Origin of the sequence: uncultured Streptococcus sp., from assembly GCF_901875575.1 — a bacterium.
Classification (GTDB): domain Bacteria; phylum Bacillota; class Bacilli; order Lactobacillales; family Streptococcaceae; genus Streptococcus.
In genome coordinates this window covers 1-57,671 of sequence record NZ_CABFMF010000003.1, presented here as the reverse complement: position 1 = coordinate 57,671, position 57,671 = coordinate 1, and the positions used below count along the sequence as shown (strand labels likewise).

Genomic DNA, 57,671 nt, shown 5'->3' with positions numbered 1-57,671 from the left:
ATCTAAACGTGTTTTCTCATCAGATAAATAATTATTATAATTAGAAATATTATTAGTAGTAATTGTCGCTAAATCTAAGTCTGACATACGATAAAGTCCTGTCAACTGAATTTGACCACCTACTCCTAAATTAATTCCAGTTGCTTGTTTTTCATAATTCTCAAGATTAGCATTAATATCATCCATAAAATGTGTAATCAAACGATTTCTCAAGTCTTGAAAAGTATAACTACTCCAAAAAGATTCTACCGTTCCACCATTATTGACTTTTTCAAATATTTTTTGACTACCAACAACAGACTTTCCTCCTAAAAATCTCTCTCCAAGATTATCAAATCCAGCCTCTGTAATTCCTAACTTTGTAGTCGTATTAATATAAAATTCATCAGAGCTTGTTTTTTCTATATTAGATTTTTCATTCATTTGTTTCCCAGAAGCAGATATTGCCGTGAGATGAGCACGAGCTCCAGTTAAATAAGATCCATACAAATCTGGACTTCCACCTCTCATTGTTAACCATACATCATTTCTTTCTGTATTATAACGTGTTGGTATTACAAAATTATTTTTATTAGCAGGATCTAAAATATACTGGTCAACTGTACTATCTTCCCCATAACCTAAAAGATTATTCATCACTTCTAAGTCAGATACTGAACCTCTTGTCCAACCACTTCCCCAGCTTTTATCAACTTTTTTCCAAATATTTGGTTGTTCTCCAACTGTTAATCTTGAAAAAAGATTTGGAACTTTCACAGCATGTTTTTGTCCATTTTTTTGATAATAAATTATCTCATAAGGTAGTTCAAAGGTTGTCTGTTGTCCAGTTTTCTGAGTTGCATTTGCAGCATTCCCTTTTTTATCTGTTACTTTATGATGATAGGAATAACGATCTTCAGGAGAATACCCAAATTTCTTCCAAAATTCTAATACCGTAGTATCCTCTGAAAGATCATCTCCATAAGTAGTCTTTAATCGTGTAAATTGATTGGCATTAACTAGGTCTTTAACTTTTTTAGTTAAAGTTTCCCCCAAATTTATAGATGAATCATTATAATAGTTTTTACCCGTTACTAAATAATGAGGAGTCGATTGAGTAACTGATAATTCTTCACTAGCAATACTTGTTGGAGTTTCCTCGACAGATAATGCACGTTTGCTACGTTTACGAGCTACTTCCTCTTTCTTTTTATTTGATTCAGTAACTGTATTTTCTTCAGTGTTTGTCTTCACTACATTATCTGAAGTAGCTGGTTTGCTCTCTTCTTTTGCTGTTTCTGATGGAGATGTAATTGCATGAGTCTCAGAAGCAGCTGCTAGTTTCGCAATCTCTTCGTCGCTCAAAGTAGGCTTTTCAAGCACAGCCGCTTCAGTTGTGCTTGCTGTTGGCAAGGTTACATTTTTCAAGCCATCTGTCGTGCTATTGGTTCCTTCATCCACACCTTGACCAGTTCTTGTCTGTGCAGTATTTGCAGAAACAGCATCATCCGCCTTGGCTGATGTCTGAGGTGAACCCAAAATCAAAGCAGTTCCAAGAAGGACACTAGCTGCTCCAAAATGGTATTTACGGATTGAGAAACGCTGACTCAAGCCATACCAATCAAAAGATTTTCTGTTCACTTGTCTTTTTGCTTTATACATAGTTATCGCTTTCTATTTTTATTTTTGTAATCAATTGAATACAATTATACAGTATATATTATACTCCTCTCCCCCCGTAAAAGTCAATGAAATCAATTTCTATTGCTCATTTTTTTAAGCTTATTTTAATAAAAAGATTCGTTTTGTTTATATTATAATATTAATAATATTAATAATAAATCGTTTTAGCGTTTATATTTCTTTTTCCCTATTTTTTTGATATAATAATTTTAACTATAATTTTATATGGAGGTTCTATGCGTTTTAATCAATATAGTTATTTAGCTCTATCTAGAGATGAAATTTATCAGGATTTTCAGTCATACGGCTTCCCTTTTCATATTAACTTATCCGAAAAGGAACTATTAGAGCATTTTCTACGACATATTTTTTTCACCTATCAACATACAGATTATCCCCTAGCAAGTTTAGCTGCTGATAAAGAGACAGACCTCCTAACCTTCTTTCAATCAAGGAGAGAACTAACCGAGGATATTTTCTACACTGTTGCTTTTCAAGTGCTAGGTTTTAGCTATCTTGTTGATTTTGAGGATAGCCAAACCTTCCGTAAAGAAACTGGTTTTCCCATCGTATATGGTGATTTGATTGAAAATCTCTATCAGTTGCTCAATACTCGAACCAAAAAAGGAAATCTCCTGATTGATCAACTGGTAAGTGACGGTCTTATCCCTGAAGATAATACCTATCACTACTTTAACGGCAAGAGCTTGGCTACTTTTTCCAGCCACGATGTCATTCGAGAAGTGGTCTACGTTGAGTCTCGTGTGGATACTGACCAAAAGGGGCTACCTGACTTAGTCAAGGTCAACATTATTCGTCCTCGTTTTGATGGACAAATCCCTGCTATCATGACAGCAAGTCCCTATCATCAGGGGACCAATGACAAGGCTAGTGACAAGGCTCTCTACAAGATGGAGGGCGAACTTGAAGTGAAACCTGCTCACAAGATTGAGCTAGAAGAACCAAAACTATCTGTAGTTGAATCACATAGTCAAGCTGAGCTAGTATCAGAAGCTGAGGAAAAGCTGACGCACATCAACGCTAGCTATACACTCAACGACTACTTCCTTCCACGAGGCTTTGCTAATATCTATGTGTCTGGTGTTGGTACTAAGGATTCTACAGGTTTGATGACCAACGGAGACTATCAGCAAATCGAAGCTTATAAAAATGTCATCGATTGGCTCAATGGTCGTTGCCGTGCCTTTACTGATCACACGCGCCAGCGTCAAGTCAAGGCTGATTGGTCAAACGGAAAAGTTGCTACAACGGGACTTTCCTATCTAGGTACCATGTCAAATGGCCTTGCCACTACTGGTGTAGATGGTTTAGAAGTTATCATTGCCGAGGCTGGTATTTCCTCATGGTACAACTACTATCGTGAAAACGGTTTAGTGACTAGCCCAGGCGGTTATCCTGGCGAGGATTTTGACTCACTCGCTGAGTTAACCTACTCTCGGAATCTCTTGGCTGGTGATTTTATTCTTGGAAACGCTACACACCAAGATGATATCCAGAAACTAAGAGAAAAACTTGATAGAAAAACAGGTGATTACAATCAATTTTGGCATGACAGAAACTATCTTCTTCATGCTCACAAGGTGAAAGCAGAAGTTGTTTTCACCCATGGCTCTCAAGATTGGAACGTAAAACCGCTACATGTTTACCAGATGTTCCATGCTCTACCAGACCATATCAATAAACATCTCTTTTTCCATCACGGGGCTCATGTTTATATGAATAACTGGCAGTCAATTGACTTCCGAGAGTCTATGAATGCCTTATTGACAAAAAAATTACTTGATCAAGAAACAGGCTATCAACTCCCCCCTATCATTTGGCAGGATAATACTACTCCGCAGACTTGGTTATCTCTTGATAACTTCGGTGAGCAAGATAACTTTGAAACCTTCTCACTCGGTCAAGGAGAGCAAGTTATTCAAAACCAGTACCCAGATAAGGATTTTGAGCGCTATGGTAAAATCTACCAAACCTTCAATACAGAACTCTATCAAGGGAAAACAAATCAAATTACTATTGACCTTCCTGTGACTAAAGATCTCCACCTGAACGGTCGCGCTCAGCTTAATCTTCGTATCAAATCCAGTACAAACAAGGGGCTCTTATCAGCCCAACTACTGGAACTTGGTCAAAAGAAATACCTACAACCTTATCCTGCTGTTTTAGGTGCTAGAACCATTGATAATGGACGCTACCACATGTTGGAAAATCTCTGTGAATTACCATTTCGTGAAAATGAACAACGAGTCGTGACAAAAGGCTACCTCAATTTACAGAATCGAAATGATTTATTGTTAATAGAGGAGATCAAGGCAGGTGAATGGATGGATATCCAATTTGAATTGCAACCAACTATTTACAAGTTAAAAGAAGGAGATACTCTTCGTTTAGTCCTCTATACTACTGACTTTGAAATCACCATACGTGACAACACCGCTTACCACCTGACTGTCGATCTTGAACAGTCTACACTTCTCTTACCTTGTCAAAAGGTATAATATCAGACTTTCAATATCGAACTATTTCCACTTGAAGAGTCTAACAAAACATAAACTTGGTATCAAATCCACTCTCAAAGAAGGGCTTATGATAAGCCCATAACGGGAGCTTGGACAAAAGATACTAAGACCCTAACCAACATGTGTACTCATTAATAATATTCGCTACCACACCACATGTTGGAAAATCTCTGTGAATTAACATTAATCGTAAATTCACAACAAGTCGTGACAAAAGGCTACCCTAATTGAATGATTTACTGTTAGTAGAGGACACCAATGTAAATAAACGGATAGATAGCCAATTCATCTCCACCCAACTAGTGACAAGTTAAAAGAAGGAGATTTTCTCCGTATAGTTCTTTATACTACTGACTTTGAAATCATCATACGTGACAATACCGCCTACCACCTGACTGTCGATCTCGATCAGTCCACGCTTACTGTACCTTGTACAAGGAGTAAACACTTTATGAATAAATCAGAACATCGCCACCAGCTCATTAGAGCTCTCGTTACAAAGAAAAAAATCCATACTCAAGCAGAGTTACAAGCTCTTCTTGCCGACAACGATATCCAGGTTACACAAGCTACTTTATCAAGAGATATCAAGAGCATGAACTTGTCTAAAGTACGAGAAGAAGATAATTCATATTATGTAGTCAATACTGGATCTACATCCAAATGGGAAAAACGTTTAGAAACTTATATGGAAGATGCTCTTGTATTGATGCGACCAATTCAGAACCAGGTTCTACTTAAAACCCTCCCTGGACTCGCTCAATCATTTGGTTCAATTATTGATTCTTTAAATTTCCCCGATGCCATTGCGACCCTTTGTGGAGATGATGTCTGCCTTGTCATCTGTGAAGATACAGATGCCGCTCACAGTTGCTTTGAAGAACTTAAAAAATACACTCCACCATTCTTCTTTGGTGAATAACAAAATTCCGTGTCTGATTAGGCACGGAATTTTTTATATTCTTTGCTATTACTGTTCTTTGTTTTTCGCTCGAGCTAATCTAAGAGCACGATTGGGATTGAGACGATTAAATAATTCTTCTAATTTTTTTTCATTCCAAAGATCTGCTGCAGATACAAAATTTCCATCAGCATCTCGGAAGGATATTGGTTTATCTCCCATATAATCCTCCTAGTCAACAAATTCAAATTCGAACTTACCAATTCTAACTAAATCGCCATCCTTAGCTCCTCGAGCACGAAGGGCTTCATCAACTCCCATACCACGCAACTGGCGAGCAAACTTCATAACAGATTCATCACGATCAAAGTTTGTCATATTAAAGAGTTTCATGAGTTTTTCACCAGAAAGTAGCCATGTTGCATCGTCATCACGGCTAATTTCAAAGGCTTTTTCTTCCTCATCAAATCCATAGTAAGCTTCTTCTTCCATATCGGACTCGTCATAGAGCAAGAATTCTGGTGTCTTGTCTAACAATTCAGCTGTTGCATCTAGAAGTGTTGCCAAACCTTGCTTGGTCAAACCAGAAATAGGGAAAATAGCTGGCAATTCTTCAAATTCATCGTAGTTTTCAGCTAATTTTTTCTTGAAGACTTCAAGATTTTCCTGACTCTCAGGCATATCCATCTTATTAGCTACAATAATCTGCGGACGCTCCATTAGACGAAGATTATATGACTCCAGCTCTTTATTGATGGCAAGATAATCCTCATAGGGATCACGTCCTTCACTAGCAGACATATCAATGATATGCAAGATAACTCTTGTACGCTCGATATGACGAAGGAACTGAGTCCCCAAACCAATACCTTGACTTGCTCCCTCAATCAATCCAGGCAAGTCAGCTACTGCAAAGGATTCACCTGATTGGGTACGAACCATACCAAGATTTGGAACAATAGTTGTGAAGTGATAGGCACCGATTTTTGGTTTTGCTGATGTGATTACACTAAGTAAAGTTGACTTTCCTACCGATGGAAAACCAACCAAGCCAACATCCGCTAAAATTTTTAATTCTAGCTGTAATTCACGTTCCTGTCCAGGTTCTCCATTTTCTGAGATTTCAGGGGCAGGATTTTTGGGAGTCGCAAAGCGAATATTCCCACGACCACCACGACCACCGTGGGCTACTATGAATTCTTGTCCATGTTCAATCAAATCAGTGATGACTTTTCCAGTTTCAGCATCACGGACGGTTGTGCCTTGTGGTACACGAACACGTAAATCCTCAGCGCCTCGACCATGCATTCCTTTGGTCATGCCTTTTTCCCCAGAATCAGCCTTGAAATGGCGATTGTAGCGGAAATCCATCAAGGTACGTAAACCTTCGTCTACAACGAACACGACGTTACCACCACGACCTCCATCACCACCCCAAGGACCTCCATTGGGGACATATTTTTCACGGCGAAAAGCGACCATGCCATCGCCACCATTACCAGCCTTGACCTTAATCTTGGCTGTATCTAAAAACATACTCATTATTATCTTCTCACTTTAAAAAAGGGCTGGGAAATCCCAGTCACTAATGTTACTTTTAGGTAATCCGATTTATAGATTACTCAAGGCACCAATTGCAGTTGCAAAAATTCCAAGCAAACTTGCAATCAACATAATAAACACGATTAGTAAGGTTAATTTTTCAAACATGGTTTTTTTACGATTTCCATTATCTCCAAATGCCATTTTTTTCTCCTTTGTTACATTCTACTTTCTAATATCTTAGCATGAATTCAGCTAGTTTTCAATAGTCACTTGCTACTGGTGCAATAATCCATAAAATAATATAGGCTATAATTCCAGCTCCATAACCAAAAGCAAGAACACCCCATATTACGCGAACAATAGTAGGATCTATATCAAAATAATGGGCTACCCCAGCACAAACACCCGCAATCTTTTTATCACGCCCACTTCTCATTAATTGTTTTTTCATATTCCATTTCTCCTATCAATACCAATCTTTCCAATAATTTCTTATGCTCAATAGTTGAGTTTTAGAAGTCTTTAGTATTCGTCTTGAACCTTTCACCGGTACGGCTACAACCTTCTGTGGTAGGTATAAAACAGTCTTAAAAATCCGTTTGCCCACAGTATCGTCCTTAACTAAATCCATTTGAAAATTATTTGTAATAATGGCATCCAAATAAAATTCATGAACTCGTTTCCCAAAGTTTTCAGCAGAAATCTCATATAACTTTTCTGCCAATCTAATTTCATTCATCTCAGGAGTAGCAATCAAAGCTTCTAATATCGCTCCTGCTAAATCATCATTTCTATAATACAAGGTACCGAACATCTTATGATTGATTAGATTATCTAGATAAGGATTTCCATGAGCAATAATAGGAGTTCCACTAGCTAAACTTTCCAAGAAAGTCAAACCTTGTGTTTCACTTGTAGAAGCTGAGATGAAAAAATCTGCGGCCTTATAATAAAGGGCTGTTTCGCTAGGAGCAATCATACCGGTGAAGATTACTGATTCTTGAATCTGTAACTCATGCGCCTGTTCTTTCAGACTTTCCAGATATGGACCGTCTCCAGCAACTACTAGCTTAATTTTATCTTCTTCTTTCAAAACCTCAGCAAAAGCTGTCAAAACCGCCTGAATATTCTTTTCATAAGAAATTCTAGAAAGACTTAGTAGCATTTTTTCATCAGTTTGAACGCCTAATTTTGAACGTAATTCGTTAAGATGTTCTTCTTTTATTTCAGGGCGTTCAAATTTTGCCAACTCGATACCTGTAGGAATAATTCTTTTTTCAACCTTGACCTTATAGTCAGAAAGCAAATCACAAACAATCTCACTGGGACAAATTACTCCATCAACATCATGTAAAAAACCTCGAACAAGATACTTGACCATACTTGGACGAATCAACAACCCCTTTGCAATGTAGTGAACATATTCCTCATACTGGGTGTGATAGGTGTGAATGACAGGTATCTTTAATTCTCGAGCAATCCAAATCCCTAATAAACCAAGTGAAAACTCAGTTTGTGTATGAATGATATCTAACTGATACTGTCTAGCAATTTCTAGCGCATGACTAAAACCTCGATAAGCAAAACGTCTATCTTTAAATGCAAAGAAAGGAACACTCGGTATTCGAATAATTTGCCAATCTTCATAACGATTAACATCTTTATCTGTCGTTGTAAAAATAAAGACCGTGTGTCCTTGCTTTTCTAATTCCATTTTCAAGGTTCGAATACTAGTTGCAACCCCAGAAACCTGGGGGAAATAGGTATCTGTAAATAAACCAATTCGCATAGATTACCTCACTATCTACCTAAAGCAGCTTGCTCTTGGTAAAATTCCAACCAAATCTGTAAGAGATGTTCTTCAGAATATTCTCTTGAAATTTTCTTAGCTTTTTCTTTCAACTCTTTCAAGCTATCAGGATTCTTTTGATATTCTAAAATAGATTGTTTCATCTCATCTTTATCTGCTGTAGCATGATAATTACCTTCTAGAATAACCTTATATAGATCCAAGTCACGCAGCATAATCGGTGCATCGCAACTTGCTGCTTCTAAAATAGTCATTGGAAATAACTCATTGTAACTAGGCAGTAAGAAAATATCTGCCAAGGAATACAGCTCTCGCATTCGTTCTGGTGTCACAATACCAGGAAAGAGTAAATTTTTTGGTGGATTTTCCATCATTTTTTTATACTTTTCGTAACCGTCTGTCATACCACCAAAAGAAAAGCCTCCAGCCCAGATAAAAGTTATCTGAGGTAATTCTTCTGCCAAACGAATGAAGTCGTCGATTCCTTTTCGTTTTTGAACCTGACCAGCGCCAACAACAATAAACTGATGTTGATCAAGTCCTAGATCTTCACGAAGTCGTAAAACCTCCTCTTTTGGTAACGGATGCCATTTTTCCTTGTTGACAAAATTAGGAATATAGGTCACTTTTTCACGTGGAATACCAGCGGCTACTAAATCTTCAATAAACATTGGATTTACTACTACAAGATGTTCCATCCGATTATAAAAAGAAAAAACATAGCGTTTCACAATTCCTTTTAAGAAAAAAGGAATCTTCAGACTACCCTCAAGCGTATCAGGCAAAAAATGAACATAGCCAATTTTTCTACCTGACCGTTTCTTTTGAAATGTTGATAAATAATAAGGGAAATCAATTGTATGGAAGTGAGTTATATCTGCCTCGATAGGAAGATTTTCTGTAACAATCAATTCTTCTTTTGCATCCCGTTGAAGAAGATGAACCAATTCACGGTAAGCTCCTGAAACTCCTTGTCCTGCTACTTTTTCACTTGAACTCAACATATTGATACGTAATTTCTTTTTATCCATAACTACTATTATATCATTTTCTTTTATGAAATACATCAAAAGAAAGAAGAGACCAGAGGAAAAAAGGGTATTACCTCTATTTCCCAATCGTCTCTTACAGTTTTTTGTTCATTATTTAATCCCTAATGCAATACGTGCGTAACGACTCATTTTTTCAACTGTCCAGGCTGGATACCAGACTAATTTGACCTCAGTATCCGTTACTTCTGGCACCTCTGTCATGGCATCATAAATCTGATCCGTCAAGAGATCTGCCAAAGGGCAACCCATAGTAGTGAGTGTCATATCAATTTCAGTATGTCCTGTATCTCCATCAAAACGAATCTCATAGATTAAACCAAGATTGACAATATCAATTCCCAACTCAGGGTCTATTACATCTTCTAAGGCGTTTAAAATTCGAGTTTTGATAGTTTCAATTTGTTCTTCTGTATAGGCCATTTTTTATCCTCATTTCTAATCTTCAATAAAATCACGAAGAGGTTTGCTGCGACTAGGTTGGCGCAATTTTCTCAATGCTTTAGCTTCAATCTGACGAATACGCTCACGAGTGACGTTAAAGACTTTACCAACATCTTCAAGAGTACGCATCTTCCCATCATCCAGTCCAAAACGAAGACGAAGAACATTTTCTTCCCTATCAGTTAAGGTATCCAATACTTCATCTAACTGCTCACGCAAGACAATACGAGTTGTGTAATCAACTGGATTTTCAATCACTTCATCTTCGATAAAGTCACCAAGATGGCTATCATCCTCTTCCCCAATTGGCGTTTCAAGCGATACCGGTTCTTGAGCAATCTTCAAGATTTCACGAACTTTATCAGGCGTCATATCCATACGTTCAGCAATTTGTTCTGGAGTTGGATCTTGACCCAATTCTTGAAGAAGATTACGCTGCTCACGAACCAATTTATTAATGGTCTCTACCATGTGTACAGGAATACGAATGGTACGTGCTTGATCAGCAATGGCACGAGTGATAGCCTGACGAATCCACCAGGTTGCATAAGTTGAAAACTTGAATCCTTTAGAATAGTCAAACTTATCAACTGCCTTCATCAAGCCCATATTTCCTTCTTGAATCAAGTCCAAAAACTGCATACCACGACCAACATAGCGTTTGGCAATGGAAACAACCAAACGAAGGTTGGCTTCCGCAAGGCGTTGTTTGGCTTCGATGTCACCCGCTTCAACAGCCAGTGCTAACTCTTTTTCCTCTTCATTGGTCAAGAGAGGTACAACCCCTATTTCTTTTAAATACATACGAACAGGGTCATTAACCTTAGCAGAAGTTGAGCCAATCAAGTCTTCATCACTCAGTTCTGGTTCTTCTTCAGCATTAAGAACACGCGCACTTGGATTGCCTTCAACGTCAGTTATTGAAATTCCTGCATCTTGAATTCGTTGCAAGATGTCTTCAATACCATCTGCATCTAGAGCAAAAGGAATGACTAGACTTGAATTAATTTCATCATCAGTTGCGGTTCCTGTTTTCTTATGATTACGGATAAATTCTGCCACTTGTACATCAAATGTTGTTACTTCTTTTTGTTTTGTTGCCATTATTACTCCATTCTTCTCTTTTGAGAAATTAAACGTTCTAATTCTTCTAGGGCGGTATCTGTATCACCTACATGGCTAGCTTCCTGCACCTTCTTTTTGATTCTCATATTATCTTTATTTAATAGAGCCTTATTTCGAGTCGTTTCTACTTCACTTAATTCATGGGGTGACATTTCAGCTGGTAAATCTTGCGCTAAGACTTGGTACCAAGCTTTTTCAACCTCTTCCGAACAAATAGCCAATTCTTCAGCAGGAATGTCCCCATACTTGACAAGCAAGTCATACAAGACCTGAAATTCAGGTGTATCAAATTTAAAATCTTCTCGCAACCGAAAATCATTGAGAACGAGGGATGACTCCTTCATTCTATATAGAATATGTGCTTCCGCCCTCATAACTGCAGACAATTGCTTGGTAACTGGCGCTATAATTGAAGTTGATCTAGAAAACCCATTCATACGATTTTGACGATCTATTAGCCGGTTCTCATTAACTATTTGTTCAATCTGTCCATAATCAAAAGAGGGAAGACTATCCGCTAAAATATGAATATAACTATTTTGGGCAGTTATTGACTTTTCTTTTATTATCAAAGGAGCTATTTTTTCAATAAACTCAATCTGTGCTTGAAGATTATCGCTATTTTCAGGCTTGTAGTGATGAATATAAAACTCAATCGGACTAATACGAGTTTTGGTCAATAGATAGGCCAAGTCCTCAGCACTGTTTTTTTGCAAGTATTCATCCGGATCAAGATTGTCAGGCATACTTACGATTTGTACAGGCATATCACCTATTTCATCTAGAGCTTTCAATGTCGCAGCTTGTCCTGCCTTGTCACCATCATAAACTAGAATTAGCTTCTTGGTTAACCTCTTTAGATGATCAACATGTTCTCTGCTTAGTGCAGTACCCATGGATGCAACAGCATTTTCGATTCCTGAACGATAAGCAGCAATAACATCCATAAAACCTTCCATAAGATAAATCTCACTTGCTTTACCTGAAGATTTTTTTGCCCTATCCATATGATATAATTCGTAACTTTTATTAAAAATTGCAGTCGAACGACTATTTTTATACTTAGCTGTCTGTGAATCCGTTTTCTGCCAGATACGACCAGAAAAGGCAATAACTTTCCCTTGATCATTTGTTAAGGGAAACATAATCCGATTATGAAAGGTATCGAGAAATTGATTTGCATCCGAAAGGTAAAAAAGTCCAGATTCTAAGAAATCCTCATCTCGATACTTACCTGATAAGCGTTGATAAAGATAGTTGCGTTCACTTGGTGCTAAACCAATTCTAAAATGTTTTATGACATCATCAGTCAATCCGCGTTGATAAAGATAATGTCTTGCTTCTTGACCCATGGTGGTAGTCATGAGAAGAGCATGGTAAAACTTAGTAGCTTCTTCATGCATATCATACAAGACCTGATGAGGAGATGATGGTTTCTGGTCACTCTGAAGTGGTCTTTCAATCTCTATTCCAACTCGCTCTCCAAGAATTTGGACAGCTTCTATAAAGGACACGCCTTGGTATTCTTCTATGAATTTAAAAACATCTCCTGAGCGGCCACAGCCAAAACAGTGATAAAACTGCTTATCCTCCACCACATTAAAAGAAGGTGTTTTTTCACCATGAAAAGGACAGAGCCCTAAATAGTTCCGTCCTGCCTTTTGTAAAGAAATCACATCTCCTATGACTTCCACAATGTTGGCATTGTTTTTGATATCTTCAATGACTAGTTTGTCAACCATACACAATACCTCCATGTTATCATAGTTTACTCTATATAGTATACTTTATTTCAGAAAAAAAGTAAACCATTTCATACACTTTCCATCATTCTCTTTGCATCATTTTTTAGATTGCAAGAGAAGATAAAAAACTCAGAAATACTTCCATACCTCTGAGTTTTGCTTCACAATTTTGATGAAAATAGGACTCATCTATTCAAATAATTGATAGTAGTCTGAAATCTTCATCTTTGCTTTTTCTTCTTGATTCAAGTCTTGTATAATTCGTCCTTCTTTCATGACGATTAAGCGATTGCCATATTTGAGAGCATCTTCCATATGATGGGTAATCATGAGGGCTGTTAAGTTATCTCTGCTCACAAATTCATCTGTCAATTCCATCAAAGAAACACTAGTCTTGGGATCAAGAGCTGCTGTATGCTCATCCAATAAAAGAAGTTCTGGACGTTTCAGGGTCGCCATTAAGAGACTTAGAGCTTGCCTTTGACCCCCAGATAAAAACTCGATTGGCGTATCCAAATGTTTTTCAAGACCATTTCCAACTTTTTCAATAGTAGACTGAAATTCATCCTTATAACTGCTGAGGCGTCTTGGGAAAAGTCCTCGTTTTTCGCCTCTAAATTTTGCAATCAATAGATTTTCAGCTACCGTCATACGGGGAGCTGTTCCCATTTTCGGATCTTGAAAGACTCGGGATAAATACTTAGCACGTTTTTCAGGTGAAAATTTAGTGACATCTTCTCCTAAAATACGAATAGTTCCACTCGTCAAAGACAAGGTCCCAGCTAGAATATTAAACAGGGTTGATTTTCCGGCTCCATTTCCACCTAAAATAGTGATAAAATCATGTTCGAAAATATCTAAGGAGACATCATTCAAAATAATCTTTTCTTCATCAAAGCCATTTTTTACAACTTTTGTTGCATTTTTTAATTCTACAATTGCTGTCATTTGCTCAACTTGGCTCCTTTCAAGAGTGTTTGTTTAAAGGTCGGAATCATGAGACAGACCGCTAAAATAAGGGCACTATAGAGACGTAGATAGCTTGTATTAAATCCAAGTGCAATAACTCCCCACACTAAGAATTGATAGGCTATAGAACCTACAACAATAGCTATCAACCGTTCTGCTAGTGTCAAACTTTTAAAAATGACTTCACCAATAATCAAACTAGCCAGACCAACAACGATGACACCAATTCCTCGAGAAACATCCGCATAACCTTCTTGTTGAGCGATCAAAGCCCCTGCAAGAGCGATTACACCATTAGACAAGACCAGACCCATGAGTTCCATACGACCTGTATGAATTCCGAAACTTCTAGCCATGTCAGGATTATCTCCAGTTGCAATATATGCTTGACCAAGCTTTGTATCTAAAAAGAAAAGCATGAGAGCAATGACAAGACTAACAAAAATAAGTCCTGTAACTAATTGATTTAAATCAGAAGAAAATGGTAATACATCTTGAATTTGCTTCGTACCAAGCAAGCCTAAATTTGCTCGCCCCATGATTAAAAGCATAATCGAATGACAAGAAGTCATTACTAATATACCTGATAATAAAGTAGGAATTTTACCTTTAGTATAGAGAAGCCCTGCGACCATTCCTGCCAAACAACCAGCCCCAACAGCAAGAAGAGTAGCTAGAAAAGGATTAACGCCTTTTGTAATTAAAGTAACTGCGACTGCTCCACCAAGTGGGAATGAACCCTCTGTTGTCATATCTGGAAAATTTAAAATTCTAAAGGTCATAAAAATTCCCAAACCTAAAATGGCCCAGACAAAACCTTGAGAAATAATAGATACTATCATAATTTTTCACTCATTTCTTTCGTAAAACGGGAGGAGATGTTTCCAACTCCTCCTTTTATCTTATTCAATTACTTGTCCTGCTTCTTTTAGGACAGATTCTGGAATTGTGATACCAAGTTCTTTTGCATATTTTTTATTGACAACAGACTTACCAGTTGAAAAGACATTAACTGGTGTATCAGCTGGTTTTGCCCCTTTCAAGACTTGAGCAATCATTTTACCTGTAGCCACTCCAAGGTCACGTTGATCAACAACCACTGATGCCAAACCACCAGCTTCTACCATGGCTGTTGCACTTGGATAAATCGGTTTTTTAGCTGCTTGGTTGCTTGATACAACTGTTGGGAAAGCTGATGCGATAGTATTGTCAATTGGAACCCAGATAGCGTCTACCTTGCTAGTCATAACATTGACAGTAGAAGCAATTTCATTTGTTGAAGGAACTGCAAATGTTTCTACCTTGAAACCTGCTTTTTCAGCATAGGCTTTAAATTCTTCTACCTGAGTTTTTGAATTGTCTTCACTACTTGAATAAAGAGCACCGATTGTTTTAACCTCAGGTGTTAGAGCTTTGATTAGTTCCACTTGTTGCTGGGCTGGATTATGGTCTGAGACACCTGTAATATTTCCACCAGGTTTTTTCAAATCTTTAACCAAGTTAGCTCCGATTGGATCTGTAATGGCTGCCATAATAACAGGTAAATCTTTTGTTGCACTGGCTAATCCTTGAGCCGCAGGAGTTGCAATCCCTACTACAATATCGTTGCCATTTGAAACAAGTTGCTTACTCATAGTAGCGACTTTGCTTTGGTCACCCTCTGAATTCATAAAATCAATCTTCAATTGATCATCCTTATAACCCTCTTCGGCAAGACCATCTTGAATTCCTTTATAAATCAAATCAAGTGATGGATGACTTACAAACTGAAGTACACCAACCTTAGCAATTTTCTTTTCATTCTTAACTTCTTGCTTCGATTCTTGTTTATTCATAGAAGAGTAAATCAAGCTTCCTGCGACCAAAACTGCTAAAACAGCAATTATCCCAACTAGACGTTTATTTTTCATTTTATTTCTCCTTTTATTAACTTTTAACCAATTTGCTTATTAACTAAGCGACGCCATCGTTTACATTCCATCATTGTCCTCCTAAACTAAAAAGTCCTCACACAAAAACACTTGTGTGAGGACGTCGATGCGCGGTGCCACCTCAATTATAGGGAATATCCCTATCGCTCAGTCTCGCAAAAACGAGATGCACTGTAAGGTGTGCTCACCGAATTTTTATGATTTCAAATTCTATAAACAATTCAGCCCAATTTTCATCATCTTCATTTATCTGTTTTCACCAAGCACAGACTCTCTATAAAACTCTTATGATTACTTTCTGAATGGTTACATTATATCATTTTTCAATTTCTTGTCAATACTATTTTTTAAAAAAAGTTATATAAAATATCAAAAACTTCCCCTTGAAAAAGAGGAAGCGTCGAAGTATCAACCAGAATTACGTAATCCTGTCGCAATTCCGTTGATGGTTGTATGAATTAATTTTTCTTGATCGCTAGATAATTCTCCTCGGCGTTGGCGTTTAATTAATTCCAACTGGATATAATTAAGGATATTAAAGTATGGCATACGGTAATCTAGACTGGCTTTTAGATATGTGTTTTCAGCTAAGAGCTCATCATAATTTTCAATTGCTAAAATAACTTCTTTGGTCACTTGCCATTCATCCAGTATTGTTTCATAGATTGCTTTTACTTCTTCGTTTTCACATAACTTAGCATATTCAAAAGCAATATTCATATTCGATTTTGATAAAACCATATCCACGTTAGAGAGTAGAGAATGGAAGAAAGGCCAATTTTGATACATATCTCTTAAGATAGTAATATTCTCAGGGTTTTTATCGATAAATTCTTTAAAGCTAGAACCTACTCCATACCAACCAGGGAACATCACGCGACTTTGTGACCAAGAGAAAACCCAAGGAATTGCACGTAAACCACCAATTTCTGTAATGGTTTTACGAGCTGCAGGACGAGATCCAATATTAAAACTAGAAATAGCCTTGATAGGACTTGACTCGAAGAAATAATCATAGAAATATTCATTCCCAAAAACTAAATCACGATAAATATCATAACTACGATCCACAACCTGATCCATAATAGCTTCATAACGATTTGAAGTATTTGTGTCACTCTTCCACTGGGTAATCATACGATTAATAGCTGCAGAAACTAACATTTCAAGATTATAGTAGGCAGCGTCTTTATTACCATATTTATTACCAATCACCTCTCCCTGCTCTGTTAGACGAATCCTGTCCTTGATAGACTTGAGAGGTTGAGACGTAATCGCTTCATAAGTTGGACCACCACCACGACCAACAGTACCACCACGGCCATGGAAGAAGGTCACTTTGACACCAAACTCATCACCAATAGCTGTTAATTGTTGTTGAGCTTTATACAATGTCCAACAAGATGACAAATAACCACCATCCTTGTTACTGTCTGAATAACCAAGCATAATCTCTTGATAGTTATTTCGAGAAGCAATCCACTTTTTAGCAAGGGAAAGAGAAAGGTATTTTCTCATTGTTTCTTCTGAATAATCTAAGTCCTCAATGGTCTCAAAAAGAGGAACAATTTGGACCCGTGCTCTCTCCTTATCAACTAGACCAACTTCTTTAAGCATGATAGCAAGCTCTAGCATGTCGGATACGCTAGTTGCATGGGAAATGATTGTCTGGCGAATGACATCATCTCCTAGTTTATCTTTTAAGCTACGTGCTGCTTTAAAAATTGCTAACTCTTTCTCTAATAGTTCTGATTTTTCAACATTAGTTGCTGAAAGAATACGAGGATCCTCTTCCAATTGTTTCAACAAAAGATTACACTTTTCTTCTTCAGAAAGTTCACTATAGCGAGAATGTATTCCTGCTGATTTTAATAGTTCTGAAACACAGGCTTCGTGAACACTTGAATCTTGACGCATGTCAATGGATGCTAGATAGAAACCGAAAATTTCAACTGCTTGGATTAACTCAACAAAATCACCTGAAATAAGAGCTTCGCCCTTGTTTTCCAAAAGTGAGTCACGAATCGTAATTAAATCTTTATAAAAATCACTTGCAGCTTTATAGCGTGGACCAACTTCTTTTTCTTCAATTAGATAAGTTTTTGTAGCCTGTATTTTTGATTGAATATCAAACAAAGCGCGTCTATAAGGCTCTTTTTCACGGTAGATAGAATTATCCTTAGATTGGCGAGCCATTTCTCGTACTTGTTTGCTAACATTCACAATACTAGATGAAAGTGAAAATTCACGATATAGTTGATAGACTTTTTCATCATAATAATTCATGATGACTTCACATTGTGTCATTGCAGATTGTTTTAAAGTTTCCGCTGTTACGAATGGATTACCATCACGGTCACCACCAATCCACATTCCCATAGTAATGGGTTTTGGATGTTTTAATTCTAAACCGTGTTTCTTAGCCAGACGCTTGTATTCAGCAGTCAAGTGAGGAACAGCCTTTAAAAAAGAACTGTGATAATATTCCATCACATTCGTGATTTCATTGGTTACTTTCAATTTTTTCTCACGAATCATATCTGTCTGCATGATGATTTCAATATAACGACGGAGGTCATTATGCCACTTTTCCTTATTAATCAAGCCCAATTTCACATCTCTGTACTTACGTAAAAGATTGTGAATGTGATTGGTTAAATCCAACATACTTTTACGTTGAACCTGAGTAGGATGGGCTGTTAGAACCGGAACGACATTCAATTGTTCTAAGATCTCAACTGCATTTTCTTTTTCAGCTACCATTTTAATGGTTGCAGACAATTTTCCGAGATAATCTTGATCAATATTGTTTTGATGGTTAATTTCATAAGCCAAATCAACATCTTCTGAAATATTAATCAAAAGTGGCAAAATAGAGAAATAACGTGAAATATAGGCCATTTCATCATTTGTCAAATCAGTGACAAGCTTGTCTAAACCTTGATAATCTTCCTGCATTGACAGTTCTTTTAACTGCATGATTTTATCAAAAGTCTCTGGTGCAAGCATATTTTTAGTGATGTCTTCCAACAACTCAGTTAAAATCAATACTTCTTCTTGCACGACAACTTTATTACTATAGTTTTCTAATTTTTGAAGAGACATAAAGGATCCTTTCTTCACTATGTTCTACATATAATTATAGGATTTATTTTCTAATTCTCGATAAATTTTTACTCGTTTTTCACTTGCATCAATATTTAAGACAAAGGCAACGGCTACAGATAGAACCAAAAGACTATTCCCCCCTTGTGAAAGAAAAGGGAAAGTAACTCCAGTTGAAGGAATCATTCCTGAAATTCCTCCAATATTAACAAATACCTGTACCAACATCATTCCCCCAACACCAAGAGCAAACATGGAATTGAATGGACTTTCAGCTTTTATTCCAACTAAGATGATCCGTAAAATAAGGAAAAATACCAGAGCTAAAATTAGACTAGCTCCTACCAATCCAAATTCTTCAATTACAATCGAAAATACAAAATCTGTATGAGCTTCAGGCAGATATCCACGTTTCTCTATTGAATTTCCTAAACCAAGCCCAAACCATCCTCCATTTACCATAGCATAATAGGAATTTGCCAGCTGGTGCCCTGCATCTGCTAAATCGTTAAAAGGATTAAAGAAAGCACTGAAACGCTTAGCTACATAACCAAATACAGGAACTCGAGAAAATTTATCTACACCGATGAAGTAAATGAGATATAAAAACATACTTGAACTACCAACCAAAATGGCCAGAATAGTTAGGAACCATCGATAGGCAATCCCACTAACTGTATACATGATTAAGGCAACCAAAACCAAAATAGTAGCATTTCCTAAGTCTGGGAAAATCCCCAAACTCCCAATTAAAACCAAAATAACAAATCGCCAATCATTAAATGCACGGGGAAACCATTGATTTTGAGTCAAAACCTGAAAATCATAAACTTCAACAGCATCTTGAAGTTTTGAAAAATAATTGGCTAAATACCAAATAATAATAATCTTTAAGTATTCCGCAGGCTGAATCGTTAAAGGACCTACTGAAATCCAACCGTAAGCTCCATTAACACGAATTCCAATTAAACGAGCTAAAAACAATAAGATCATTTCAATAAGTATAACCAAACTTATTAGTCGATCATTTCTTAGGAACCCTAATTTTAATTTATAAATAATGGCAATTAATATTAAACTTAGCACCCAAAAGATACCCTGATTTCGTACCAATAGTAGTGCACTTTTCCCCTCTTGTACCAAGGTAGCGCTGGTTGTCGAATAAACAACAATCAAGCCTAAAATTGACAGCAGTAAGTAAGGAATCAGAATGGAAAAGTTTAACAGATGCCTTTTACTAATTTTCATATATCACACTCTAATCGGATAGAGACCTATCTGTCTCCAAATTCCGTTTATTTTCTAGTTTTGTCTGCTATTATACCATTTTTTCCAAAAGAAAAAAACTCTTATCCTTCAGTTAGATCATTTTAGTAATAAAAAAGAGCACTAGGCTCTTTTTTATGATTTTATTTTGAAGAACTACTTGAAGTTGACTCCCCACCACCAATATATTGAGTAAAGATATTTTGGAAAGCTTGATCCTTCACTTTGATATTAGCGGCTTGTAATTCTTTCCCAATAATACTTTGAACAAAAGTAGCATCATTTTGTTTTTGAGTTAAAATATAGTTTTTTAATTTTTCTTTATAATCATCTACATTAGAAGATTTTTCTGTTTTCTTAGTCAATTTGACAATATAGAAATGACTCGTATATGCTTGGGTTCCCGTTGCTTTAATCACATCAGACACTCCATTTACCTCTAAAGCAAAGGCAGCTTTCTTAACTTGCTCAGGAACTTCTGTTGACGCAGAGTCAAAAGTGATTTCACCACCATTAGCTTTGGTCTTTTCATCAGTTGAATTGTCTTTAGCTAATTGAGCAAAATCAGCACCACTAGCTTTGGCTTTTTCAAGAATTTCTTTGGCCTTGTCTTCATTGTCCAAACGGATGATTTGAGCCGTTACATCAGGTGTATACTCATCAAATGCTTTCTTATAGGCATCATCTGTCAATTCAGCTTCTGCTGCCTTCTTAACTGCCAACTCAACCAATTTACTTGTACGAATTTGAGCTTTACGAGTTTCAAGAGTCATACCTGCTTGTGATAGAACACGTTGATAGTTTTCACCGTACTGTTTTTCTTCCTCAGCAATCACATCATTAACCGTTTTATCATCAATTTCTGAACCATATTGTGCTTCAAATACTTTTTGGATAGTCATGTTAAGTAATACTTGTTGTGCTGAAGGATTGCTTTTTACTTGCTCATAAAATTGATGTTCTGTGATAACATCCCCTTTCATACTAATAAGGTCTGCTCCTTCTGAACCTTTCGAACAAGCTGCTAAAGTTGCTACTGATAATAGTGTAATGGCACCTGCCAATAGTTTTTTCTTCATGTCTACTCCTTTGAGATAAGTGTTACCCTATCTATTTTACTATATTTTCTTAAATTATTCTGAAAATCATTCGCCAACAGGCAATTGAACATCTGCAATATTTTTACGAAGCATGAGAATGCCGTCCCCTAAAGGTACTAATGTTGCAGTGAGTCCTGGATTGTCTAAGGTTGCATCAAATAGTCTTTGAAGGCCTCGATAAATGGTGCGCTGGCCACGACGGACTTCCATAATATCCTTGGCAACATCACCACCTTGAAAAATATCATCCAAGACAACCACACCTCCAACTTCCAAGTGTTTTAGGATTTCTGGCAGAAAGACGATGTATTTAGACTTGGCAGAGTCCATAAAGACGAAATCATAAGACTCTGTCAGTGTAGATAAGACATCTACCGCATCTCCCTCTAAAAGTGTGATTTGCTTGCGACTATCAAACTGGGCAAAATTATCCTTGGCAAAACCAATCATTTCTGGATTGCGGTCAATGGTTGTAATCTTGGCATTTGGCGCATGTTCTGCCATCAAGAGAGCTGAAAAACCGATAGCCGTCCCGATTTCTAAAATGTTTTTAGGTTGCATAGTTTCCATAAGGAAACGGAAATAAGCAACCGTTTCATGGGGAATAATGGGAATATTTTCCTTACGGGCAAAGTCTTCCAGTTCTTTCAGAGATCCAGTCACCTGCTTTTGACGCTGACGCATCAAGTCTACAATTTCTTCCTTGACGACAGGGCGACGCATGTTATGGTTGGCATTTTTACTATACGATTCAACCATCTTATACTAATCCTAATTTTTCCACAAGGGCTTCAAACTCATTTAAACGGCGTTCAAAGACTGCAAAGGCATCGCTAAGATAGTCCTCCTTCTCCATATCGACTCCCGCTTTTCTCATCACATTTAGAGGATAATCTGACTTACCTGCCTTGAGGTAATCGATATAACGGTCACGGTCTTCTTGGCTACCATGGACAATCTTTTCAGCCAAGGCTGAAGCTGCTGCAAAACCAGTAGAATACTGATAAACATAGTAGTTATAGTAGAAATGTGGGATACGAGCCCACTCGTATTGGATCTCAGGATTATCTTCCCTACTCAATCCATAGTATTCTTGGTTTAGCTCTGCATAAAGGTTATTTAGGAAATCACTTGTCAAAACTTGACCATTTTGATCAGCTTGGTGAATAGCGTGTTCAAACTCAGCGAATTGAGTTTGACGGAAAACTGTTCCACGGAAACCATCTAAGAAATTATTGAGAATAGCAAAGCGCGTTGCGTCGTCTTCTACTTCTTCCAATAGTTTTTCAGTTAAAATATTCTCATTGGTTGTTGAAGCAATTTCAGCTAAGAAAATTGAGTAGTCACCATAAACGTAAGGTTGGTTTTCACGTGTATAGCTTGAATGCATACTGTGACCTGTCTCATGAACTAGAGTAAAGAGATTATCCAAATTATCTTGCCAATTGAGGAGCATGAAGGCATTGGTATCATAAGAACCACCAGAATAGGCTCCCGAACGCTTGCCTTGGTTTTCGTAAACATCAATCCAACGCTCGCTAAAGGCACGTTTCACACGACCTAAGTAATCGTCACCCAATACTGATAAAGCTTCTTCTGCTTTCTTCAAAGCTTCTTCATAAGTAAAACTATATTCGACAGATGAAAGTGGTGTGTAGACATCGTACATCTTTAAGTCTGAAATCCCTAAAATCTTTGAACGAAGATTAAGGTAACGATGCAAGAGAGGTAAATGCTTACGAACTGCTGCCACTAATTGATCGTAAACACTCTCTGGTACAAAATTAGCCGCTAGAGCTGCATGACGAGCGCTCTTATAGTTGCGAACTTTTGCACGATAGTTTTGAACTTTAACATTTGTTTGCAAGGTTTTAGCATAAGTATGTTGGAATTGCTCATAAGTTGCATACAGGGCTTGATAAGCACCACGGCGAACTTCACGATTTTTAGACTCCATCAAACGTGTGTAGGTTCCGTGAGATAACTGAACCTCTTTACCATCATCATCCAATACATAAGGAAAGACGATATCCGCATTATCCAAAATCGCAAATGTTTCACTTGCCGAACCAAAGATTTCTCCAGCAGCTGCCAGTAATTCTTCTTCGCGCTGTGAAAGCACATGCTCTTTCTCTTGCAATAGTTTATCAAAGTAGTGTTGATAAACTTGCAATTTTGGTTGAGACTCAAGAAAGTGTTTGTACTGCTCTTCACTCAGTTCCATAAATTCTGGCTCATAAAATGAAAAAGCTTGTTCTAATTGACTGTAGAGTGTCATAGCTTTAGCATAGTACTCTTGATACTTAGCTTCACGCGTATCTTGATCATTTTTCATATGTGCATAGACATATAGTTTTTCAACCTGGCGTTCCATTTCAAGTGAAAATTCAGTAATCGTAAGCAAACTATCTGCACTGTCTAAAAGATGACCTTCATACTGACTTGCACTCTCAATTTTTTCTGATGCTTCTTTTAAAGCTTCTTCCCAAGCCTGGTCAGTTGAGTAGATAGTTGATAGATCCCATGTGTCTTTTTCGTTTATTTCATGTCGTTGTAATACCATTAGATTCCTCCATCCTTTCTATTTTACCACATTTTTTCTGAAATATTGGTGATAAAAGGCTGGTGGATAAAGGTTCTGAAAATCACTTTGAGTCTTTGTTTGGTAATAGGTCTGAAAGTCCTTATAGTAGGAACTTAAATCTTGATTTATTTGACAAAAATCATTTGCTACTATTGGTTTAATTTGAGGATACCAGTCTTTCAAAGCAAGGGTTAAAAGGTTTTCACCCTTCTGATAGGCTTCTGCTTGCTGTTTCATCCAAAAAGGATTTTGATAGTACAATTGCTGCTGTATATAGTGACAGATATTTTTATCTTGAAGAACTCGAAAGCTACTAATATTTTGTCTCTTAAATGGAACTCTAAAAATATCTAAAAGGCTCCCTTTGTAAAAGGAAAATTCTCTTATTTTATAATGAAGTTTACCACGTAAATCTTGATGAAGAAGGTATTTAAGTCTTAAAACCTGTTTATCTTGATCCAACTCCCAAACATAAAATCCCATATTTTGACTAAAATAAAGAAAATGATATTGCAAAGATGTCAAGCGTTCCTTCAGCCAAAGTTTTTTTCCTAATAACCAAAGAACTTGAAATCCTTGCTTTCGATATCCTTCACTTCTCTCTTTAAGTGTTTCTTTTGATAAATAACTACACTGAACTTCCAGAGCTAGTTTACTATTTACAAATACATCTGCAATTTGTTTAATCTCTTGAATTGGATATTCCAATTGGACTGTTGTCTCATTTTTTAACCATTTGTAGAGAACTTCCTTATTGTTTAGGTGCTCTGTGCTTTCATTTTCAAAGAAAAATAAGCAATCTTTTAGGGATTCATGTGCAAAATGTGTTCGCACCTTTTTCCCTTGACGTAAAAGAACCTTCCCCCCACATGCTGGACAAAAATATTCTTGCTTCTCACACTTTTCCTCTAGTACATTGACTATTTTACCTTTACTTACTCTTGCAACAAACATATCTCACTCCTTTTCTATACTATTCGAAAAACGTTATAATTAGCACAAAAAACTCCCAATATAGTTTCTAGTGACATTTTCCACTATCCACTGTAAAGGAAGTTCATAATTCATAAAATAGAAATAGAGCTTGAATTTTTTATTTCTTAAAGTGTTTCAAAAAGTTCTTGCATCTGAATATCATCAGGTACCAGTTTCAAGTAGTCACGAGCATTGATCTTTGCTTCTTCGAAATGTCCCAACTCACGCAAGAGATAGATATAGTGTTCCAGAAATTCAGGATTATCTTTCAAATCTCCTGCCAACTCTCGGTAATGCTCATAGGCAGTATCCAAATCGTCCATTTCTTGATAAGAACGAGCAATCATCCACTTGGTCAAAAGATTTTCTGGTTCCTCACTTTGCAAGTCTAGTATGTCTTCATACCGCTCCTGTTCTAGGTAAATCGTTGCTAAACGGAGTAAGATTTCTTCTGTATCCTCAGCATCTTCTTTAGCAATTAGAAGATAATTTTCAGCAGAACTAGCATCGTGCAATTCATAAGAAAACTGTGATGCTGCTAGCAAAAGTCGAGTTTCAAAGGGATTTTTCTCTAAGCCTTGCTTAGCAATGCGAAGTGCTTCTTCTAGCTGGTGTTCCTTGTGCAAAGCCTGACTGTATCCATATTCATAGCCTTCAAAGTCAGGTGAAATGGTATCAATCTGCTTAAAGTAAAGAACAGCCTTCTGATACTCTTCCTGATCAAAGTACAAGCTAGCCAATTCATAAGCAGTATGGTCATCGTATTCTAACTCTAAAGCTTTTTCAAGAAACTCGGTCGCCACTTCAAATTTCCCTAACTGGGCATAAGCAAAGCCTATCCGTTGATAGGTAGAAATACCTGTTTGCTCGTAAATCAAGCGATTATCTAACTGAGCATAACCTTGAATGGCTTCTTGGTAATTTTCTAACTCACTATCTAATTCAGATAATCCAAAGATTAGGAGTGGATCATCTGAGTAGTTCAAAGCCTCAAGTAATTTCTCACGCGCCACATCCGACAAGCCTTCCATCTGATAAAGGTCTGCCTTCAGAGCTAAAGCAGAAACATACCATTCACTGTCAGCTTGGATTTCATCTAAATAGGCAAAGGCTTCTTCTATTTGACCATCTTCGCTAGCAATAGCTGCTAGATTAAGATGAACCTCTGGAAAGTCCTCTACGATTTTCAGGTAAATTTCCTTGGCCTGAGGATAAAAACCAATTCCTTCTAGATAGGTTGCTAATTCGTAGAGAACTTCACTAGAGTCTTGTTCTAAGGCCTTGTAAAAATATTGATCTGCTTTTTCTAAATCTTGTTCCTCTAAAGCCATTAACATCTGTTGACTATTGTTCACTCTTGACTTCCTCACCATCTAGTTCATATAGGCCACTGACTACCTTATACCATTCAAAAATCGCTGAAATGACAACCTTAGCAGAGGCATAAACTGGAATACCGAGTAAGACTCCCCAAATACCAAACATGGATCCTGAAGTTAACAAGACAAAAAGAACATTAATGGGATGAATGTTTAATTGACTTCCCAAAATCAATGGAGAGACAAAACGACCTTCGATAGTTTGTTCTACGATAAAGACAATCACCACTTTTAAAAGCATGACTGGCCCTGCAATCAAGCCCAGAACTAAGGCAGGAAGCATGGCTAGAAAGCTACCAAGATAAGGAACCAGATTTAGAATACCAGCAGTAACACCAAGCGTAACTGCATAACGTAGACCAATGATTTTGAAGAAGATGATAAACATTACTGCTACAATAATAGCCACTGTCACTTGTCCTCGAACATAGTTAGACAACTGTTGATTCACATCTGACAAAACCTCTCCTACAGGCTCCTTCAATCTTGTTGGCATGAATTGAGTCAAATAGTTACGCAAGCCTTTCCCATCACGCAAGAGATAAAAGAGCATAAAAGGAACAATAATCAAGGCAACAATCACTTGAGATGCACCACTAATAAAGGCGCTCACCCAGTTGACTGCCTGAGAAGAAACCTTACTGGCCCAAACTGTAGCCTGACTAGAGAAGTTTGTCAAAACTTGTTCTAACTGAGGTCTAAAATCATCTGGCAAACGCTTGGTTACCAAATCATTAATCACTCGATCAGCATCTTCGAGATAGATTGGTACATTTTTAGCAAATATTAAGACCTGACGTTGCAGATTTGGAATAGCTACTGCCAAACCCCAAATGATAAAGAGAGCTATGATGACAAAGACAATACTGATTGCTATGACACGATTGATTTTGTGTTTCTCCATTAAATCTACAATAGGATTGAGCAAATAATAAAGTAATCCAGATAAAATAACTGGCAACATCACGACTGCCAAAAAGTCTAAAACAGGTGAAAATAGAAAACTAATCTTACTTAAAATAAAAAGATTCAGTCCCAATAATAAGGTTACCAAAAATACCGTAATGGCCTTGTTATCCAAAAACCACTTGAAAAACCAAGATAGGCTAAAATGTTTCTCTTTTTGTTCCATAAATACTTCCTTTCTTTTGTCCTTTCATTATATCATTTTCAAATAAAAATAACTCTTTTTTAAAGTGCTTACATAAAGTTTAAACAAAAATCTCCTCAAAAGAGGAGATTCCATTAGTCCTGAATATGACGATCTAAGTTCATTTGATAATCTGCATTTGATTTAGCTTTTTCGTCAGCAAATTTCTTACGGAACTCATCCATTTCTTTAGTAGTTACAATCTTATCTTGTAATTTTTGATACTTATAACTATTATCACTTGTCTTATCACCAACCCAACCATAGGCACCTGTTCCAAGAACTTTCTTAGTAAGAATCATTTGAGCACCGTCTGAGTGTATAGGGATAATCAAGGAGCTATCTGACAACCAAGCTTGAGCTTTGGCATATTTTTCATAGCGTTTTTGTAGGTCTGTTTTTTCACTATTTGCATCATCTATTAAGGCTTTAAATTTATCTAAGCCGACCGCTTTAATTACTGGATTATCTGTACCTGGTGCAACCCCTAGTGAGCTAAGAAGCAGAGGTCCAGATGTTGGATCAAATGTATCAAGGTAAGTTGATGGATCATCATAATCTGGTGACCAACCATTGTTGACATTTATATCCCAGTCAGTATTTGCGTTAGATGTAGCTAAACCGGTCATATTTCCTAATTCATCATCAGAAACTTGTTGAATATCAATCACTAGATTATCAGCTCCCAAAGCTTCTTCAATCGATTGTTTATAAGATTGAGCTTGTTTTACAAAACTAGTTTGAGTTGAGGAAACTGGCAAGTCAAGATGAATTGGGAATTGTACTCCATCAGCTTGAAGTGCTTTCTTGGCAGCTTCAAATTTAGCTTTAGCTTTATCTACATTGTGAAGTGTATCTTGAGCATCCTCAAGACTAACATCCTTCCAAACACTATCTAGTTTATCTAACTCTGTCTTAACTACTTGACCAAATGTTTGCTCACCAACTTGGACAAATGTAGGAGGAGTAAAACTTGAACGTAATTTACGAGGGGCTAATTCATCACCAAACACTTGAGCAAGGGCTGCCTTACGGTCCGCAGCAAAAGCCAAGGCTTGACGGAAATCTTTATTCAACAAGGCCTTCTTGGTAGATGATTTTTCTGCGTCTGTTTGTTTAGAAGTATGGCTATAAGAAACACGGTCAATGTTAATTGACATAAAGTTGCTACCACCTCTTTGTAAACTATATACAATATTGTCCTTATATTTTTCTTTCAAACGTTCATAGTTTGCAGAGTTTTTAAAGAGCGGAGCTGCTGGATAGTGACCTTCATCAAAACCACGTCCTAAAGAATCCGCATCCTGACCATCAAAGAAGGATAATTTGATTTCATCGATAAAGACATTATCCTTATCCCAGTAGTTTTTATTTTTAGTCATTTCAATAGAAGATTTCGATGTAAGCCCTTTAAGAATGTAGCCACCATTATATAAAATACTTGTTACATCTGTGGCTTTACCAAAATCATCCCCTTTAGAGGCTAGAAAATCTTCACTGATTGGGGCAAGAACTCCCATGGTTGTTTTAGAATTCCAAAATGATTCTGGATGATTCAAAGTATAGACTACAGTATGATCATCAGTAGCTTTGATCCCTACTGTTGAGAAATCAGTAGTTTTTCCGTTTACATAGTCATCCAATCCTTTAATTGAATTCTGTACGAGATACAAGGCTTGGGATTTCTTATCAGCAGCATGTTTCAATCCAGCTACAAAGTCCTTAGCCTTGACTTCACCATACTCTTCTCCTTCATTGGTATACCATTTAACACCTTCTCTGATTTTATAAGTATAGGTCATACCATCCTTAGAAACCGTCCAGTCTTCTGCTACAGATGGTACGAGATTGCCATACTCATCATTTTCAAGCAATCCATCAATAACATTGCCTGTAATTTGTTTGGTACTCTTATCGTTAAACACTGTATAATCCAAAGAGTTTGGATCAGATGCAAAGACATAGTTATAAGTTACCGGTTTCCCAGCATCTTTGCTTGCTGTCGAACAGGCTCCTAAAACAACCGTCGATAAAACAGCAATTCCTGCTGTTAACAATAAACGTTTTTTCATAGCAATACCCCTTTTAAATTTTATTAAATTTATTATATCACTTTTCTATAGGAAAGCAATGAAAATCTCGAAAAATATGTTTAATATATCATTTTACTTTATAGATTGTTCTTACTGATTTATAGGTTGTCTTTTGTGGTATAATAGTTTTATCTTTATTTAGAGGTATAGACATGAAAGAAACAGTTTATTTTGGAACCTACACACGTCGCTTATCAAAAGGAATCTACAAGGCCGATTTTGATACAGAAACAGGACAACTCTCTAACCTTAAACTCTTTGCACCTGAACCAAGTCCGACCTATCTTTCCTTTGACCAAGACCAACATCTATATACAGTTGGTAGTCAAGATGGTAAAGGGGGAATTGCGGCATATCAAACTGATGGAATTTTACTCAATCATGTTGTTGAAGAGGGAGCCCCCCATTGCTATGTTGCTGTTGATGAAAAACGTTCTCTAGTCTATGCAGCCAACTACCATAAGGGCCAAGTTTTGGTGTATAAACGTTTAGATGATGGCAGCCTTCTTTTGAGTGATACAGACCAACATATTGGAAAAGGTCCACATGAAAATCAAGCTTCGCCCCACGTTCACTTTACAGACTTAACACCTGACCACTATCTAGTGACCTGCGACTTAGGTACTGACCAAGTAATTACTTATGATCTTGATTCAGAGGGAAAATTATCCAAGCTCTATACCTATCATAGCCAGCCAGGAGCAGGCTCACGCCATATCATTTTCCATAACCACTATAAAATCGCTTATCTGATTTGTGAACTCAATAGCACTATAGAAGTTTTAATCTACGATGGTGTTGGCGAATTTGAACGCATGCAAGTTATTTCAACTCTACCAGAAGATTACGAAGGTTTTAATGGAACTGCTGCTATTCGTCTCTCTAAAGATGGTAAATACCTCTATGCTTCTAACCGTGGTCATGATTCTATCGCAGTATATACAATCCTTGCGGACGGTAGTCTAGAATTATTAGAAATCGTTCCTACTCATGGTCAGACTCCACGTGATTTTGATTTGACACCAAACCAAGAATTTGTCATTGCTGTCCATCAAGACTCTGACAATGCAACCGTCTTTAAACGCAATCCTGAAACTGGTCGTCTAGCAGAACTCTCCAACGACTTCCATGTTCCAGAAGCGGTCTGCATCCGTTTTGCACCATAAGAAAAAATGAACTTGGTAACTCAAGTTCATTTTTTCTTATAGTCTTTTTCCGACATTAATACGGTTAATAGCACGTTGCAAAGCAATTTTAGCACGACGCTCTTGATCAATCAAGTTCTTGTCTTGTGCTTCTTCTATTTCTCGTTCTGCACGAAGTTTGGCACGTTCTGCACGACTAATGTCGATATCACGAGCACGTTCTGCAGAATCAGCAACAATTGTGATCATATTGTTGGCAACCTCGATAACACCACCATTCACTGCAATCCAGTTGACATGGTTTTCATCATCGACCCGTTTAACCTTTACTTCATCTACTGCTAATACCGCAATCATATTTTCATGTCGTGGCAAGATCCCCATCTCACCATCCAGAGTTCGAACTGATACATAGCTGGCATGGTGATCATAGACGAGACCATCTGGTGTCACGATCTGGACAGTTAACTGAGCCATAGATCACCTCTTAAAATCCCATTTTTTCAGCTTTAGCAATCACATCTTCGATAGAACCTACACCACGGAAGGCATCTTCTGGTAACTGGTCATGTTTACCATCAAGGATTTCCTTAAAGCCACGAACAGTTTCAGCAACTGGGACATAAGATCCTGGCTGACCAGTAAATTGTTCCGCAACGTTGAAGTTTTGTGACAAGAAGAACTGGATACGACGGGCACGAGCAACCAAGGTCTTTTCTTCATCAGAAAGCTCATCCATACCAAGGATAGCAATGATATCTTGCAACTCATGGTAACGTTGAAGGACGCGTTTTACTTCAGCAGCAACTGCATAGTGCTCTTCTCCAACGATTTCAGGTGCCAAGGCACGTGAGCTTGAAGCAAGTGGGTCAACGGCTGGGTAGATACCCAATTGTACCAACTTACGTTCCAAGTTAGTTGTTGAATCCAAGTGAGCAAATGCTGTAGCTGGCGCTGGGTCTGTATAGTCATCCGCAGGTACGTAGATAGCCTGAATAGAGGTTACAGAACCCTTCTTAGTTGATGTGATACGCTCTTGCAATTGACCCATTTCCGTTGCTAAGGTAGGTTGGTAACCAACGGCTGATGGCATACGACCCAAAAGGGCAGATACTTCTGAACCAGCCTGAGTAAAACGGAAGATATTGTCAATAAAGAGAAGCACGTCTTGACCTTCCACATCACGGAAGTATTCAGCGATTGTCAAACCAGTAAGGGCAACACGCATACGTGCTCCTGGCGGCTCATTCATCTGACCAAATACCATGGCTGTTTTCTCGATAACGCCTGATTCTTTCATTTCCCAGTAAAGGTCATTCCCCTCACGAGTACGTTCCCCAACACCAGTAAATACGGAGATACCACCGTGTTCTTGGGCAATGTTGTGAATCAATTCTTGAATCAAGACAGTTTTACCAACTCCGGCACCACCGAAGAGTCCGACCTTACCACCTTTAAGGTAAGGGGCAAGAAGGTCGATAACCTTAATCCCTGTTTCAAGGATTTCAGAAGAGGTAGACAACTCATCAAAAGTTGGAGCTTTTTTATGAATCGGCTGACGCTCTGCATCTTCTGTAAAAGGAGCTTCCAAGTCAATGGTATCTCCCAAAACGTTGAAGACACGTCCCAAAGTTTCTTTACCTACTGGTACAGAGATTGGACGACCTGTGTCCAATACTTCCATTCCACGAGTCAAACCATCGGTTGATTCCATGGCGATAGTACGAACCATACCATCTCCCAACTCTAAGGCTACTTCAAGGACGATTTTTGTTTTTCTTTCGTCATTTTTGTAGACGACAAGTGCATTGTTAATCTCAGGAAGTTTTTCCCCTGCTGCAAACAAGACGTCTACAACGGGACCGATAACCTGAGCAATTTTACCTGAACTCATCTCCTTCTCCTATTCTATATAAGATACTGTCGGTTCCTAGCTCTACTAGGTCCTAATACTCTTCGAAAATCTCTTCAAACCACGTCAGCTATATCTGCAACCTCAAAACAGTGTTTTGAGCAACCTGCAGCTAGCTTCCTAGTTTGCTCTTTGATTTTCATTGAGTATAAGTTCATTTTCATACGAGCTGGACTAGTGCCTATTCTAAGGCACTAGCTCCTGCTACGATTTCTGTAATTTCTTGTGTAATCGCCGCCTGTCTGGCACGGTTATACTGTATTGTCAAATCATTGATAACTTTTTTAGCATTATCAGTCGCTGTTTGCATGGCTGTCATACCTGCAGCATTTTCAGCCGTCTTGGCATCAATGATAGCCCCGTATATCATACTTTCAGCAAACTGTGGCAACAACTGCTCCAAAATTTCTTCACGACTGGTTTCCAATTCAAAGGTCAAGCTATATTCTTCATCCGCTTCATTGGGATCCAAATCCACAATCGGAAGCATTTGTTCCACACGCATTTGACTAGTTAGCGTATTGACATGGTGGTTGTAGCAGACATAGAGCTCATCAAAAAGTTCATTTTGGTACATTTCAACTGTTTTTGAAATAATCTTACGAACTTCATCAAAGCTAGGTTGGTCTGCCAAGCCACGTAGTTCATAAAGTGGTTGAATACCACGAGCCTTAAAGAAATCAGCTCCCATTCCACCGATACAGATCATTTCAAAACCTGTACCGTCTGGATGGTATTCTTCTTTCAACTCCATAACGGCTTTCAAAATAGAAGAATTATAACCTCCAACCAAACCGCGGTCTGAAGTAATGACGATATAGCCTGTCTTCTTCACGGGACGGCTAATCAACATCGGATTGGTTGAAGCACCAGCTCCATTACCATGAAGGATATCTGTCAAAAGTTTGCGAACTTTCTGAGCATAAACTTGGAAGTTACGAGCTGCTTCTTCAGAGCGACCTAGCTTAGCAGCCGATACCATTTGCATGGCATTAGTGATTTGACTCGTATTTTTTGTTGAGGCGATTTTTGTTTTAATATCATTTAGAGATACTGCCATCTGACACCTCTATTCTTATTGGAAGCTGGTTTGATTGAGAAACTCTGTAATCGCAGCATCCAAGACTGCTTCTTCTGGCAAGTCTTTTGTATCACGAATGGTTTCCAAAATCTCTGGATGTTGAGCGTCAAAGAAGGCATGGAACTCGTCCTCGAAACGAACAATATCATCTACTGGAACAGTATCCAAGAAACCATGTGTCAAAGCATAAAGAATGGTTACTTGTTTCTCAACAGGTAATGGTTTGTGAACAGGTTGTTTCAAGACCTCAACTGTACGACGTCCACGATTCAATTTAGCCTGTGTTGCAGCATCCAAGTCAGAACCGAACTTAGTGAAGGCTTCTAACTCACGGTATGAAGCAAGGTCAATACGAAGTGTACCAGCAACCTTCTTCATAGCTTTGATTTGTGCAGAACCACCTACACGTGATACAGATGAACCCGCATCGATGGCTGGACGAATACCCGCATTGAAGAGACCATCACCAAGGAAAATTTGTCCATCAGTGATAGAAATCACGTTGGTTGCGATATAGGCTGAGATATCTCCTGCTTGTGTCTCGATAAACGGCAGGGCTGTAATTGATCCACCACCAAGTTCATCAGAAACTTTAGCTGAGCGCTCAAGCAAACGGCTGTGAAGATAGAAAACATCCCCTGGGAAAGCTTCACGACCTGGAGGACGACGAAGCAAGAGAGACAGTTCACGATAAGCTACCGCTTGTTTTGATAAATCATCATAAACGATCAAAACATGCTTGCCTTGATACATAAATTCTTCTGCCATAGCAACTCCAGCATAAGGAGCTAGGAAGAGCAATGGAGATGGTTGTGAAGCAGAGGCTGTCACAACGATTGTGTAATCCAAGGCACCGTACTGACGAAGTGTTTCTACTTGCGTACGAACTGTTGATTCTTTTTGTCCAATCGCAACATAGATACAGATCATGTCTTGACCTTTTTGGTTCAAGATTGTATCAATCGCAATAGTTGTTTTCCCTGTCTGACGGTCACCGATAATCAACTCACGTTGACCACGACCAATCGGTACAAGGGCGTCAATAGCTTTCAAACCAGTTTGCAATGGTTCTGATACAGACTTACGTTGCATAACACCAGGAGCTGGTGCTTCTACTGGACGAGTTTTATCAGTGTGGATTTCTCCAAGACCGTCAACTGGACGACCAAGCGGATCCACAACACGACCAATCAGACTTTCACCTACTGGGACTTCCATGATTTTACCTGTACGGCGGATTGTATCGCCTTCACGGATATCTGTAAAGTCACCTAGGATGATAATACCAACGTCTGTTGACTCCAAGTTTTGAGCCATACCATAAGAGCCGTTTTCAAAAATCAACAACTCTCCACTCATGGCATTTTCAAGACCGTGAGCACGCGCGATACCGTCTCCGATATAGGTTACAACACCTGTTTCAGTCACATCAAAATTGGGTTTGAAATTTTCAATTTGTTGCTTAATTAAAGCGCTGATTTCTTGTGCGTTAATTGCCAAAAGAACACCACTTTCTATTTCAAATTTTCTTTAACAACTTTAAGTTGTTGTTTAATACTCACATCAATTGTCTTGTGATTGGCAAAAATGACAAAACCACCAATGAGACTTTCATCGATTTGTTCTTTTATACTCCTTACTTTCAGAGACATTTTTTTCTCAATCAAAGGGAGCAAACGACTCTTCTGTTCATCAGTTAAAGGATGAGCTGAAGTAATCGTCACTTCAAATCGATTTGTTTCTTTTTCAAGTCGGTTCAAGCAATCTACAAGCACATCATAAAAAAGATTTGCTCTGTGATTATAAGCCAGAACCTGGATCAAGTTTTGCAATAAAGGTGACACAGAGTCTTGGAAGAAAGCAATTGTTTTTTCCTTGTCAGACTCGTCTACTGCCACTTTTTTTAAAAAAGAAGGTAAACCTGTTTCTTCAGCAACTTGCTTGATTTGAGTCAAGTCTGAAAAGATACGGTCTTCTTCTCCTTTTTCTAAAACCAATTGGACAAAAGGCATGCTGTATTTTTCAATTACCTTTACTGTTTTCTTGTCCATTAAGCTTCTCCTAGCTGATCGATATACTGATCAATGAGTTCTTTATGGGCATGACCGTCAAGGTTTTGTGAGATGATTTTACCAGCCAAGCTGATTGTCAAATCTGCCACCTCACCCTTAACGCTTTGTAAAGCTTCAGCTTTATTTTGAGCAATTTCTTGGTTTGCTTTTTCTTTTAAGCGTCCTGCTTCTAGTTTAGCATCTGCTAAAATACTAGCCTTACTTTTCTCAGCTGTTTCTTTCGCATTCTCAATGATTGTCTTAGCTTCTTTACGGCTACCAGCCAATTCATCTTCGCGTTTTTGAGCCAATACTTCTGCTTTTTGACGTGCTTCTTCAGCTCTATCAATATCTGAAGCAATTTTTTCAGCTCTTTCTTCGAAAATGCCTGTAATATTAGACCATGCAAATTTTTTAATCAAGACTAGCAAAAGGATAAAAGAGCCAGCGATTAAAATAAAATTACCAATTAATTCACCTACTGTTACGTGCATCAGTTACTCCTTTCTACTCTTCATCATTAATTTTATTTCCTAGGTACATAGAGGATAATAGTGTAAAGACATAGGCCTGTACACAAGAAATGAACACGGAAAATGCAGTCCAAACTAAGTTTGTCCCAAATGCGATTGGATACCAAAAAATAGCCTGATGTGAAAGTAAAAGAAGCAAGCTTGTCATTACTTCACCTGCAAAGATATTCCCAAAAATCCGCAAAGCAAGAGAAAGGAAATTCGTGACCTCTTCAAGTAGATTCATCGGTGTCATAAATGCAGGAGTTACAAAACCTTTTAGGTATTGTTTAATCCCACGACGACGAATCCCCTCAATATGCGCCATCACAATAATACAGAAAGACAAGACAAGGTCAAATGAAAGATTTGCAGTTGGCGATGTCCAAAGGTTTGTCCCATCTGTTGTTTGAAGTTTAGCCATCAAACCAAGATTATTGGCGATGACCATAAAAAGAAATAAACATAAGTAAAAGAGTGAGTAATCTTTCATGTAGCGGGAACCAAGGTTAGGTTCTGTAAATCCAATTACAAAATCATAGAGATACTCTAGTACATTTTGTTTACCTTTGGGTTTCAATGTCATATTACGACTTGCCCAATAGATAAATGCAAAAATCAGAAACACAGACAGCAAAGTCAAGGCTGTCAAAGTTAAATCAAAGGTAACAGGACCAATATTGATGGTTGGATTGATACTTTCTTCCATCTAACATTCTCCCTTCTCCAATTTATATTTCGTTATTTAATAATAAATGAGAAGACAAGAGTTACGAAGAAAGTTCCTTCAATAAAGGCAACCCCTAAAAACATCAGACTACGAAACTCAGCGATAATATCTGGTTGGCGAGCTACTGATTTCAACAAACCATTCATCAACATACCCTCACCAAGAGATACACCCATACAGGCAAGACATAGACCGAAAAATGTTAAATTCATGACGAATTCTCCTTTTAATTAAAATTTACTTACTTAGTTTAGTCCTAAAAATTGGATTTGTCAACTTTTTTATAACGTTGAAAGCGTTTAATGAAAATTATTTACAATATTACTATTTTTGAATCTATTATATAGAAAACTTTGAAAAAACTTGTAATAAATCCAACTATTATCTAGACCTTTCTGAAAAATACTGAAAAGAAGCTGGGAAATCAAAAAAACTGTATAGTATAAAGTATTGAAAAACTTGATACTATACGGTTTGTTATAAGAATATTTACTTCATCTCCTCCTGGAGTTGAGTTTTCCCCCACTTCAAAACTAGATGATTTGCTATTTAAAATAGCGTTCCTTATGATTTTGGCAACCTGGATTAAAGCGAGAAAAACAAAAGGGGCAACTTAAGCTTTCTTTATATTGATTATATGTTAGTAGTTTTAGACAAACACCACATAAAATAGGCTTATCCTGTATCAAAGATAAGGGATACGGCTCAAAAGGGTGATTTTCTAATGAATCATGACACCGATAACAAGCATAGTACTTTTTACAGTCATAGCATTGTAAAGCAATAATATCCAGCTTGCTATGATAATGAATACATCTTGTTTGCTTATCCACTAAGAAACCCTGAGCCTCTGTCATTTCCTGTTCCTTTCTTAAGCTCGAACTGTGACGCTAGTTCCATCTTCTTTATAGAGATTGATGAGTCCTTCTTTTAATGCACGAACCATGTCTCCTGCTTGAACAGGTTGAGGCACCTTAATAGTCAATAGTTCCATTGGATTTGGAGCGCGGTCAATCTTATTTCCTTTAGCATCGTGCAAATCTTCGATATAAGTTTCAAAATGACGGAAACCTGGGCCATAAAACTCAACTTGGTCGCCTTCGTTAATGACGTTACGTTGACGAATAGTTGCTATTTGTGTCGCATCATCATAAGAAACGACTTCAGCGACAAATTTGTACTCAGGAATTTTACGACGAGCCCCAAACAACTGTTCATTTTCAGATGGTGTACCGTAGTAGAAACCTGTTGCCAATTCACGTTGGGCAACCTTCCACATCTCGTCCACCAAGTCTTGTTTGATCGCTTCAAACTTTTCAGGACTTTCTAGATAAGCATCAACAGCCGCCTTGTAGCAGTTTGTTACTGTTGATACGTAGTGAATAGACTTCATACGTCCTTCGATTTTTAGACTGTCCACACCATTTTCAATCATATCTGGGATATGGTCAATCATAGACATGTCAACGGCTGACATTGAAAATTCTTCTGGAATCTCACCTTTAAGACTCTTACGTTCCTTCCCAAATGGCATATCGTAAAGGTCGTATTTCCAACGGCATGACTGAGAGCATCCACCACGGTTGGCATCACGCATACTCATGTGGTTTGAAAGTGTACAACGACCAGAGTAAGAAATACACATGGCTCCGTGGACAAAGGCTTCAATCTCAACATCTGTACGTTTGCGAATTTCTGCCAATTCTTCCATTGAAACTTCACGCGCCAAAACGACACGAGTTAAGCCTAGTTCTTTCCAGAACTCAAGAGTTTCATAGTTAGTCGCACTTGCTTGGGTAGAGAGGTGGATTTCAAGACCTGGCGCCTCTGTCGCTGCAATCATAATCAAGGCTGGATCTGATACAATAACTGCCGCAATCCCGATATCACGTAGCTTACGGAACCACTCACCAGCACCCTCTTCATTTCCTTCGTGCATCACCATGTTGGCAGCTACATAGACCTTAGCACCGTACTTAGCCGCAAACTGGACTCCTTCTTCCATCTGTTCAAAGGTAAAATTTCCCGCACGGCTACGAAGACCATAGGCCTGACCACCGATAAAGACAGCATCTGCTCCATACTGAACAGCTACTTTTAGCTTCTCTAAAGTCCCTGCAGGTGATAAAACCTCAGGACGTTTTAATGTTTTTGTCATGTTTTCTCCTATTTGCAATATAAAAGTTTGACGTTTTTCCTTCTCATTTTATAGTAAATAAGCCATAAAATCAAGTCAAGACAGATTGTTTTGACAATTCTAATCTTTTAAGCTTTTGATAACAGAGTTCTAAAAGATTTTACTTATAACAAACTTCTCACACCATCATCTCATGAAAAATTTATACTCAATGAAAATCAAAGATTAAACATGATATCTATCTACAGACTGCATTTGAGTACGACAAGGAGAAGCTAACATGATTTTAAGATACTTTCGAAGAGTATAATAAAATGAAATAAAAAACTGAATAAATTGATTAAGAAACTCAAACTAATTTCTAATATATTTCAGTAACTCCGGTGTACTTCTCTATATTCAATCTACCATATTGATTCTATTTTTCAAAAAATCATAGACTATCCCATAAAAATATCCTCCGATACATCTAGCATATCGGAGGATTAGCTCTCATAGCAATATTCTTATTATGGAACACCTACAGTCTGGTTACCATAATTAACTATCTTAAGCCATTAAAAGCAAGCATCTGAAGGATTTGCACCTTCTATACTCTATTTCTACTTTTGATAAACTATGAGCGAAAAATTTAGCTTCTAGTCTTCTTTTCTTTTAGCTACATAGAGAGTAAGTAATATTCCACTTCCTAAAAGAATTGAAATAACATTCGTTTGACTTCCAGTATTAGGTAATGTAGTTCTGCCTTGACTAGTTTGTTCAGAGGAATCAAGACTAGATACCTCTGTAGTTGTTTCACTTGGTACGGGTACAGCTACTACATTAACTGGCGCATCCTTGCCTGGTTTGTCTTCACGTGGTGATTTTGGCGAGTCACCTTTTGGTTCTTGCGGTTTGTCTTCACGTGGTGGTAACGGTTTGTCGTCTTTTGGCTCTTCTGACTTATTCTCACGTGGTGGTTTTGGAGAATCACCTTTTGATTCTTGCGGTTTGTCTTCATGTGGTGGTTTTGGAGAATCACCTTTTGGTTCTTCTGGCTTGTTCTCACGTGGTGGTTTTGGTGTGTCACCACAAGTACACTTACCATCCTTACCATCACGGCCATCTTTTCCGTCCTTACCATTCTTCACAATAATTTCTTGTTTTGTTCCATCTGGATTGGTAATAACAATTGTACGAGTTCCATCTTGATTTTCGTTTGTTGTAATTGTTGGAGACTTACCATCAATTCCGTCACGTCCATTTGTTCCGTTTTGTCCATCACGGCCTTGAAGACCTTGGTCACCCTTGTCTCCTTTTGGTCCAGCTACTCCGTCTTGACCATCTTTAATCACGGATGTGCCTAGAACTGTATCTGTTCCTTCATCGAACTGATTATTGGCATTCTTATCACTATAGAAGGTTAACGTAGTTTCTTTCTTAGTTTCATCGCGATCTACTTTGACTTTTGGAGTTTCTCCATCTTTACCATTTTTAATAATTGTTTCGACAGGTTGTCCATTCGGTTGAGTGATCGTAATGGTATGAGTTCCGTCATTATTTTCCTTCACTGTAACTGTCGGCGTTGGCGGTGTTAAGTCTACAACATCTATCGTAATGTCTTTTGTAATAGACTTGCCTCCTGCACTTGTTACTGTTACTGGTATATCAAATGCTCCAGCTATTGTTGGTGTCCCTGAAATAGTCTTAGCAGATTCATCGTATGTTACACCATCTGGAAGTTTGGTCTTATCAACCGTTAATGTAGCACCTGCTGGTACTGAAAACGTAATTGGACGAAGACCAGTTTTTCCTAGTGCAATCATTTGTCGATCATTTTTAATGTCTAATGACACTGGATCATCTACTACTGTTACAGTGATAATCTCTTCTGCACTACCTTTACCTAATGTTGCAGAATCCAATGTTGCTTTTAGTCGAACTTTATAGACACCTGGCTTGGTTGGAGTTCCACTAATTGTATGCGTTGCAGCATTATAATTTAAACCTGCAGTTGATTCAAGATATGAATCTAAGTCTGTTTCTGGTAAATCCACACTTAAATAACGAGCACCTAAATCTGAATGTTCACTGTGCGAAACCACCATATTTTTAATAGTTTCACCCAAACGAATCGTTTGATTTTTTTCTGTAACATTAATACTTACTGGAAGTGGGCGAACATTAATTTTAATATGCCCCCCATCAACTGGAGATTCTGCCATTTCTGGGAAAGTCGCTTTATATGGAATTAAATATTCTCCCACTTTAGATGGTGTGCCAGAAATAGTCCTTGTAGCTGAATCATAAGTAACTCCTGGTGGTAATTGACTTGTATCAACTTCTAATCTTGCCTTACTGTCAGAAGGTTTTAACACTACTTTGTCAATTGCACTTAGAACATCTTTCTCTTGTTCCTTATTATCAACCGTTACAGTTAAATCACGTGATGTTACATTAATCGTTAAGGTTGCGCTTGCTGTTGAATTTCCACTAATTGTCGGACTTGTTGCTGTGAATGTTGCTGTATAGGTTCCTACTTTTGTTGGTGTACCTGAAACTGTTTTCGTCGCTGCATCATAGTTTACCCCTGGAGGCAACTCTCCAGAAGTGATTGTTAACAAGGCTCCATCAGCTTGTAACTTAATAGGAGGAAGCTCATCTAAAACTTTCACTTCTTTTCTATTATCAGGAATAGAAAAGTTTAGTGGTACACTGTTTATTGTGATATTGATAGTAGCAGTTGTCGATTGCTCCGTCCCTGCTGCGGTGGTTCTATTAACAGATGCGACGGCTTGGAAATTCCCAACTTGAGTTGGTGTTCCAGTAATCGTTTTTTTATCCTCAGACCAATTTAGACCATTTGGTAAACTGCCCTCTGTGTAATTTACTGTCGCATTTTTAGGAATTTTAAGAGTAATCGGTGGTATTGCTTCACCTGCTGTAAATGTGTAACTAGCTTCGGGAACACTAAAGTCTCCTGGCGTTACTGTCAAATCGACTACTTTAGTAATGGAAGCCCCATCTTTAGTAGCAGTAACTGGAATCACATAATGTCCTTCATATAATCCAGTGCCAGATAATGTTTTGCTATTGCTATCATACATAACTCCATCTGGCAGTGTTCCTACTGTGACTGTAACCCCTTCAGTCGCTGTTACAAGCATATCTGCAAATTTAGTTCCTTCTGAAACTGTTTGCTTATCATTCGTTATAGATAAAGTTAAATCAGAAACTGGTCGAGGGGTAACTGTATAGGTAAAGCTTGTCTTAATCTGACGACTTTGACCTTCATTATTGGTATAAGTAGCTGTTACAATCGCTGTTTGTGGCGCATCTGTCTGCTTTAAAGCATAACCTGTTAGACTTGTATTGTCAGCATTAGGACTTAGGTAGAGATGTTCTCCATCAGACTCAACTGATAGACTCGTAATCTTACTACCATTTGTCATCGAAACAGGGATAGTTGGGATAGCTTGCCCTTCTTGCCAACTTTGATTGGAAATAGGATTTAGACCGTCCATTACCTCGAATTTATACGTACGTGATGGAACAGCATCTCCAAAGTGTCCGTCTTTTGCTGTAGCTGTAATAGTATAGACACCTGCAGCTAAAGTCTTACCATTTTGTTTGATAATCTTAAATCTAGTAGGATTTTCAGTGTCTTTTGTAATCTCAACCCCATCAGGTTTATTATTGATTTCTAATGTTGCATTAGACTTATTAAGCACTAAGTTTCCTAGATTCTGTTCCTTATCCGAGATAGGCACAGCTACTGGAATTGGATTCGTTACGCGGTAAAGCTTGTCCGCATCAAACATAACATCAGCAGTTGAAATAACATTAGTGGAGTTAGGATAATCACTATAATTTGGAACAGTTTGTGAAATTTCCTTTGTAATAAGATTAAGGTGATAATCCTTCGTTCTTCCTAAACTATCTGTAATACGAAATTCAACAAAATAATTACCTGCAGTAGGAGGGAGAGATTTAATATTTAAACGATACGGAGAAATATTTGACTCACTATCATAACGATAACGTTTATTTATACTTGTAGCAGAGTAAACAGTCCTAAAATCTGTCAGTGCATTATTAATCTCTGTATAGCTTCTTGCAAAAATATTATCTAAAGTGGGAGTCCCGTCCTTTACAAGGTCTAATTTTACCCCTGGACTTGCGTTTGTCTGTTCAAATTTTGTAATAGTAACAGGCGTATCTCCATACCATTCTTTATAGACATCTTTATCTCCATTCAAAGATAGCCAGAGATTGGAAGAATACTGTGGTGTGTCAGATGTTGCATCTGATATTTTATGAATACCATCATTAACACCATTAAAATAATATCCAAACGGAGTTGTTGTAGTATAAGCTGTACTGCTACCTTCATCATAAGCTACAGAATTGTTCACCTTATCCATTCCATCCCATAACGGACTATCAGAGGCTTCTACGATTTTAAATGAAGGAGCAATTGGACGTTCAAGTATATTGATATTTAAATTAGCAACAATTTTAGTAAAATGATCACTTTTAAGTTGCAAACCAATTTCATATTTTTTTTCTTGAATTTTTTCATTAGTTGGTTGAAGAGTACCGTGTAAAATTCTAGTGTCTTTATCAAATTTAAAACCTAATTCTTGAGCATCCGGTGTTAATTCAACATCATCCACGTTCACCCTAGTAAGCCCCATCTGATAACTGATTGTTTTCTCTTTTTCAGTAGGTTCTCTTTTCAAATAAATTATCGCATCTAATTTTGAAGAACCAATCCTTTCCATAGTCATATACGGTTTCTCTTCAACAGGCTTGACTGTAACTGTTGTCGTATAGGCTTGATTGTTATAAGTGAAGCCGACATTGTAAGTACCAGGCTCTACCGTAGTTGGAACATTTCCGGATAGAGCGAGAATGTAATCGCTATCTCCTGACGGATTCCTAGTAAATTTTTCTATAATCTTTAAACCTAATTTTTGAGCATCTTCATTTAAAATTGAACCATGTTTAACACTATTATAAAGACCCGAATGAGAATAATAGAGGTATGGCGCAAAATCGGTAGAAATATCAAATTCGACTTTAGGTGCAGTTGCTGCTCCGTAGGAGTAAACCGTTTTTGACCCTGTTGTCGGGATTAGCACAGCTGGTTGACTCGTCGTATCTGACTCTAACATATAACTAAGGTTACCTGAATGCCCCATTTTCTTGAGTTGATTCCAGACTGCTTCGATAGCTTCTGATAAGTTCGTGTAAGATGGAGCAAAGGATGTATTTGAAGCATCTATTGACTTGAGTGAATTTTTGGCTTCTGTTAGAAGTTGATTAGAGCGACGTAAAGCTTCTCCAATGGCATCTTTTTGACTTGAGTCTGTCAGACTACTTAGGAACTTTTCAGCTTCTTTCGTCACTACCTCTGCTTCTAAGATGGTTGTTCCCAATTGATCCTTGTCAGGGTTTGTAACTTCTTCCTTTTCCTCCAGTTTCGCCAGAGGAGCCTCTACTAGTGGTTTTTTATCGGATTCTTTATGAACAGCCTCTGCCACTTCTTTTGGCAACATTTCTGGCTGAGTTTTTGGATCCTTTTCTGTAGAAACTGCTTTTTCTGAATTTGAAATATTTGCTTCAACTGGTTTTTCTGACGATTGATCTGACTCAAGTCTAGGAACAACTTGATTTTTATCAGTGTTTACAGCAATTGGTTCTGACTTTGGTTGAGCTTCCTCAACAGCTGGTACATTTTTCTTTTCCGTTTGAGCACCAATCACTTCACTGGCGCGTACAACTGGCGCATTGGCTACAGCACCAATAAAGAATTGCCCAATCAGAACAGATGCCACACCGAAACTGAATTTCCTAATGGCAAACTTCTGACGTTTTTCGAATTTCACTTCTATTCTCCCTCATTATTTTTTCGAGTTCTTTTATCAAACAATAATAAACATATATCAAACTATAAGCAAATGTGTATATTATTGCCCGATCTACTATTTTAATACTTTCTGAATAAAAATCAATAGATATCTGCTATTTTCTTTCACAGCAAAAGTAGAAATAGCCACTAATAATAAATTTATCACAAAATAAAATACACAAAAATAATAACTATTTATTTTATTAAGTATTTGTTCTTACTATACGCATATTTACCCCCCCCCATGAAATATTGGGAGTACTTTGTGAAATATAACATTTTTATTAAAAATTTCAATTTCTAGACTCAGATATAGACAAAGTCCACTTCACAATTATTGTAGGGTGAAAGTTCTTGCTATTTCCCATTTGCTGAGCAAGAACTTCATTTTACTTTTGATGGCAAATAATAAAAGGTTCCATAAAATCTGAAATGAATCTTATCCACTACAGACTTTATGAAACCTTATTATCTTATTCTTCTTACATCAAGGATTCTTAACCTAAGTTACTCCTATCTATTATTCCCATTCAACGGTTGCAGGTGGTTTACTTGTAATATCGTAGACGATACGGTTAACATGGTCTACTTCGTTTACGATACGTACTGAGATTTTTTGAAGGACAGCCCAAGGAATTTTGGCAAAATCAGCAGTCATACCATCGATAGAAGTGATAGCACGGATTGCAATCGTGTAGTCATAAGTACGACCGTCACCCATAACACCGACTGAACGAACTCCAGTATTCACTGTAAAGTATTGCCAGATGTCACGGTCAAGACCAGCTTTAGCGATTTCTTCTCGGAGGATAGCGTCAGACTCACGAACAGTTTCTAGTTTCTCTTCAGTAATTTCACCCATGACACGGATAGCAAGACCTGGACCTGGGAATGGTTGACGCCATACGATATGGTCTGGCATACCAAGTTCTGTACCAAGGGCACGAACTTCATCCTTATAAAGAGTGTTGAGCGGTTCAATCAATTCAAACTGCATGTCTTCTGGAAGACCACCCACGTTGTGGTGTGACTTGATAGTTTGTGCTGTGTCCGTACCAGACTCAATCACGTCTGTATAGAGCGTTCCTTGAGCCAAGAATTTAACGTCTTTCAACTTACTAGCTTCATCATCAAAAACATAAACGAACTCATTACCGATGATTTTACGTTTTGTCTCGGGATCAGAAACACCTGCAAGCTTATCAAGGAAGCGTTTGGCTGCATCTGCTTTAACGATATTCAAACCAAACTTCCCACCAAGCATATCCATAACTTGGTCTGCTTCCCCTTTACGAAGAAGACCGTGGTCTACGAAGATACAGATCAATTGATCGCCAATAGCCTTTTGGAGAAGAACTCCAACAACAGATGAGTCAACACCACCTGATAGGCCAAGAAGGACACGTTTATCACCAACTGTTTCACGGATTTTTTGGATCTGCATGTCGATGAAGTTATCCATTGTCCAGTCGCCTTTAGCCTTACAAATGTTAAGGGCAAAGTTACGAAGGATGTCATTACCATATACAGAATGGCGAACTTCTGGATGGAATTGGATACCGTAAATGTGTTTTTCAGGATTTTCGATGGCTGCGTATGGGCAGTCAGCTGATGTACCTGTACGAACAAAGTCAGCAGGAATTTCAGTAACTGCATCACCATGGCTCATCAATACAGTTTGTTCATCAGGAGTTGTCTCAAAAAGAGCTGATGGTGTGTGTGTCAAAGTTGACTGACCATACTCACGATTTCCCGCATCTCCTGCTGGTACAACCTTTCCTCCCAATTTGTGTGTCAAAAGTTGCATACCGTAGCAGATACCTAAAATTGGAATCCCCAACTCAAAAATTTCTGGATCGATATCAAATGATCCCTCTTCATAAACAGAGTTAGGTCCACCTGAAAGGATGATTCCTACAGGATTGATTTCACGAACTTCAGCAGCTGAAATTTTATGGCTCTTTAGTTCTGAAAAAACACCAATCTCACGGATACGGCGTGAAATCAGCTGGTTGTATTGGCTACCATAATCCAATACGATGATTTTTTCTACATCTTGCAAATCAGTTGATATGTTGCTCATCTTTTTCCTTTCTCAAAAGAAATATCTTTTTTCAATATTCTATCACAAATAAGGGCGAATTACCAACTAAACAAGGCGAAGATTGACTTTTTCTAGTTTATTGGGGTACAATAGAGAAAAGATAGAAATGAAGTGAAAAGCATGTTACCAGCTTATATGAAAATACACGATCAGATAAAAAAGGATATAGATGACAAACATTGGGCAATCGGACAAAAACTCCCTAGCGAAAGAGATTTAGCTGAACAATTTGCAGTGAGTCGCATGACCCTCCGCCAAGCTGTATCTCTATTAGTCGAAGAAGGCGTTTTGGAACGCAGGGTAGGAAGTGGCACCTTTGTAGCAAGTACAAGGGTTCAAGAAAAAATGCGAGGGACAACCAGTTTTACTGAAATTGTTAAGTCCCAAGGTAAAATTCCCTCTAGCCAGCTCATTTCTTACAGAAAAACCATTCCCAATGAGCAAGAAGTTGCCAAGCTAGGAATTTCTCCAACCGAAAATATTATCCGAATGGAACGTGTTCGCTATGCCGACCAAGTCCCTCTGGTTTACGAAGTTGCTTCCATTCCAGAAAAATTTATTAAGAACTTTAAAAAAGAAGAAATCACCAGTCATTTCTTCCAAACCCTGCAAAAATATGGTTATCGTATTGGGAAATCACAACAGACTATTTATGCTCGTCTGGCTAAAGAAAAAATTGCTCACTACTTAGAAGTTGAGAAAGGACACGCTATTTTAGCCTTGACTCAGGTCTCTTATTTTGACGATGGGACAGCATTTGAATATGTAAAAAGTCAATATGTTGGTGAGCGCTTCGAATTTTATCTTGAAAATAATTAGATTACTAGGCAAAAACTCTCTGTCCCGGACAAAGAGTTTTTTTATTTTTCTAAGAGTAAATCTTTCAAAGAAATCAGACTTACAGCAAACAATATCATGGCCATGCCAAGAAAATCAATGGGATAGAATTGTTCATTCATAATTAGGAAGGCAAAGAAAACCGCCGAAATTGGCTCAATTGAAGCCAACAAACTTGACTTAACCGGTCCTATCAGACTGGTTCCCTTTAAGAAGGCTGTATAGGCAAATACAGTCCCAATAAGGATAATGCCTGCAAACGCAAGAAGAAAATCAAGACTAGTTGGGATAGTTGTCTGTAGAACCCCTGTAAAAGGAAGGGCGACCAAACCTGCTATGACCATGCCCACACCAATGACCAAACTACTCCCCCACTTCTTAATCAAGGCTATGGGCAAAATGATATAAAGTGCGTAAGTCAGAGCAGAAAAGAGACCCCAAAACAGGCCTGCAGGTGTCATGGATAACTGATCCAACTGCCCATTAGTTGCGATGAGGAAGGTTCCTCCGATGGCTAATATGATAGAAACAATCTCGCCAAGTGTCGGAGTCACCTTATCCTTGATACAGCTATAAATTAAAATTCCGACAGGACAAACATACTGAAGAACCGTCGCTGTTCCTGCATTGGTCTCCTGAATAGCAGACAGATAGGCAAATTGGTTGAGAAAAAGACCAATTAGAGCAAAAATGAGAAGAGACAGCAAACTCTTTCTATCCTTTAAAAAGGCCTGCATTTTATCCTTTGCAGTAATATAAGACAAGAGCATAAGAATTCCACCGGCGATTAAAAGGCGTAAATTAGTCAATACAAGAGCTGAAATTCCATGTGCCATCAGATATTGGCCACTTGTTCCTGACAAGCCCCAAGCTATACCAGCCACAACTGTTAATAGAGTCCCTTTTAAACTATTTGACATGTCTCCCCTTACTCTTCTTTGCGAATCAAGTCCATTACTTGATTGCGGTCTAAAATCCATTGAGCCCTCTCATCCTTTTCATAGGTACGATTCGATAGGAAAATAGCCGCTTCTTGCTTCTGACGATTCCACATGACAAAGGTACCTGTATAGCCCGTATGGTCTAGCCAATCTCCTTCCAAATTCCATGCCAAAGAACGTTCCTTGTCATCCAAAGGAGAAAAATTTTGACTCAAATCTCTTGCAAAATCATCCTCTAAATAGTGCTGCAAAAAGATTTGTAAATCCTTTACTGTCGAAAATAAACCAGCACTACCTGCATGTCTGCCCAGGAGACGAGCCTTGGGATCATGTACCATACCTGCCTCTATACCTCTAACTGTTGGAACAGCTTGAGAAACTGGACCGAATTTTGTTTCCCTCATTCCCCATAGATTCCAAATCTTTTTCTGTAGGAGAGTATCCAAATCTTCATCAAACATCTTCTCCAATACAAATCCCAAAAGCAAAAAATGGACATCTGAGTATAGAAATGCTGGCTTTTCCCTTCTATTAAGATGAAACATAGCTTTCTTTAATTCATCAGCTGATAATTGATCACGATTGGGAATAAAGGGATCTAAATCTGTAGCATGGGTCAGTAGTTGACCAATACTAATATCAGGATAGTCACACTCCGATAAAAAATCTGTCACAGGACGTTCCAAATCTAGTTTCCCCTGGTACCAGAGAAAAATCAAAAGCGTTCCAACTCCAACAACCTTGCTGACACTAGCTAGGTCATAAACGAGTCCTGCCTCAGTCTGCAAGCCATGCTCTGGATCACTCTGACCTAAATAGAACTCCGTCCATTGATGGTCCTTAAAATATGCAAAAGAGGCTCCGGGATAAATCCCTGCCTCGATTTGTTCTTCTATTTTTTTAATAATCTTGGTCCACTTCATACTTCTTCAAACCACAATTCAACATTATTAGTATCTTTACTAAGGAAAAATTTTCCAGATTTGGGAACGAAGTAATCTACAGAAGCGAAAGATTGACGTAAATTGTCAATATCAAAATTCTTGACTTGTAATTTCAGCATAGACAAATCCCAAGTAACATTATTTTCAACAGCTAAATCTTTATCTTCCGCTTGGATAAAATCTATAAATGAAGAAACTTCTAAATCATGCAAGAAACTACTACTCCCTATTGGGAAATTTATTTCCATGGAAATTTCAAACTGACTTAAGGACTTTGTTGCCATATTTGTTTTAAAAATAGGTTTTTCTTCTATAACTTCTAGACTCTCTTTATTTTCTTCTGCATGAATGAGGATCAAATCATTCTCTGGCGATAATATCTCAAAAGCATAGCCATTTTGTCCTTTATATAAACGATGAATCGAATCAATTTTAGATAAGAGTCCTTCTATTTCCACAGGATTTTCTACTTTTACAACTAATCTAGCTAGTTTTTTATTTCCTTCCACCTTACGAGTTCGCATACTTGGTGCTTCTTCTAAAACCAGCTTTTCAATACCTGTTTGATCTCCTAATGAAAGAAAGGCTGATTCCTCTAACAAAGCTTTCATTCCTAACGTCTCAGTGAAAAATACTTCATTTAAGTTTCGATTATTGACTTTTAAAGTTGGAATAATCCCTACAATATGATTTACATTCATAAATTCCTCCATCACTTTATTATTTTAATGGATTTTAGATTTTTTTACAAGATATTATGCTCAAATTGAGGATTTTTTCATAATTTTGATATAGAAAAACCGGGGATTCCCGGTTTATAATTCTTATAGGTAAAGAACTTTAAATACTGCCACAGCAGCAATTGCAGCTAGGATTGGAGCTACTACTGGTATCCAAGCATACCACCATTTAGAATCTCCTTTGTGCTCACCAAGAACTGATTTTGGAAGGAAAGCATGAAGGAGACGTGGTCCCAAGTCACGGGCTGGGTTCAAGGCAGGTCCTGTAGGTCCACCAAGTGATGTTACCAAAGCCATAACTAGGAATCCAAGAGCCAAGTGAGCTACTGAAAGTCCTGAAGCAGTATGTGGTGCTACTTGTGCTTTGATTGCCAAATCAGAGAAGTCAAGATTTTGACCTGCTTGACTAGCCATTTGTTTCATGTATTGAAGAACTTCAGAACCAAAGAAGTTTTTAGTCAATCCAAGTGCTGCAAAGAACAGAACAAATGAACCAACAAACTCGTTTACAAAACCATTAACAGTTGCTGCAAAGCGTGATTCTTTTGTACCTTGATCCAAACTTGAAATTGTTGAGAAAGTACCCAAGATATTGTTTGGATTTTCTGTTAGTAAGTAGTAAGGGCGGTGTGTTGCCACAACCAAGGCTTGACCAAAGGTTGCTCCTAATACCTGCGCAATAATATAAGGTACTACTTGTGCCCAAGGGAAGAGACCGCTGATCGCAAGCCCAAGAGTGAAGGCTGGGTTAATGTGGTTACCAGATACATTACCAAACATCAAGGCAGGAATCATAACCCCCATACCATAACCAACAGCGATAACGAGCCAGCCACTTTGGTGACCTTTCGTACCCTTAAGTTCAACGTTAGCAACTGCACCATTTCCAAGAATGATCAAAATAGCAGTTCCCAAAAATTCAGTGGCATATTTAATTGCCCATGTGAAATCCATTTGATAGATTCTCCTTAAAAATTTTTTAGACAATCTTTATTCTATCAATTTTTAGGGGTTTTAGCAACCAATTTTGAGAAAGAATGTCTGGAAAACGCTTTATTGGACTAGTTTTTGGGCAAAAAAGAAAAGAATCCAAAGTAGATTTATCCTCAATTTTATTTTTCCCGTTGTCCGAAATCTGCAATCATCTGCTCCATTTCTTGTCGACTTGGAGTTGTCAGCATATAAAGGTAGTTTCCTTGAAGTTCCGCAAAGGCCGCTGGCATGATTTTTTTAACCTTGAACTGCTGGCTGTATTTGGCAAGCAAATCCTCCTCAGAATAGACATAATGAGCATTTGCACGGCGAGAAGTAGCCAAACAATACTGAGGTTCAAAGCCTGACCCTGGGAACTCCTCTCCTGCGACAATGGCTGCATAGCCACGATAGAGGTCCAAGGAATGAGCAAAATTATAAACATCGATAGTGAAACCACCTGCAGGGCGGTTATTGTACTCAATGGCAATATAATCGTCCCCCTCACGGAAGAACTCAATATGGAAGAAACGTTCTTTCATACCAAATTCCTTGACAATCGCTTCACCATACTTGCGCAATTTGGGATCCATATCCTTGAGAACATAGTAAGAATTGTCCATCTTGTAAATCATCAAATCCAGCGGTGTATAGGCGTAGTCAAAGGTTGTTGAGAAGACAATCTTTCCATCCTTGTCTACAAGGCCATCAAAAGTACAAATTTCACTAGAAGTGACAAATTTCTCAAAGAAATAAATAGTAGAATGGTCCCACTCAGCCTTGAAGTGATTGATATCGTCTTCTGTCTCAAGCTTAAAGGTGGCCGCTGCTCCCACTCCATTATCAGGTTTGGCAATCATTGGAAGGCCAATTTCTTTCACAGCTTTATCAACATCTGCTTCCGTCTTGATAACTGCTCCAGGAACCACAGGAACACCTGCTTTTTTGAAGAGTTTCTTCATTTCAGACTTATATTTAGTTTTTTTAAGATCCTCTGGTTTGGCACCAAAAACATTGAATTGTTCTCTTAGTGCTGCGTCCAGCTCTAGCCAATATTCATTATGAGACTCGATGCGGTCAATTGGACCATGTTTATAAAAGAGAAAAGCAACTGCACGTTTGACTTCGTCTATGTTCTCAAGATTATCTACACGGAAATACTCGGTCAGGCTATTGCGCAAAGGTTCATCTAGTTGCTCGTAGGGTTCTTGACCAATCCCCAAGACTCTAATGCCTTTATTAGCTAGTTCAATCGTAAACTGTTGAAAATTTTGTGGATAGTAGGGAGAAATAACAAGGTAATTCATAGGTAACTCCTTTTATAAATAGAGATTGCCAAGGAAATAAGGCATTTGTTTGCGCCACCATTCCCAATCGTGAGCGACATCATGTCCCCATTCAGCAAACCAAGCAGGAATTTGTTTTTGATCAAATGCTTCTTTGAGCTTATAGTATGATGGTAGACCATCTTGCTCCCAAGCACCTAGCCCCGTACAGATGACAATCTCAGCCTGACGGTAGCGGTCGATAAACCAACCATCATTCTGGTTCCAGATATAATCTACTGGCGAGTTTTGGTAAATAGCATCATCATTGTAAAAATCACCGACAAAGAAGCGAGCATCATAAACTCCACTAAGAGCAATAATCTTAGTAAAAACATCTGGATGCTGAAGGAAAAAGTTTAAAGCATGGTAGGCTCCCATCGAGCAACCTGTTGTCATCATGCCATCAAACCAACCTGTCTTATGCTTGATAAAAGGAATAGCCTCCTCAATCACATAACGCTCGTAGGCACGGTGCATTTCAGCTTGGTCATGACCATTTTTCCAAGTAGCCAACCAGCTCTCACTGTCCACACTGGATAGGGTAAAGAACTGGACACGGCCTTCCTCTATAAAGGAAGCACAGGCATCAATCATCCCAAAATCATAGTATTCATTGTGACTGCCACCTGATGAAGCAAAGACCACAACTGGAATCCCAGCATGTCCATAACGGTTGAGATACATTTCACGGTTAAGATTGCCACTCCAGTGGCTAAGATATTCAATATGCATATTTTCTCCTTTCTTAACTTACCATTTCTCTGCAAAAAAACGGAGGCAGTCTGGTAAATTTTCCGACCAAGGGATTTCACTATGGATGGCACCAGACTGAACTTTCAAAATAAGATTATCCAAGCCTACTCCACCTGCAATCAAATCATGGTAATAACGAAGTGACGAGTCGATATAGGCTTGTTTGATATTACCAGCCATCAAAGTCTTGTCTGTATCATCCGCTTCTTCCGTTCCTACATAGATGAAGATACGCTGATCAGGCGACAGTTTCTGGCGCTCGATATAGCGGTTAAAGGCTTCTTGGTGGAGCCAGTTAGCAGATGAAAAAACACCTAGGCAACCAATTTGGTCTTGGTATTCCAAACCGATAAACTGGGTAATATTTCCTCCTAGTGAGGAACCAATCATAGCCGTATGCTGGCGGTCAGCTTTGGTACGGTAGGTCTCATCGATAAAAGGTTTGACCACATCCATAACAAACTCGGCATATTCCACACCCTTACCACCAAACTGCTGACCTGGAATAGGAGATTCTTGGAACTTCCAAGCTGCATACTCATTCATTCTCTCCAACCCATCATTGTCAATGGCAACAACAATCATGCGACTGATATCCGGATTTCGTTTAATAGCTGGGATAATCTTCCATGAGTGACCAATAAAGGACTCCTTACTATAAAAGACATTTTGTCCGTCATGAAAGTAAACAACAGGATAGGAACGATCCGTGTCTTTCTCATAATTTTTAGGAAGAAGAACACGTACACGGCGCTCCTTACCAGTATAAGGAACCTTAAGTTTGTGTTCTTTCATTTTTAAATAAAAGTAGGATTGATTCATTGTCAGAAAACTCTCTATATTCAAAATTTTATCTCATTATATCACAATTATAGAAAAAAAGTTAGCTTTGCTTCCATTTTTGGATTTAAAACTAACTTTTTCATTTATTTTCTAAATTCTTTTGGATTTTTTGCATTAGAGGAGATTGTCAATCAAGTCATCCACTTCATCTTTTTCAACTTGAGGTGTAATCTCAGTGATCATAATCCCTGCCACTGCTCGCTCAACTAATCCCTTAACATCCATCCGTTTTTCATACTGCTCTGCATTTTTAATCTTAGGATTGGTCTTAGGACGGTCAGGTGCAAAAATCGTACAGCAGTCTTCAAAAGGCTGAATAGAAATGTCAAAGGTATCGATTGCCTGAGCGATGTCAATGATTTCCAACTTATCCATAGTAACCACAGGACGAATGACTGGAGTGCTGGTCACAGCGTTGATAGTCTGCATGCTTTCCAAGGTCTGGCTAGCTACTTGACCAAGACTTTCCCCATTGATGATAACTAAACCATTTCGTACCTCACGAATACGGTCAGTAATTCGCATCATAAAGCGACGTGTCAAGGTCATAAGGTAGGCTTCTGGAGCTTTAGCCTTGATTTCCTCTTGAATCTCTGTGAAAGGTACTTCAATAAACTGGATATTTCCACCAAACTTGGTCAATTTACGAGTCAAATCTTGGGCTTTTTTAAGGGCACCAGGACTCGTGTAAGGTGGGCTGGCAAAGTGAACTGCCTCAATATCTACCCCTCGTTTAAGAGCTAGATAACCTGCCACAGGTGAATCAATTCCTCCTGACAACATAAGCATGCCTTTACCAGAACTTCCCACAGGTAATCCTCCTGCTCCACGAAAGGTTTCATAGGAAATATAAGCTGCTTCCTCACGAATCTCAACCTGAAGATTGATATCTGGATTTTTCATCTGAGCTTTCACGTTTGGAATAGCCTTGAAAACAGCACTACCAAGAGTTTGATTGAGTTCACGACTATCAAGTTCAAAGGTGTGGTCGCTACGCTTACCAGTGATTTTAAAGGTCATCCCTTCCTTGTAAGTTTCTTTCATAATCTCTTGGACAGCAGACTTAAGAACATCCACAGACTTTTCAATCTTATAAACGGGAGAAAAGTTTTGAATTCCAAATACTTGTTTGAGCGATTCTGCTACTGCTGTGTAATCAGCTCCATTGAGATAAGCGTGGGCACGGTCGCGATCTGCAGTTACCTTAACTTGGGGATAAATAGACAAAACATCTGAAATATTATTACGAAGTTTATTAATAAAACGCATACGATTTTTGTGCTTAGTTGACAATTCTCCGTAGCGAATCATAATTTCTGAATACTGCATAAATGCTCCTATCTTACTTTTCTAGTTTGATTGTAAATTAATTTTAACTTAGTCAAAAATTGCTCAACCTGACTCATATCATTTTCCAGGTCAAGACTCAGACGAACTGCTGACTGAGCCTTGTCTTTATCCACTCCCATGGCAATTAAGGTGCCAGCAGGTTTCCCAGCCTTGGACGAACAAGCAGAAGTCGTTGAGATGAAAATATCATAGTCTTCAAAAGCGTGAACAATGACTTCTCCACGAACCCCCTTAATTCCAAAAGTCAGGATATGAGGGGCAAAGTCTTCCTCATCTGAAAAGACAAATATATCTGGATAATCTACAATAGCTTGACGGATCACTGTTTTCATTTGCCCAGTTTTGCTAGTAAAGATATCTAGCTTTTCTATAGACAAACGGAGAGCCTTGGCTGTCGCTGCAATCCCTGCCACATTTTCAGTAGTCGACCGATAGTCACTCTCCTGACCACCACCTGTTAAAAGAGGCGTAATCTTCTTGCCAGACTTGACATAAACAAAACCAACACCTCGAACTCCGTGAAACTTATGACTGGAAAAGGTCGCAAAATCTACTCTTTCTGTGAGAAAGTCTTCTGTAGGAATTTTGGCTAAAGCTTGAACCGCATCAACATGGAAGGAAATAGTCGGCTTATCTGCCAACAGTTCTGAAATAGCTTGAATAGGTTGGATAGAGCCGATTTCATTGTTAACTGCCATGATAGAAACAAGACTCGTATCTGGGCGTATCAAGTTTGCTAGCGATTCTACATCCACAAATCCTTTGCCATCGACATGTGCAAAATCTACTTCAAATCCTTGACTTTTCAGCCAGAGGGCTGATTCTTTGACTGCCGGATGTTCAATGGCTGATACGATAATGTGCTTGCCAAACTGAGCTTTTTCAAAGGCCACACCCTTTATGACCCAGTTATCCCCTTCTGTTCCACCAGAAGTGAAGTAAATCTCATCACTCTTCTTACCAATCAAATCTGCTATTTGCTTACGGGAAGCATCTAAGATTCTAGTCGCTTGATCTCCCAAGCGATGAAGGCTGGAAGGATTCCCTATAATTTTAGAAGCAACTTGCATATAGGTTTCTAGTGCTTCAGGATAAGGCTTAGTCGTTGCAGAATTATCAAAGTAAATCATGTTATCTCACGCTTTCTAAAATCACTCCTTCTATTGTATCATGAAACAGTTCAGGCGACAAGAAAGGCAGTTCAGGTTCATTTAAGTTTTTTTAAAAGATTTTCGATATAATAAAGCTTAGTAAAGGAGTGAAATGATGTCTAATTATCGTAGAAAATCAAAACCAAAAACTGAACAAATCAAAAAAGGATTTACTGTCTTTCAAAAAATCATTGCTACTATAGGGAGTATCCTTGGTCTTATTACTGCTAGTATTACCATCATGAATTTCATTGATAATAAGAATAACAGTAAAAAAGAAACTACTGAAACTACTATTATTAAAGAAGTTCAAAGAGAAAATTCAGGAGCAAACAATATTCCTGCACAAAATCAAAATAATAATCAGAAAATAGCTCCAAATGAGAAAGTGCAAACTTCTGAAAGCAAAGAAGAAGCAAAGACTAATGAAAAATCATCAACGACTGAAGTACCAGAAATTTCACCTTCACAAAGTCAACCAACAGATACTGGGACTACAGTAAGTAACGGAGTTTCCTAAGCTAATCGTTAAAAACATTCCGTAAAACTTTGAAAACTAGGAGCAAAAATTCCTGGTTTTTCTAGTAAACTGAACCAAAAAAGGTTGATAGAGATAGACTTAAAAACTATCTTGCTGACAATTCAGACGCTTATTTAACTAAAATAGCTTCTGAATTTGGCTGTCATCCAACTAAAGTAGATTGAAATAAGATGTGAACAAATTGACTAGGAAAATCAAATTAACTTCTAGAAATGTCTTAGCAATCACAACGTACTATTCTAGATTCAATTTACTATACTATTCACTATGCTCTCAAAGCTATGGGCTACACTCGAAAAAAAGAACCACACTTACTATAAACAAGACCCAGAA

General features: G+C 38.0%; 48 protein-coding genes, 1 pseudogene and 1 other annotated feature (1 of these 50 running past the window's edge). Of the genes and pseudogenes, 6 read left to right on the top strand and 43 right to left on the bottom strand.

Going from position 1 to position 57,671, the window contains the following annotated elements:
- Positions 1-1,641 carry part of the coding region annotated (locus QZ114_RS00795) for a YSIRK-type signal peptide-containing protein (protein ID WP_295498525.1) on the bottom strand (this coding region is incomplete at its 3' end). 1,318 nt of the annotated region lie to the left of the window's left edge, so 1,641 of the 2,959 annotated nt are shown.
- Positions 1,642-1,898: 257 nt separating this feature from the next.
- Here QZ114_RS00795 and QZ114_RS00790 point away from each other — a divergent pair.
- Both QZ114_RS00790 and QZ114_RS00785 read left to right on the top strand, forming a co-directional pair.
- Positions 1,899-4,181, top strand: a complete 2,283-nt coding sequence (locus QZ114_RS00790) for a Xaa-Pro dipeptidyl-peptidase (protein ID WP_295498522.1) — start codon at positions 1,899-1,901, stop codon at positions 4,179-4,181.
- Between the two features lie 304 nt (positions 4,182-4,485).
- Positions 4,486-5,124 carry an arginine repressor gene (locus QZ114_RS00785; RefSeq protein ID WP_295498536.1) on the top strand — a complete coding sequence of 213 codons (639 nt, stop codon included), beginning with the start codon at positions 4,486-4,488 and terminating at the stop codon, positions 5,122-5,124.
- Positions 5,125-5,172: 48 nt separating this feature from the next.
- Here the strand turns inward: QZ114_RS00785 and QZ114_RS00780 are convergent, their stop codons facing one another.
- From QZ114_RS00780 to QZ114_RS00680, 21 genes are all read right to left on the bottom strand, one after another.
- On the bottom strand, positions 5,173-5,325 hold the full coding sequence (locus QZ114_RS00780) for a hypothetical protein (protein WP_295498519.1): 153 nt from the start codon (positions 5,323-5,325) through the stop codon (positions 5,173-5,175).
- Between the two features lie 9 nt (positions 5,326-5,334).
- A complete protein-coding gene (gene obgE, locus QZ114_RS00775) occupies positions 5,335-6,645 on the bottom strand; it encodes a GTPase ObgE (RefSeq protein ID WP_295498516.1) in 1,311 nt (436 codons plus the stop codon).
- Positions 6,646-6,714: 69 nt separating this feature from the next.
- On the bottom strand, positions 6,715-6,849 hold the full coding sequence (locus QZ114_RS00770; protein WP_084891490.1) for a DUF4044 domain-containing protein: 135 nt from the start codon (positions 6,847-6,849) through the stop codon (positions 6,715-6,717).
- A 58-nt stretch (positions 6,850-6,907) separates the two neighbouring features.
- Positions 6,908-7,084, bottom strand: coding sequence for a PspC domain-containing protein (locus tag QZ114_RS00765; RefSeq protein WP_045606442.1), 177 nt, complete (start codon positions 7,082-7,084; stop codon positions 6,908-6,910).
- Positions 7,085-7,114: 30 nt separating this feature from the next.
- Entirely contained in the window at positions 7,115-8,437 is a 1,323-nt protein-coding gene (locus QZ114_RS00760; RefSeq protein ID WP_295498511.1) for a glycosyltransferase family 4 protein, read from the bottom strand.
- Positions 8,438-8,448: 11 nt separating this feature from the next.
- The gene (locus tag QZ114_RS00755; protein ID WP_295498531.1) at positions 8,449-9,525 is read right to left on the bottom strand and encodes a glycosyltransferase family 4 protein; all 1,077 of its coding nucleotides are present in this window, start codon (positions 9,523-9,525) and stop codon (positions 8,449-8,451) included.
- 75 nt (positions 9,526-9,600) lie between these two features.
- The gene (locus tag QZ114_RS00750; RefSeq protein ID WP_295498509.1) at positions 9,601-9,930 is read right to left on the bottom strand and encodes a metal-sulfur cluster assembly factor; all 330 of its coding nucleotides are present in this window, start codon (positions 9,928-9,930) and stop codon (positions 9,601-9,603) included.
- A 15-nt stretch (positions 9,931-9,945) separates the two neighbouring features.
- A complete protein-coding gene (rpoD, locus tag QZ114_RS00745) occupies positions 9,946-11,055 on the bottom strand; it encodes an RNA polymerase sigma factor RpoD (protein ID WP_295498506.1) in 1,110 nt (369 codons plus the stop codon).
- A gap of 2 nt (positions 11,056-11,057) precedes the next feature.
- The gene (gene dnaG / locus QZ114_RS00740) at positions 11,058-12,818 is read right to left on the bottom strand and encodes a DNA primase (RefSeq protein ID WP_295498502.1); all 1,761 of its coding nucleotides are present in this window, start codon (positions 12,816-12,818) and stop codon (positions 11,058-11,060) included.
- A gap of 192 nt (positions 12,819-13,010) precedes the next feature.
- On the bottom strand, positions 13,011-13,769 hold the full coding sequence (locus tag QZ114_RS00735; RefSeq protein WP_295498499.1) for an ABC transporter ATP-binding protein: 759 nt from the start codon (positions 13,767-13,769) through the stop codon (positions 13,011-13,013).
- Positions 13,766-14,632 (bottom strand): ABC transporter permease, encoded by an 867-nt coding sequence (locus QZ114_RS00730; RefSeq protein WP_295498496.1) that lies wholly within the window; start codon positions 14,630-14,632, stop codon positions 13,766-13,768. The genes QZ114_RS00735 and QZ114_RS00730 overlap by 4 nt, the downstream gene beginning before the upstream one ends.
- Before the next feature lie 60 nt (positions 14,633-14,692).
- The gene (gene trpX / locus QZ114_RS00725; RefSeq protein ID WP_295498493.1) at positions 14,693-15,700 is read right to left on the bottom strand and encodes a tryptophan ABC transporter substrate-binding protein; all 1,008 of its coding nucleotides are present in this window, start codon (positions 15,698-15,700) and stop codon (positions 14,693-14,695) included.
- 114 nt (positions 15,701-15,814) lie between these two features.
- Positions 15,815-16,031 (bottom strand) — a binding site (T-box leader).
- Positions 16,032-16,129: 98 nt separating this feature from the next.
- Complete coding sequence (ppc, locus tag QZ114_RS00720; protein ID WP_295498491.1) at positions 16,130-18,826, bottom strand: phosphoenolpyruvate carboxylase; 2,697 nt, start codon at positions 18,824-18,826, stop codon at positions 16,130-16,132.
- A 24-nt stretch (positions 18,827-18,850) separates the two neighbouring features.
- Positions 18,851-20,074 (bottom strand): cell division peptidoglycan polymerase FtsW, encoded by a 1,224-nt coding sequence (locus QZ114_RS00715; RefSeq protein ID WP_295498488.1) that lies wholly within the window; start codon positions 20,072-20,074, stop codon positions 18,851-18,853.
- Positions 20,075-20,235: 161 nt separating this feature from the next.
- Positions 20,236-21,171 (bottom strand): peptidylprolyl isomerase PrsA, encoded by a 936-nt coding sequence (gene prsA, locus QZ114_RS00710; RefSeq protein WP_295498485.1) that lies wholly within the window; start codon positions 21,169-21,171, stop codon positions 20,236-20,238.
- A gap of 66 nt (positions 21,172-21,237) precedes the next feature.
- The gene (locus QZ114_RS00705) at positions 21,238-21,951 is read right to left on the bottom strand and encodes an O-methyltransferase (RefSeq protein WP_295498482.1); all 714 of its coding nucleotides are present in this window, start codon (positions 21,949-21,951) and stop codon (positions 21,238-21,240) included.
- A 1-nt stretch (position 21,952) separates the two neighbouring features.
- Positions 21,953-23,755 (bottom strand): oligoendopeptidase F, encoded by a 1,803-nt coding sequence (gene pepF / locus QZ114_RS00700; RefSeq protein WP_295498479.1) that lies wholly within the window; start codon positions 23,753-23,755, stop codon positions 21,953-21,955.
- Positions 23,756-23,773: 18 nt separating this feature from the next.
- Complete coding sequence (locus QZ114_RS00695) at positions 23,774-24,730, bottom strand: competence protein CoiA (RefSeq protein ID WP_295498476.1); 957 nt, start codon at positions 24,728-24,730, stop codon at positions 23,774-23,776.
- Positions 24,731-24,876: 146 nt separating this feature from the next.
- Entirely contained in the window at positions 24,877-26,106 is a 1,230-nt protein-coding gene (locus QZ114_RS00690) for a tetratricopeptide repeat protein (protein WP_295498473.1), read from the bottom strand.
- A complete protein-coding gene (locus QZ114_RS00685; protein ID WP_295498470.1) occupies positions 26,096-27,262 on the bottom strand; it encodes an AI-2E family transporter in 1,167 nt (388 codons plus the stop codon). The genes QZ114_RS00690 and QZ114_RS00685 overlap by 11 nt, the downstream gene beginning before the upstream one ends.
- A gap of 113 nt (positions 27,263-27,375) precedes the next feature.
- On the bottom strand, positions 27,376-29,352 hold the full coding sequence (locus QZ114_RS00680; RefSeq protein ID WP_295498467.1) for a peptide ABC transporter substrate-binding protein: 1,977 nt from the start codon (positions 29,350-29,352) through the stop codon (positions 27,376-27,378).
- A 173-nt stretch (positions 29,353-29,525) separates the two neighbouring features.
- On the opposite strand from QZ114_RS00680, the gene QZ114_RS00675 reads away from it, so the two are divergent.
- Complete coding sequence (locus tag QZ114_RS00675) at positions 29,526-30,539, top strand: lactonase family protein (RefSeq protein ID WP_295498465.1); 1,014 nt, start codon at positions 29,526-29,528, stop codon at positions 30,537-30,539.
- A 36-nt stretch (positions 30,540-30,575) separates the two neighbouring features.
- Here the strand turns inward: QZ114_RS00675 and QZ114_RS00670 are convergent, their stop codons facing one another.
- The 12 genes from QZ114_RS00670 to guaA form a co-directional block, all read right to left on the bottom strand.
- Entirely contained in the window at positions 30,576-30,995 is a 420-nt protein-coding gene (locus QZ114_RS00670) for a F0F1 ATP synthase subunit epsilon (RefSeq protein ID WP_295498462.1), read from the bottom strand.
- Between the two features lie 10 nt (positions 30,996-31,005).
- Positions 31,006-32,412: a F0F1 ATP synthase subunit beta gene (gene atpD, locus QZ114_RS00665; protein ID WP_000094358.1), complete on the bottom strand. Its 1,407-nt coding sequence runs from the start codon at positions 32,410-32,412 to the stop codon at positions 31,006-31,008.
- A 199-nt stretch (positions 32,413-32,611) separates the two neighbouring features.
- Positions 32,612-33,490, bottom strand: coding sequence for a F0F1 ATP synthase subunit gamma (locus QZ114_RS00660; RefSeq protein WP_295498458.1), 879 nt, complete (start codon positions 33,488-33,490; stop codon positions 32,612-32,614).
- A 15-nt stretch (positions 33,491-33,505) separates the two neighbouring features.
- Positions 33,506-35,011, bottom strand: a complete 1,506-nt coding sequence (atpA, locus tag QZ114_RS00655) for a F0F1 ATP synthase subunit alpha (protein ID WP_295498456.1) — start codon at positions 35,009-35,011, stop codon at positions 33,506-33,508.
- 14 nt (positions 35,012-35,025) lie between these two features.
- Positions 35,026-35,562 (bottom strand): F0F1 ATP synthase subunit delta, encoded by a 537-nt coding sequence (locus QZ114_RS00650; protein WP_295498454.1) that lies wholly within the window; start codon positions 35,560-35,562, stop codon positions 35,026-35,028.
- The gene (gene atpF / locus QZ114_RS00645; protein ID WP_000558549.1) at positions 35,562-36,056 is read right to left on the bottom strand and encodes a F0F1 ATP synthase subunit B; all 495 of its coding nucleotides are present in this window, start codon (positions 36,054-36,056) and stop codon (positions 35,562-35,564) included. Before atpF ends, QZ114_RS00650 begins: the two co-directional genes overlap by 1 nt.
- Before the next feature lie 13 nt (positions 36,057-36,069).
- Positions 36,070-36,783, bottom strand: coding sequence for a F0F1 ATP synthase subunit A (atpB, locus tag QZ114_RS00640; RefSeq protein WP_049512225.1), 714 nt, complete (start codon positions 36,781-36,783; stop codon positions 36,070-36,072).
- 32 nt (positions 36,784-36,815) lie between these two features.
- Positions 36,816-37,016, bottom strand: a complete 201-nt coding sequence (locus QZ114_RS00635; protein ID WP_001054559.1) for a F0F1 ATP synthase subunit C — start codon at positions 37,014-37,016, stop codon at positions 36,816-36,818.
- A 333-nt stretch (positions 37,017-37,349) separates the two neighbouring features.
- Positions 37,350-37,661 carry a CHY zinc finger protein gene (locus tag QZ114_RS00630; protein ID WP_295498444.1) on the bottom strand — a complete coding sequence of 104 codons (312 nt, stop codon included), beginning with the start codon at positions 37,659-37,661 and terminating at the stop codon, positions 37,350-37,352.
- 14 nt (positions 37,662-37,675) lie between these two features.
- Positions 37,676-38,962, bottom strand: a complete 1,287-nt coding sequence (locus QZ114_RS00625) for a U32 family peptidase (protein WP_295498441.1) — start codon at positions 38,960-38,962, stop codon at positions 37,676-37,678.
- 617 nt (positions 38,963-39,579) lie between these two features.
- Positions 39,580-44,811, bottom strand: a complete 5,232-nt coding sequence (locus tag QZ114_RS00620) for a putative Ig domain-containing protein (RefSeq protein WP_295498439.1) — start codon at positions 44,809-44,811, stop codon at positions 39,580-39,582.
- 543 nt (positions 44,812-45,354) lie between these two features.
- On the bottom strand, positions 45,355-46,917 hold the full coding sequence (guaA, locus tag QZ114_RS00615) for a glutamine-hydrolyzing GMP synthase (RefSeq protein ID WP_295498435.1): 1,563 nt from the start codon (positions 46,915-46,917) through the stop codon (positions 45,355-45,357).
- A 141-nt stretch (positions 46,918-47,058) separates the two neighbouring features.
- On the opposite strand from guaA, the gene QZ114_RS00610 reads away from it, so the two are divergent.
- Positions 47,059-47,757 carry a GntR family transcriptional regulator gene (locus tag QZ114_RS00610; protein WP_295498432.1) on the top strand — a complete coding sequence of 233 codons (699 nt, stop codon included), beginning with the start codon at positions 47,059-47,061 and terminating at the stop codon, positions 47,755-47,757.
- Between the two features lie 41 nt (positions 47,758-47,798).
- Here QZ114_RS00610 and QZ114_RS00605 read toward each other — a convergent pair whose 3' ends face one another.
- From QZ114_RS00605 to QZ114_RS00565, 9 genes are all read right to left on the bottom strand, one after another.
- Positions 47,799-48,695 (bottom strand): DMT family transporter, encoded by an 897-nt coding sequence (locus QZ114_RS00605; protein WP_295498429.1) that lies wholly within the window; start codon positions 48,693-48,695, stop codon positions 47,799-47,801.
- An 8-nt stretch (positions 48,696-48,703) separates the two neighbouring features.
- Positions 48,704-49,639: a serine hydrolase domain-containing protein gene (locus tag QZ114_RS00600; protein WP_295498426.1), complete on the bottom strand. Its 936-nt coding sequence runs from the start codon at positions 49,637-49,639 to the stop codon at positions 48,704-48,706.
- Complete coding sequence (locus QZ114_RS00595; RefSeq protein ID WP_295498423.1) at positions 49,636-50,361, bottom strand: CppA N-terminal domain-containing protein; 726 nt, start codon at positions 50,359-50,361, stop codon at positions 49,636-49,638. The genes QZ114_RS00600 and QZ114_RS00595 overlap by 4 nt, the downstream gene beginning before the upstream one ends.
- A gap of 123 nt (positions 50,362-50,484) precedes the next feature.
- A complete protein-coding gene (gene gla, locus QZ114_RS00590; RefSeq protein ID WP_295498421.1) occupies positions 50,485-51,354 on the bottom strand; it encodes an aquaglyceroporin Gla in 870 nt (289 codons plus the stop codon).
- Between the two features lie 158 nt (positions 51,355-51,512).
- On the bottom strand, positions 51,513-52,679 hold the full coding sequence (locus tag QZ114_RS00585) for an acetyl-CoA carboxylase biotin carboxylase subunit family protein (protein WP_295498418.1): 1,167 nt from the start codon (positions 52,677-52,679) through the stop codon (positions 51,513-51,515).
- Between the two features lie 12 nt (positions 52,680-52,691).
- Complete coding sequence (locus QZ114_RS00580) at positions 52,692-53,432, bottom strand: esterase family protein (protein ID WP_295498415.1); 741 nt, start codon at positions 53,430-53,432, stop codon at positions 52,692-52,694.
- Between the two features lie 18 nt (positions 53,433-53,450).
- A complete protein-coding gene (locus tag QZ114_RS00575) occupies positions 53,451-54,275 on the bottom strand; it encodes an alpha/beta hydrolase (RefSeq protein WP_295498412.1) in 825 nt (274 codons plus the stop codon).
- Between the two features lie 135 nt (positions 54,276-54,410).
- Positions 54,411-55,625 carry a tRNA uracil 4-sulfurtransferase ThiI gene (gene thiI / locus QZ114_RS00570; RefSeq protein WP_295498409.1) on the bottom strand — a complete coding sequence of 405 codons (1,215 nt, stop codon included), beginning with the start codon at positions 55,623-55,625 and terminating at the stop codon, positions 54,411-54,413.
- Positions 55,626-55,633: 8 nt separating this feature from the next.
- Positions 55,634-56,776, bottom strand: a complete 1,143-nt coding sequence (locus tag QZ114_RS00565; RefSeq protein ID WP_295498406.1) for a cysteine desulfurase family protein — start codon at positions 56,774-56,776, stop codon at positions 55,634-55,636.
- A gap of 136 nt (positions 56,777-56,912) precedes the next feature.
- Here QZ114_RS00565 and QZ114_RS00560 point away from each other — a divergent pair, with 136 nt between their 5' ends.
- On the top strand, positions 56,913-57,317 hold the full coding sequence (locus QZ114_RS00560) for a DUF6556 family protein (RefSeq protein ID WP_295498528.1): 405 nt from the start codon (positions 56,913-56,915) through the stop codon (positions 57,315-57,317).
- A 68-nt stretch (positions 57,318-57,385) separates the two neighbouring features.
- Positions 57,386-57,496, top strand: a pseudogene (locus tag QZ114_RS00555) (IS630 transposase-related protein); the annotation flags it as partial.
- Between the last annotated feature and the right edge of the window lie 175 nt (positions 57,497-57,671).

Coding starts and splice junctions, on each gene's coding strand:
- QZ114_RS00790 (WP_295498522.1), top strand. CDS start 1,899: ATGCGTTTTAATCAATATAGTTATTTAGCTCTATCTAGAGATGAAATT.
- QZ114_RS00780 (WP_295498519.1), bottom strand. CDS start 5,325: ATGGGAGATAAACCAATATCCTTCCGAGATGCTGATGGAAATTTTGTA.
- obgE (WP_295498516.1), bottom strand. CDS start 6,645: ATGAGTATGTTTTTAGATACAGCCAAGATTAAGGTCAAGGCTGGTAAT.
- QZ114_RS00770 (WP_084891490.1), bottom strand. CDS start 6,849: ATGGCATTTGGAGATAATGGAAATCGTAAAAAAACCATGTTTGAAAAA.
- QZ114_RS00765 (WP_045606442.1), bottom strand. CDS start 7,084: ATGAGAAGTGGGCGTGATAAAAAGATTGCGGGTGTTTGTGCTGGGGTA.
- QZ114_RS00760 (WP_295498511.1), bottom strand. CDS start 8,437: ATGCGAATTGGTTTATTTACAGATACCTATTTCCCCCAGGTTTCTGGG.
- QZ114_RS00755 (WP_295498531.1), bottom strand. CDS start 9,525: ATGTATTTCATAAAAGAAAATGATATAATAGTAGTTATGGATAAAAAG.
- QZ114_RS00750 (WP_295498509.1), bottom strand. CDS start 9,930: ATGGCCTATACAGAAGAACAAATTGAAACTATCAAAACTCGAATTTTA.
- rpoD (WP_295498506.1), bottom strand. CDS start 11,055: ATGGCAACAAAACAAAAAGAAGTAACAACATTTGATGTACAAGTGGCA.
- dnaG (WP_295498502.1), bottom strand. CDS start 12,818: ATGGTTGACAAACTAGTCATTGAAGATATCAAAAACAATGCCAACATT.
- QZ114_RS00735 (WP_295498499.1), bottom strand. CDS start 13,769: ATGACAGCAATTGTAGAATTAAAAAATGCAACAAAAGTTGTAAAAAAT.
- QZ114_RS00730 (WP_295498496.1), bottom strand. CDS start 14,632: ATGATAGTATCTATTATTTCTCAAGGTTTTGTCTGGGCCATTTTAGGT.
- trpX (WP_295498493.1), bottom strand. CDS start 15,700: ATGAAAAATAAACGTCTAGTTGGGATAATTGCTGTTTTAGCAGTTTTG.
- ppc (WP_295498491.1), bottom strand. CDS start 18,826: ATGTCTCTTCAAAAATTAGAAAACTATAGTAATAAAGTTGTCGTGCAA.
- QZ114_RS00715 (WP_295498488.1), bottom strand. CDS start 20,074: ATGAAAATTAGTAAAAGGCATCTGTTAAACTTTTCCATTCTGATTCCT.
- prsA (WP_295498485.1), bottom strand. CDS start 21,171: ATGAAGAAAAAACTATTGGCAGGTGCCATTACACTATTATCAGTAGCA.
- QZ114_RS00705 (WP_295498482.1), bottom strand. CDS start 21,951: ATGGTTGAATCGTATAGTAAAAATGCCAACCATAACATGCGTCGCCCT.
- pepF (WP_295498479.1), bottom strand. CDS start 23,755: ATGGTATTACAACGACATGAAATAAACGAAAAAGACACATGGGATCTA.
- QZ114_RS00695 (WP_295498476.1), bottom strand. CDS start 24,730: ATGTTTGTTGCAAGAGTAAGTAAAGGTAAAATAGTCAATGTACTAGAG.
- QZ114_RS00685 (WP_295498470.1), bottom strand. CDS start 27,262: ATGGAACAAAAAGAGAAACATTTTAGCCTATCTTGGTTTTTCAAGTGG.
- QZ114_RS00680 (WP_295498467.1), bottom strand. CDS start 29,352: ATGAAAAAACGTTTATTGTTAACAGCAGGAATTGCTGTTTTATCGACG.
- QZ114_RS00675 (WP_295498465.1), top strand. CDS start 29,526: ATGAAAGAAACAGTTTATTTTGGAACCTACACACGTCGCTTATCAAAA.
- QZ114_RS00670 (WP_295498462.1), bottom strand. CDS start 30,995: ATGGCTCAGTTAACTGTCCAGATCGTGACACCAGATGGTCTCGTCTAT.
- atpD (WP_000094358.1), bottom strand. CDS start 32,412: ATGAGTTCAGGTAAAATTGCTCAGGTTATCGGTCCCGTTGTAGACGTC.
- QZ114_RS00660 (WP_295498458.1), bottom strand. CDS start 33,490: ATGGCAGTATCTCTAAATGATATTAAAACAAAAATCGCCTCAACAAAA.
- QZ114_RS00650 (WP_295498454.1), bottom strand. CDS start 35,562: ATGGACAAGAAAACAGTAAAGGTAATTGAAAAATACAGCATGCCTTTT.
- atpF (WP_000558549.1), bottom strand. CDS start 36,056: ATGCACGTAACAGTAGGTGAATTAATTGGTAATTTTATTTTAATCGCT.
- atpB (WP_049512225.1), bottom strand. CDS start 36,783: ATGGAAGAAAGTATCAATCCAACCATCAATATTGGTCCTGTTACCTTT.
- QZ114_RS00635 (WP_001054559.1), bottom strand. CDS start 37,016: ATGAATTTAACATTTTTCGGTCTATGTCTTGCCTGTATGGGTGTATCT.
- QZ114_RS00630 (WP_295498444.1), bottom strand. CDS start 37,661: ATGACAGAGGCTCAGGGTTTCTTAGTGGATAAGCAAACAAGATGTATT.
- QZ114_RS00625 (WP_295498441.1), bottom strand. CDS start 38,962: ATGACAAAAACATTAAAACGTCCTGAGGTTTTATCACCTGCAGGGACT.
- guaA (WP_295498435.1), bottom strand. CDS start 46,917: ATGAGCAACATATCAACTGATTTGCAAGATGTAGAAAAAATCATCGTA.
- QZ114_RS00610 (WP_295498432.1), top strand. CDS start 47,059: ATGTTACCAGCTTATATGAAAATACACGATCAGATAAAAAAGGATATA.
- QZ114_RS00605 (WP_295498429.1), bottom strand. CDS start 48,695: ATGTCAAATAGTTTAAAAGGGACTCTATTAACAGTTGTGGCTGGTATA.
- QZ114_RS00600 (WP_295498426.1), bottom strand. CDS start 49,639: ATGAAGTGGACCAAGATTATTAAAAAAATAGAAGAACAAATCGAGGCA.
- QZ114_RS00595 (WP_295498423.1), bottom strand. CDS start 50,361: ATGAATGTAAATCATATTGTAGGGATTATTCCAACTTTAAAAGTCAAT.
- gla (WP_295498421.1), bottom strand. CDS start 51,354: ATGGATTTCACATGGGCAATTAAATATGCCACTGAATTTTTGGGAACT.
- QZ114_RS00585 (WP_295498418.1), bottom strand. CDS start 52,679: ATGAATTACCTTGTTATTTCTCCCTACTATCCACAAAATTTTCAACAG.
- QZ114_RS00580 (WP_295498415.1), bottom strand. CDS start 53,432: ATGCATATTGAATATCTTAGCCACTGGAGTGGCAATCTTAACCGTGAA.
- QZ114_RS00575 (WP_295498412.1), bottom strand. CDS start 54,275: ATGAATCAATCCTACTTTTATTTAAAAATGAAAGAACACAAACTTAAG.
- thiI (WP_295498409.1), bottom strand. CDS start 55,625: ATGCAGTATTCAGAAATTATGATTCGCTACGGAGAATTGTCAACTAAG.
- QZ114_RS00565 (WP_295498406.1), bottom strand. CDS start 56,776: ATGATTTACTTTGATAATTCTGCAACGACTAAGCCTTATCCTGAAGCA.
- QZ114_RS00560 (WP_295498528.1), top strand. CDS start 56,913: ATGTCTAATTATCGTAGAAAATCAAAACCAAAAACTGAACAAATCAAA.